General features: G+C 64.3%; 51 protein-coding genes, 5 tRNA genes and 2 rRNA genes (2 of these 58 running past the window's edge). 37 read left to right on the top strand and 21 right to left on the bottom strand.

Annotated features, from left to right (window positions below):
• From DESPIGER_RS01420 to citX, 23 genes are all read left to right on the top strand, one after another.
• A protein-coding gene (locus DESPIGER_RS01420) for a GDSL-type esterase/lipase family protein (protein ID WP_072332093.1) crosses the window boundary here: on the top strand, nt 1–282 show its 3' portion. 345 nt of this gene lie to the left of the window's left edge; the window shows 282 of its 627 coding nt (coding positions 346–627); its start codon lies off the left edge, out of view; the stop codon is at nt 280–282.
• A 1-nt stretch (nt 283) separates the two neighbouring features.
• Nucleotides 284–505, top strand: coding sequence for a hypothetical protein (locus DESPIGER_RS01415; RefSeq protein WP_072332090.1), 222 nt, complete (start codon nt 284–286; stop codon nt 503–505).
• Between the two features lie 437 nt (nt 506–942).
• Nucleotides 943–1,437: a hypothetical protein gene (locus DESPIGER_RS12760; RefSeq protein ID WP_156831598.1), complete on the top strand. Its 495-nt coding sequence runs from the start codon at nt 943–945 to the stop codon at nt 1,435–1,437.
• A 269-nt stretch (nt 1,438–1,706) separates the two neighbouring features.
• A complete protein-coding gene (locus DESPIGER_RS01410) occupies nt 1,707–3,278 on the top strand; it encodes an FAD-binding protein (RefSeq protein ID WP_197678014.1) in 1,572 nt (523 codons plus the stop codon).
• An 11-nt stretch (nt 3,279–3,289) separates the two neighbouring features.
• Nucleotides 3,290–3,988, top strand: coding sequence for a 4Fe-4S dicluster domain-containing protein (locus tag DESPIGER_RS01405; protein WP_072332087.1), 699 nt, complete (start codon nt 3,290–3,292; stop codon nt 3,986–3,988).
• Nucleotides 3,989–3,990: 2 nt separating this feature from the next.
• Nucleotides 3,991–4,500 (top strand): fumarate hydratase C-terminal domain-containing protein, encoded by a 510-nt coding sequence (locus DESPIGER_RS01400; protein WP_072332083.1) that lies wholly within the window; start codon nt 3,991–3,993, stop codon nt 4,498–4,500.
• Between the two features lie 8 nt (nt 4,501–4,508).
• The gene (locus tag DESPIGER_RS01395) at nt 4,509–5,369 is read left to right on the top strand and encodes a fumarate hydratase (protein WP_072332080.1); all 861 of its coding nucleotides are present in this window, start codon (nt 4,509–4,511) and stop codon (nt 5,367–5,369) included.
• A gap of 30 nt (nt 5,370–5,399) precedes the next feature.
• A complete protein-coding gene (locus DESPIGER_RS01390) occupies nt 5,400–6,353 on the top strand; it encodes a cytochrome b/b6 domain-containing protein (RefSeq protein WP_072332077.1) in 954 nt (317 codons plus the stop codon).
• Nucleotides 6,354–6,477: 124 nt separating this feature from the next.
• Nucleotides 6,478–7,914: a DASS family sodium-coupled anion symporter gene (locus tag DESPIGER_RS01385; protein ID WP_072332074.1), complete on the top strand. Its 1,437-nt coding sequence runs from the start codon at nt 6,478–6,480 to the stop codon at nt 7,912–7,914.
• A 34-nt stretch (nt 7,915–7,948) separates the two neighbouring features.
• Complete coding sequence (locus DESPIGER_RS01380) at nt 7,949–9,316, top strand: MmgE/PrpD family protein (RefSeq protein WP_072332071.1); 1,368 nt, start codon at nt 7,949–7,951, stop codon at nt 9,314–9,316.
• 68 nt (nt 9,317–9,384) lie between these two features.
• A complete protein-coding gene (gene citC / locus DESPIGER_RS01375) occupies nt 9,385–10,470 on the top strand; it encodes a [citrate (pro-3S)-lyase] ligase (RefSeq protein WP_072332068.1) in 1,086 nt (361 codons plus the stop codon).
• A 31-nt stretch (nt 10,471–10,501) separates the two neighbouring features.
• The gene (citD, locus tag DESPIGER_RS01370) at nt 10,502–10,813 is read left to right on the top strand and encodes a citrate lyase acyl carrier protein (RefSeq protein ID WP_197678013.1); all 312 of its coding nucleotides are present in this window, start codon (nt 10,502–10,504) and stop codon (nt 10,811–10,813) included.
• Nucleotides 10,800–11,705 carry an aldolase/citrate lyase family protein gene (locus tag DESPIGER_RS01365; RefSeq protein WP_072332065.1) on the top strand — a complete coding sequence of 302 codons (906 nt, stop codon included), beginning with the start codon at nt 10,800–10,802 and terminating at the stop codon, nt 11,703–11,705. Before citD ends, DESPIGER_RS01365 begins: the two co-directional genes overlap by 14 nt.
• Complete coding sequence (gene citF / locus DESPIGER_RS01360) at nt 11,695–13,263, top strand: citrate lyase subunit alpha (RefSeq protein ID WP_072332060.1); 1,569 nt, start codon at nt 11,695–11,697, stop codon at nt 13,261–13,263. The genes DESPIGER_RS01365 and citF overlap by 11 nt, the downstream gene beginning before the upstream one ends.
• A gap of 69 nt (nt 13,264–13,332) precedes the next feature.
• Nucleotides 13,333–13,536: a 4Fe-4S dicluster domain-containing protein gene (locus tag DESPIGER_RS01355; RefSeq protein ID WP_072332057.1), complete on the top strand. Its 204-nt coding sequence runs from the start codon at nt 13,333–13,335 to the stop codon at nt 13,534–13,536.
• On the top strand, nt 13,533–14,681 hold the full coding sequence (locus DESPIGER_RS01350) for a 2-oxoacid:acceptor oxidoreductase subunit alpha (RefSeq protein ID WP_072332054.1): 1,149 nt from the start codon (nt 13,533–13,535) through the stop codon (nt 14,679–14,681). Before DESPIGER_RS01355 ends, DESPIGER_RS01350 begins: the two co-directional genes overlap by 4 nt.
• 1 nt (nt 14,682) lies before the next feature.
• Complete coding sequence (locus tag DESPIGER_RS01345; protein WP_072332051.1) at nt 14,683–15,483, top strand: 2-oxoacid:ferredoxin oxidoreductase subunit beta; 801 nt, start codon at nt 14,683–14,685, stop codon at nt 15,481–15,483.
• A gap of 4 nt (nt 15,484–15,487) precedes the next feature.
• On the top strand, nt 15,488–16,030 hold the full coding sequence (locus tag DESPIGER_RS01340; RefSeq protein WP_072332048.1) for a 2-oxoacid:acceptor oxidoreductase family protein: 543 nt from the start codon (nt 15,488–15,490) through the stop codon (nt 16,028–16,030).
• Nucleotides 16,031–16,061: 31 nt separating this feature from the next.
• Nucleotides 16,062–17,234 carry an ADP-forming succinate--CoA ligase subunit beta gene (sucC, locus tag DESPIGER_RS01335; protein ID WP_072332045.1) on the top strand — a complete coding sequence of 391 codons (1,173 nt, stop codon included), beginning with the start codon at nt 16,062–16,064 and terminating at the stop codon, nt 17,232–17,234.
• Entirely contained in the window at nt 17,231–18,106 is an 876-nt protein-coding gene (gene sucD / locus DESPIGER_RS01330; RefSeq protein WP_072332042.1) for a succinate--CoA ligase subunit alpha, read from the top strand. Before sucC ends, sucD begins: the two co-directional genes overlap by 4 nt.
• A 184-nt stretch (nt 18,107–18,290) precedes the next feature.
• Nucleotides 18,291–19,751: an SLC13 family permease gene (locus DESPIGER_RS01325; protein WP_197678012.1), complete on the top strand. Its 1,461-nt coding sequence runs from the start codon at nt 18,291–18,293 to the stop codon at nt 19,749–19,751.
• A gap of 322 nt (nt 19,752–20,073) precedes the next feature.
• Nucleotides 20,074–21,972, top strand: coding sequence for a sigma 54-interacting transcriptional regulator (locus tag DESPIGER_RS01320; protein WP_072332039.1), 1,899 nt, complete (start codon nt 20,074–20,076; stop codon nt 21,970–21,972).
• Nucleotides 21,973–21,987: 15 nt separating this feature from the next.
• Nucleotides 21,988–23,391 (top strand): citrate lyase holo-[acyl-carrier protein] synthase, encoded by a 1,404-nt coding sequence (citX, locus tag DESPIGER_RS01315; protein WP_072332036.1) that lies wholly within the window; start codon nt 21,988–21,990, stop codon nt 23,389–23,391.
• A 266-nt stretch (nt 23,392–23,657) separates the two neighbouring features.
• Here citX and DESPIGER_RS01310 read toward each other — a convergent pair whose 3' ends face one another.
• The gene (locus DESPIGER_RS01310) at nt 23,658–25,496 is read right to left on the bottom strand and encodes a protein-disulfide reductase DsbD family protein (RefSeq protein WP_231927600.1); all 1,839 of its coding nucleotides are present in this window, start codon (nt 25,494–25,496) and stop codon (nt 23,658–23,660) included.
• 172 nt (nt 25,497–25,668) lie between these two features.
• Between DESPIGER_RS01310 and DESPIGER_RS01305 the strand changes: the two genes are divergently transcribed.
• From DESPIGER_RS01305 to DESPIGER_RS01290, 4 genes are all read left to right on the top strand, one after another.
• A tRNA-Lys gene (locus DESPIGER_RS01305) sits at nt 25,669–25,744 on the top strand.
• 31 nt (nt 25,745–25,775) lie between these two features.
• Nucleotides 25,776–25,851: transfer RNA gene (locus DESPIGER_RS01300), tRNA-Lys, on the top strand.
• 31 nt (nt 25,852–25,882) lie between these two features.
• Nucleotides 25,883–25,958: transfer RNA gene (locus DESPIGER_RS01295), tRNA-Lys, on the top strand.
• Between the two features lie 29 nt (nt 25,959–25,987).
• Nucleotides 25,988–26,063, top strand: a tRNA-Lys gene (locus DESPIGER_RS01290).
• A gap of 372 nt (nt 26,064–26,435) precedes the next feature.
• Here DESPIGER_RS01290 and glpK read toward each other — a convergent pair.
• Complete coding sequence (gene glpK / locus DESPIGER_RS01285) at nt 26,436–27,944, bottom strand: glycerol kinase GlpK (RefSeq protein ID WP_072332030.1); 1,509 nt, start codon at nt 27,942–27,944, stop codon at nt 26,436–26,438.
• Between the two features lie 105 nt (nt 27,945–28,049).
• A complete protein-coding gene (locus tag DESPIGER_RS01280) occupies nt 28,050–28,865 on the bottom strand; it encodes an MIP/aquaporin family protein (protein WP_072332028.1) in 816 nt (271 codons plus the stop codon).
• A 290-nt stretch (nt 28,866–29,155) separates the two neighbouring features.
• Here DESPIGER_RS01280 and DESPIGER_RS01275 point away from each other — a divergent pair, with 290 nt between their 5' ends.
• Nucleotides 29,156–30,100, top strand: coding sequence for a helix-turn-helix transcriptional regulator (locus DESPIGER_RS01275; protein WP_072332026.1), 945 nt, complete (start codon nt 29,156–29,158; stop codon nt 30,098–30,100).
• 298 nt (nt 30,101–30,398) lie between these two features.
• Here the strand turns inward: DESPIGER_RS01275 and DESPIGER_RS01270 are convergent, their stop codons facing one another.
• The 7 genes from DESPIGER_RS01270 to DESPIGER_RS01240 all read right to left on the bottom strand — a co-directional run bounded on the left by DESPIGER_RS01270 (nt 30,399) and on the right by DESPIGER_RS01240 (nt 36,218).
• Complete coding sequence (locus tag DESPIGER_RS01270) at nt 30,399–31,391, bottom strand: Smr/MutS family protein (protein ID WP_072332023.1); 993 nt, start codon at nt 31,389–31,391, stop codon at nt 30,399–30,401.
• Between the two features lie 70 nt (nt 31,392–31,461).
• Nucleotides 31,462–31,911, bottom strand: coding sequence for a preprotein translocase subunit SecG (gene secG, locus DESPIGER_RS01265; protein WP_072332020.1), 450 nt, complete (start codon nt 31,909–31,911; stop codon nt 31,462–31,464).
• A 42-nt stretch (nt 31,912–31,953) separates the two neighbouring features.
• Nucleotides 31,954–32,703 (bottom strand): triose-phosphate isomerase, encoded by a 750-nt coding sequence (tpiA, locus tag DESPIGER_RS01260; protein ID WP_072332017.1) that lies wholly within the window; start codon nt 32,701–32,703, stop codon nt 31,954–31,956.
• Nucleotides 32,704–32,719: 16 nt separating this feature from the next.
• Complete coding sequence (gene rimI / locus DESPIGER_RS01255; RefSeq protein WP_072332014.1) at nt 32,720–33,187, bottom strand: ribosomal protein S18-alanine N-acetyltransferase; 468 nt, start codon at nt 33,185–33,187, stop codon at nt 32,720–32,722.
• On the bottom strand, nt 33,184–33,993 hold the full coding sequence (locus DESPIGER_RS01250; protein WP_072332011.1) for an inositol monophosphatase family protein: 810 nt from the start codon (nt 33,991–33,993) through the stop codon (nt 33,184–33,186). The genes rimI and DESPIGER_RS01250 overlap by 4 nt, the downstream gene beginning before the upstream one ends.
• A gap of 162 nt (nt 33,994–34,155) precedes the next feature.
• Nucleotides 34,156–35,181 (bottom strand): rod shape-determining protein, encoded by a 1,026-nt coding sequence (locus DESPIGER_RS01245; RefSeq protein ID WP_072332008.1) that lies wholly within the window; start codon nt 35,179–35,181, stop codon nt 34,156–34,158.
• A 2-nt stretch (nt 35,182–35,183) separates the two neighbouring features.
• Nucleotides 35,184–36,218 (bottom strand): GAF domain-containing protein, encoded by a 1,035-nt coding sequence (locus DESPIGER_RS01240; protein ID WP_072332006.1) that lies wholly within the window; start codon nt 36,216–36,218, stop codon nt 35,184–35,186.
• Nucleotides 36,219–36,427: 209 nt separating this feature from the next.
• Between DESPIGER_RS01240 and DESPIGER_RS01235 the strand changes: the two genes are divergently transcribed.
• Genes DESPIGER_RS01235 through DESPIGER_RS01220 form a run of 4 tightly spaced genes read left to right on the top strand, consistent with a single transcriptional unit; the run spans nt 36,428 to nt 40,938 of the window.
• The gene (locus DESPIGER_RS01235) at nt 36,428–38,146 is read left to right on the top strand and encodes a hypothetical protein (RefSeq protein ID WP_072332004.1); all 1,719 of its coding nucleotides are present in this window, start codon (nt 36,428–36,430) and stop codon (nt 38,144–38,146) included.
• Nucleotides 38,143–38,880 carry a 16S rRNA (uracil(1498)-N(3))-methyltransferase gene (locus DESPIGER_RS01230; protein WP_072332001.1) on the top strand — a complete coding sequence of 246 codons (738 nt, stop codon included), beginning with the start codon at nt 38,143–38,145 and terminating at the stop codon, nt 38,878–38,880. Before DESPIGER_RS01235 ends, DESPIGER_RS01230 begins: the two co-directional genes overlap by 4 nt.
• 10 nt (nt 38,881–38,890) lie before the next feature.
• Nucleotides 38,891–40,117, top strand: coding sequence for a replication-associated recombination protein A (locus tag DESPIGER_RS01225; RefSeq protein ID WP_072331998.1), 1,227 nt, complete (start codon nt 38,891–38,893; stop codon nt 40,115–40,117).
• Nucleotides 40,117–40,938, top strand: coding sequence for a lysophospholipid acyltransferase family protein (locus DESPIGER_RS01220; protein WP_072331995.1), 822 nt, complete (start codon nt 40,117–40,119; stop codon nt 40,936–40,938). Before DESPIGER_RS01225 ends, DESPIGER_RS01220 begins: the two co-directional genes overlap by 1 nt.
• Nucleotides 40,939–41,027: 89 nt before the next feature.
• On the opposite strand, the gene DESPIGER_RS01215 is transcribed toward DESPIGER_RS01220, so the two are convergent.
• From DESPIGER_RS01215 to DESPIGER_RS01195, 5 genes are all read right to left on the bottom strand, one after another.
• Nucleotides 41,028–41,201, bottom strand: coding sequence for an HTH domain-containing protein (locus tag DESPIGER_RS01215; protein WP_006004519.1), 174 nt, complete (start codon nt 41,199–41,201; stop codon nt 41,028–41,030).
• Between the two features lie 263 nt (nt 41,202–41,464).
• A tRNA-Arg gene (locus tag DESPIGER_RS01210) sits at nt 41,465–41,541 on the bottom strand.
• Between the two features lie 172 nt (nt 41,542–41,713).
• Nucleotides 41,714–42,724: a GGDEF domain-containing protein gene (locus DESPIGER_RS01205; protein ID WP_072331992.1), complete on the bottom strand. Its 1,011-nt coding sequence runs from the start codon at nt 42,722–42,724 to the stop codon at nt 41,714–41,716.
• 248 nt (nt 42,725–42,972) lie between these two features.
• Nucleotides 42,973–43,905 carry a DMT family transporter gene (locus tag DESPIGER_RS01200; protein WP_072331989.1) on the bottom strand — a complete coding sequence of 311 codons (933 nt, stop codon included), beginning with the start codon at nt 43,903–43,905 and terminating at the stop codon, nt 42,973–42,975.
• A 26-nt stretch (nt 43,906–43,931) separates the two neighbouring features.
• On the bottom strand, nt 43,932–44,198 hold the full coding sequence (locus tag DESPIGER_RS01195; RefSeq protein ID WP_072331986.1) for a DksA/TraR family C4-type zinc finger protein: 267 nt from the start codon (nt 44,196–44,198) through the stop codon (nt 43,932–43,934).
• A 547-nt stretch (nt 44,199–44,745) separates the two neighbouring features.
• Here DESPIGER_RS01195 and DESPIGER_RS01190 point away from each other — a divergent pair.
• From DESPIGER_RS01190 to DESPIGER_RS01170, 5 genes are all read left to right on the top strand, one after another.
• Nucleotides 44,746–45,579 carry a phosphate ABC transporter substrate-binding protein gene (locus tag DESPIGER_RS01190; protein WP_072331983.1) on the top strand — a complete coding sequence of 278 codons (834 nt, stop codon included), beginning with the start codon at nt 44,746–44,748 and terminating at the stop codon, nt 45,577–45,579.
• 52 nt (nt 45,580–45,631) lie between these two features.
• Nucleotides 45,632–47,413, top strand: coding sequence for an ABC transporter permease subunit (locus tag DESPIGER_RS01185; RefSeq protein ID WP_072331980.1), 1,782 nt, complete (start codon nt 45,632–45,634; stop codon nt 47,411–47,413).
• Nucleotides 47,410–48,171 carry a phosphate ABC transporter ATP-binding protein gene (locus DESPIGER_RS01180; RefSeq protein ID WP_072331976.1) on the top strand — a complete coding sequence of 254 codons (762 nt, stop codon included), beginning with the start codon at nt 47,410–47,412 and terminating at the stop codon, nt 48,169–48,171. Before DESPIGER_RS01185 ends, DESPIGER_RS01180 begins: the two co-directional genes overlap by 4 nt.
• Nucleotides 48,172–48,310: 139 nt before the next feature.
• Nucleotides 48,311–48,886 carry a hypothetical protein gene (locus DESPIGER_RS01175; protein WP_072331973.1) on the top strand — a complete coding sequence of 192 codons (576 nt, stop codon included), beginning with the start codon at nt 48,311–48,313 and terminating at the stop codon, nt 48,884–48,886.
• A 308-nt stretch (nt 48,887–49,194) separates the two neighbouring features.
• The gene (locus DESPIGER_RS01170; protein ID WP_072331970.1) at nt 49,195–49,854 is read left to right on the top strand and encodes a hypothetical protein; all 660 of its coding nucleotides are present in this window, start codon (nt 49,195–49,197) and stop codon (nt 49,852–49,854) included.
• A 222-nt stretch (nt 49,855–50,076) separates the two neighbouring features.
• On the opposite strand, the gene DESPIGER_RS01165 is transcribed toward DESPIGER_RS01170, so the two are convergent.
• The 6 genes from DESPIGER_RS01165 to DESPIGER_RS01140 form a co-directional block, all read right to left on the bottom strand.
• The gene (locus DESPIGER_RS01165; RefSeq protein ID WP_072331966.1) at nt 50,077–50,589 is read right to left on the bottom strand and encodes a 4Fe-4S dicluster domain-containing protein; all 513 of its coding nucleotides are present in this window, start codon (nt 50,587–50,589) and stop codon (nt 50,077–50,079) included.
• Nucleotides 50,586–52,688: a molybdopterin-dependent oxidoreductase gene (locus tag DESPIGER_RS01160; RefSeq protein ID WP_072331963.1), complete on the bottom strand. Its 2,103-nt coding sequence runs from the start codon at nt 52,686–52,688 to the stop codon at nt 50,586–50,588. The genes DESPIGER_RS01165 and DESPIGER_RS01160 overlap by 4 nt, the downstream gene beginning before the upstream one ends.
• Before the next feature lie 32 nt (nt 52,689–52,720).
• Nucleotides 52,721–53,248, bottom strand: coding sequence for a hypothetical protein (locus DESPIGER_RS01155; RefSeq protein WP_231927599.1), 528 nt, complete (start codon nt 53,246–53,248; stop codon nt 52,721–52,723).
• Between the two features lie 44 nt (nt 53,249–53,292).
• Nucleotides 53,293–54,426 (bottom strand): sulfite exporter TauE/SafE family protein, encoded by a 1,134-nt coding sequence (locus DESPIGER_RS01150; RefSeq protein ID WP_072331957.1) that lies wholly within the window; start codon nt 54,424–54,426, stop codon nt 53,293–53,295.
• 325 nt (nt 54,427–54,751) lie between these two features.
• Nucleotides 54,752–54,866: ribosomal RNA gene (gene rrf, locus DESPIGER_RS01145) — 5S ribosomal RNA — on the bottom strand.
• 42 nt (nt 54,867–54,908) lie between these two features.
• Nucleotides 54,909–55,666: ribosomal RNA gene (locus DESPIGER_RS01140) — 23S ribosomal RNA — on the bottom strand (it continues 2,175 nt past the right edge of the window).

Below are 55,666 nucleotides of genomic sequence, written 5' to 3'. Positions count from 1 at the left end.
TCGGCCCTGGGAGCGGTCTTGCTTATCTGCCCGCCTCCTGTTAAAGAGCCCGCCATGCGCCAGCGCATCGCCTCGCTCTGCGAAGCCTATGTGACGGCATGTGCCCGCAAGGGACATCCCTGTGCCGATGTGCACGCCGCTCTGGCGGCCTCGCCCGAGTACATGGATGATCTTGAGGACGGCCTGCATCCCGGCCCGCAAGGTTCTGCCCTGATGGCCCGTCTGCTGGCCGAAGTCCCGGCCGTGCGCCGCTTTTTTCTGACCGCCAAACAGGATGATTGATATGGGCTCCTGCCAGCCTTTCGTCGATGACGAACCCTTTGACAAGCGCGTGAAGACGCTTGCCGACAATGAATTGCTGGAGATCTGGGAAGAGACCCAGCAGCTGGAAGACCTGCTGCGCACCCAGATGCAGACCGACCTTGACATGGCCCCCGAATACGAGCGCCTCATCGTCAGCGAGCTGCAGCTGCGCAGCAACAGGGCCTTGCTGCACGTCCGCTAGCGGGGCCTTCCTGAAGGCGGAGCCTCTTGCCGCTGCCGGGGCCCTGCGGCCTGACAGGCACGGCCTGCGACCGGCACCCGGTCGCGCTGCCCCCGGAGAGAGCACCATACCACGCTCCCCCCTTTCTTCAGATGCGTCTTGCCAGGCCGGTCCCCGCAAGGGGACCGGCTTTTTCCTTTCCGGGCGCCTCCGGCCCGGCAAAGAAGCTCCTGCGCACGCTTCTTTCCGTGGCGGCATCAGCACAGCGGAGGAACGCTCCTTGCCCGCCCGCCGTCCGTCCCCCACTCGTGGGGACGCACCTGAACAGGCGCCCTGTCGCGGCCGGATCGCCTGCATCCGGGCGCCCCGGAAGGCCCGGGCTCCTGCTCCGCGGGTCACGCCGCCCCATCACGTCATCCGGCTGCACTGCGCCGTGCCGCGAAGGCATACGGGAAGACATGGCCTTCCTGCCCGGCCTTTCCGATTCCCCTGTACAGGCCCCCAAGCGCACGCTACGGGCAATGCCCCGGACAGGTCCATTTCGCCAAAAATCCGAAGCCGGCTGGCAGCGCAGGGGCGTCCCCTTGCCGGAAAGCTGCCCGCATGTCGCAGGCAATTGCAACACTGTCCGGGGGCGGCCCTGCCCTCTCCTGCTCCGGCATCGACAGACACATGATAAAAAATTTTTTTATTCATGGTCGATAGATGCACACCATCCTCCCCACTGCAAGCCGCTCTCTTCCTGCCTCCTGATTCCTGCCGAAAATGCACGCCTTTTTGAAACACAATTGCACCCTGTTGCGACATTTTTTGCAACAAAAATGCAACACCTGCATCTCCTGAAAATTTTTCCGTTGAATATCGGCATGATACGAAAACAGTTCCGTCACATGTCTCAGATGACACATGCCCTGAACAGCCGCACGGATGAAATGAAATATTTCATAACATAGCAAGATGCCATGCTTTCCCGACGCAGCCCCCTGGGACGCCCGTTTTTTTGGCACGATACTTGAGAAAATACGGGAAACGCCGTCTGCAGGAGGGGCGCCCGGGGCCGGCTCGCCACCTGCAGACAAGCCATGCCAGGACCAGACCGATCCCTTCACCACGGCAGCTCGGTTTGAACTGAAACATCGAAATACCGCAGGAGGTAAGTATGGCGTACCCAGCAATGATGATGCCTTCCATTCAGAAGTGTGCCAGCACACGGAAGGATCGCTTGAATGCTTCGCACCCTGAATTGACCTTTGAAGAAAAAGCCAAGCTGCTTCAGGACTTCCATCCTGACTTCAACGTCAAGGTCAAAACGCCCCTGCGGGTCGGCGCCAACATAGGGGATCTGGCCCCGCAGGAAATGGCGCGCCAAATCGAGGCCCCCAGTCGCATCTCCGCTTCCGATGTGGACCTGAGCAAGGTTGATTACGATACCGACATACTGGTCATCGGCTGCGGCGGTGCGGGGCTTTCCGCCGCCCTGACCGCCCATGCCGCCGGCGCCAGGGTCATGCTGACCACCAAACTGCGCATGGGCGACTCCAACACCATCATGGCCGAAGGCGGCATCGCCGCGGCCACAAACCCCGAAGACAGCCCGGCCATCCACTATGTGGACACCATCATCGGCGGCCGCGGTACCAATGTAAAGGAACTGGTGGAAGTGCTGGTCACCGAAGCCCCCTTCATCGTGGACTGGCTGTCCTCCCTGGGCGTCAACTTTGACCGCAAGGCCGACGGTTCCCTGTTCAACCACCGCCCCGGCGGCCATTCGCGCCGGCGTTCGCATTCCATCAAGGACCTGACCGGTCTGGAGATCATGCGCGTCATGGCTGACGAAGTGCGCAACCGGAACATCCCCGTCCTGGAATTCTGCCCGGCCCTGGAGCTCATCAAGGACGAGAAGGGCCAGTGCGCCGGTGCCGTCCTGCAGAACCTTGATACCGGACGCCTGCTGGTCGTGCGTGCCAAATCGGTCATCATGGCCACAGGCGGCATGGGGCGCCTGCACCCGCTGGGCTTCCCCACCTCCAACCACTACGGGGCCACGGCCGACGGTATCGTCATGGGCTACCGTGCCGGCGCCAAGCTGATCTACATCGAATCGGTCCAGTTCCATCCCACGGGCACGGCATGGCCGGAACAGCTGCTGGGCCTGCTCATTTCCGAAGCGCTGCGCGCCCAGGGCGCCCAGGTGCTGAACGTGGACGGCCAGACCTTCGCGGCCAATCTGGAAACCCGTGATGCCCTGGCGGCGGCCATCATCCGCGAATGCAACTCCCGCGGCAAGGGCGTCGAAACACCGGCGGGCATCGTGGGCGCCTGGCTGGATACGCCGCTCATCGACATGATCCACGGCCCCGGCACGTTCCAGCGCCGTTTTGCCGGCATCTATTCCCGCTTCATGGGCTACGGCATCAACCCGCTGGAAGAGCCCATCCTCGTCTACCCCACCCAGCATTACCAGAACGGCGGCATGACCATCACCCCCAACGGGGAGACCACCGTTCCCAACCTCTACGCGGCTGGCGAAGTTTCCGGCGGCGTGCACGGCCAGAACCGCCTCGGGGCCAACTCCCTGCTTGACATCTTCGTCTTCGGCCGCCGCTCGGCGGAACATGCGGCCAGGCATGTCAGGAACGTCACCCTGGGCAAGCTGACCCTGAAGCATCTGGACGAATTCAGCGAGAACCTGAGGGAAGCCGGCATCAAGACCGATGTGCGTTCACCCATGCTCCTGCCAGATTACCGCTTTGAAAATGCGCTGACCAAGATCACCCACATTGAAGCGGAATAAAGGAGGAAGCCATGAGCGAAGCAAGCAACGGCACCTATACCATCCATATCCTGGGGAAGAAGTACGAAGTCCCCGCCGGGCTGACCATCATGAAGTCCATTGAGTACGCGGGCTACCGCCTCACGCACGGCTGCGGCTGCCGCGGCGGCGTCTGCGGCGCCTGCGCCACCATCTACCGGATGGAAAACGATACCAAATGGCACATCTGCCTGGCCTGCCAGACCAATGCCGCCGACGGCATGCATCTGGTGCAGCTGCCCTATGTGCCTTCCTACCGGGCCAGCTATGACGTGACCAAGGAAGAATGCACGCCCGAGACCGTGGCCCGCTTCTACCCCACCCTCAAACGCTGCATGGGCTGCAACACCTGCACCAATACCTGTCCCATCAGCCTGCCTGTGCTGGATTACGTTTCGGCCATCATCCAGGGCGACTTTGAGACCGCCAAGGAACTTTCCATCGAATGCATCTCGTGCGGCATGTGCGCCGCCCGCTGTCCGGGCGAGCTGGCCCCCATGAACATGGCCCTGATGGTCCGCCGTCTGATGGGCCGGGCCGCCCACAAGAACACGCCCGAGTTCCAGCAGCGCCTGACGGATATCCGCAATGACAAGTTCAAGGCCGAGATCACCAAGTACAAGGGCATGACCAAGGAAGACCTCCAGGTCGTCTACAAGGAATTCCAATCCACAAAAGGAGCTTCGGTGTAGCCATGCGTACGCTCACAACTCCCATCAGCAAGGAAGACGTGGCCTCCCTGAAGGTCGGCGATCAGGTGGTCCTGGTCGGACGCATCCTGTGCGGCCGCGACGCGGTCCTGCCCAAGATCGTCAAGATGTTCGAAAACAACGACCCGGAACTGAAGAAGCTGCACCTGGAAGGTGCCGTCATTTTTCATACGGCGGTCAGCCGTGCCGGCATCGGCCCCACCTCCAGCAACAAGGTGGAGATCGAAGACAGCATCCCCAAGCTTTCCGAAGCGGGCGTGGCCATGCATCTGGGCAAGGGCGCGCTGAAAATGAGCACTGTCGAAGCCATGAAGGAGCATTCCTCCTGCTTCGGCGTGACGCCCCCCACGACGGCGCTCTTCTCCTTCAAGTCCACCAGCCAGAAAGTGCTGGCCTTCCCGGAAGAAGGGATGGAGGCCCTCTATGAAGTCGAAGTGACCGGCCTGCCGGTCATCATTGCCGCCGTCAATGGCGAAACCATGTTCGGACAGTGAGGCACACCATGAAGATCACATATGACAGCCTGCGGCAAGCGACCGAGCAATGTCTGGTGACGGCCGGCAGCAGCTACACACCTGACAGACTGGCCGCCTATGGCCGCGCCATCGAGGCGGAACAGGGGGCCAATGCCAAATGGTTCCTGCAGCTGCTCAAGGAAAATGCCGAGATCGCCCAGCGGGAAAAGCTGCCCCTGTGCGACGACACGGGCATCCCCCACGTCATCATCCGCCTGGGCGAACACTGCGAGCTGCCCGCGGGCTGGCTGGCAGCCATCCGGGCCGGCGTGTCCGACGGCCTGCGCAGCCTGCCCGGCCGTCCCATGGCGGTGAAGGGCAACGACGTGCAGCGGGTGGAGCAGTCCCTGGGGCTGTATGCCGAATCCGAGGCCCTGGAGCCCGCGCCCTTCCGCATCGTGCCCGTGCCGGGCGACAAGGTGGAGATCGTGGTGCTGATGCTGGGCGGCGGCCCCGAGATCCGCGCCCGGACGCGGCGCATCTTCCACAAGCGCAGCATGGAAAAGGTCATCGGCGAAGTCTCCCAGTGGCTGTGTGAAGAAGCCGGCGTCCTGGGGTGTACGCCGCTGATCGCGGCCGTGGGCATCGGCCGTTCGCAGGTGGAAGCCTCGGCCATGATGCTGGAGGCCATGGCCGACGGCACGCTGGACGTCCAGAACGAGTGGGAAAAGAAAATCACCGACGCCATCAACAATACCAACGTGGGCCCGCTGGGCCTTGGCGGCAAATGTACGGCCATGGGCTGTTTCCTGAAGGTCGGCCCCATCCGGGCCAGCGGCGTGCGCATTGTCTGCGCCCGCCCCTGCTGCACCATGGAACCGCGCGTCGGCAAGATCGTACTGGGCTGAGAACCGAACGTCTAACCACGGATGAGAGTTATGAATCAGCCTGCAAAGTTCATCAAATCAAAGCTGTTGTCCGACATCCTGGGCGAAAATTTCAGCCCCGTGGCCAGGATGCGTCTTTTTTCACGGGGGGTGCAACCCAACAACCGCCTCTCCCGGTACGGTCTGGCCGCGGCCGACAAGGGCTGTCTGGCCTGCGGCAACTGCATCGACGCCTGTCCGGTGGTGCGGGAGAAGGAGCGTTTCCAGTGGCAGCAGAACAAGCGCACCTCCATGGCGCTGGAAGCCATCGTGGGTGACGACTGCCGCCGCTGCTACCGCTGCGTGCGCAGCTGCCCCCAGGTCAGCAAGGATACCAAGGAATACGTCTTCGGCTTCCGGCGCACGGAAAAGTTCATCCATGTGCTGCTGGCCGGCTCCATCTTCACCCTTATGGCCACGGGCATCTTCCTCTATCACTACCGGGCGGACATCCCGACCTTTGACGCGGGCCTGCTGGGCTGGCTGCATACCCTGGCCGGCGTGCTGCTGATGCTGGTGCCCATCCTGTACTGGAAGATGGCCAACGGGCAGTTCAGGCGGCTCCTGAAAAACTCCTGGCAGTGGAACAGGGAAGCCGACAAGGCCTGGTGGGAAGAGTTCAAGGCCTTCTTGCGCCACCCTGTGGGCAAGGTCCTGCCCCACTGGCGCGAATTCAACCCCTATCACAAGTTCTGGGTATGTTACCTTTGCGTGGCCATACCGCTGCTGGCCGTCACGGGCATCATCAACTTCTTCTCACCGACCATGCCCGGCGAAGGAGGATGGGCGGTATTCTACGCCATCCATTCCCTGGTCGCTCTCTGTACCGACCTGCTCATCATCACCCATCTTTACTTCAAGTTACTGCGCTTCCTGATCAGAACAACGGCCGACATGTACAAGAGCTGGAAGAAAACCGGCACATTCCACTACCCGTTCATATACGATCAGAAGAAGTCGTCGTAGCTCCTTCCGCATGGGGCTGCCCCGCGGAAACGACTCGCGGGGCAGCCTGACAGAACGCTGACTCCTTACAGCTGGCAACACCATGAGGAAATTTGCATGCAGCGATGCGTGCAAGGAGGTACCTATGTCTTCTGAAATCACCATGAAATCACTGGAGTTCCAGTTGAAGCCCAAGCCTGGCCTCGCCGTGCTGGTCGTTTTCCTGGCGCTCTGGTTCTGCCCGCCCCCGCCAGGCCTGACGCTCCAGGCCTGGCATGTGTTCGTCACCTTCGTCTGCACCATTCTGGGCTTTCTCACCAAGCCGCTGCCGCTCGGGGCCATCGTCATGCTGGCCCTCACCGTCCTGGCCGGCACGCGGACCCTCACCGTGCCGCAGACCCTGAGCGGCTTCGGCAACCACAGCGTCTGGCTGATCGTCATGGCCTTCTTCATCTCCCGGGGCTTCGCCAAGACAGGCCTGGGCCGGCGCATCGGCTATACCTTCATCAAGCTGCTGGGCAACACCACGCTGGGCCTGGCCTACGCCATCGGCTTCACCAACTACTGCCTGGCCCCGGCCATGCCGTCCAGTACCGCCCGCTCGGGGGGCACGGTATGCCCGCTGACCATCGCCGTGGCCAAGGCCTACGGCAGTGACCCGGCCACCGGCACGGAACGCAAGATCGGCTCCTATCTGCTGTTCACGGCCTTCCAGACCAACTATCCCGTGGGCGCGGCCTTCATGACCGCCATGGCCGGCAATACCCTTGCCGCCAGCATGGCGGCCGACCTGGGCGTGCAGATCACCTGGCTGTCCTGGTTCATCGCCGCCCTGGTGCCCGCGCTGGTGAGCATCTGCTCCGTCCCGCTGGCCCTGTATGTCTTCTATCCCCCCGAGATCAAGAAGAGCCCCGAGGCCCGCGAGATGGCCCGGCAAAAGCTGGCGGAAATGGGCCCCATGTCCCTGCCCGAAAAGATGATGCTCTGCGCCTTCATCATCCTGCTCAGCCTCTGGGTGTTCGGCACCATGCTGGGCGTGCATGCCACCATCGCCGCCTTTGTGGGCATCATGTTCCTGGTCCTGGTGGGCGTGCTGACCTGGAAGGACGTGCTGTCCGAACGCGGCGCCTATGACTGCCTGATCTGGTTCGCCGGCCTGATCATGATGGCCAGCTACCTGAACAAGCTGGGCGTCATCAAGTGGATCACCGGCGGCATGAGCGGCATGCTGGCCGGGCTTCCCTGGCCCGTGGTCATTTTCGTCCTGGCCATGAGCTCCATGTATCTGGCGTACTGCTTTGCCAGCTCCACGGCCATGGTGAGCGCCGTCTACGCGGCTTACCTGACCATCGCCCTTGCCAACGGCGTACCGCCGGAACTGGGCGCCATGATCATCGCCATCTTCATCAACCTGCAAGCCTGCCTCACCTACTACAGCGGCGGCTCCGCGCCCATCTTCTACTCCACGGGCTACATCCCCTCGGGAGACTGGCTGCGGGTCGGCTTCTTGGTCTCGCTGGTCCACATCGTGGTCTGGTTCGGCGTAGGCGCCATCTGGTGGAAGATCATCGGCCTGTATTAGCCATCCTCAACCTTACCGTGAGCAGGGGGTAACCATGACACTGTCACACGAATTCGTACGCTTGCACAAGTCCCTGACGTATGACGCGCTCAGCGGCGCAGCCATCGAGGCGGCCAAGGCCCGCTGCATGGATTATCTGGGCGCTCTGGCCGGCGGCATCAACGGCCCGCTGGCCCGGCCCATGCTGCGCGCGCAGGCGGCTGCCCCCTGCTCGCCCCCGGAGAGCTCCGTGCTGGCCACGCCCCTGCGGGCCCCCTGCGCCACGGCGGCCCTGCTCAACGGCATCACGGGCCATACCCTGGAGCTGGATGACGGCGACCGCCGCTCCTACGGGCATCCCGGCGTGGTGGTCCTTTCGGCGCTCTTTCCCGTGGCCGAGGCCCTGCGGGCCAGCGGCAAGGATTTTTTGCTGGCCATGACCATCGGTTACGAAGCCTATGTGCGCATCGGCCAGGCGGCCAATCCCGGCATGCTCCGCCGGGGCTACCATTCCACCGGCACGGCGGGCGCTCTGGCCGCAGCCCTGGCCGTGTCCAGCGTGCGCGGCTTCGACACGGACGCCATGCTGGGGGCCCTGGGCATCGCCGGCCTCTGCGCCTCGGGGCTGTGCATCTCGCTGCGCAAGGCCTGCGAACTCAAGCCCTTCAGCGCCGGCCGCGCGGCCTATAACGGCGTTGTCGCCGCGGAGATGGTCGCCCTGGGCCTTGCGGGGGCCGATGACATCCTGGAAGGCAAGGACGGTTTCTTCCAGGCCTATTCCGGCCAGGAAGCCGATCCCGCCGTGCTGCTGGCCCCTCTAGGCTCCCCCTTTGCCGTCGAAGGCTCGTACATCAAATTCTATCCGGCCTGCCGCTACACCCACGCGCCCATCGACGCCGCCCTGGCCCTGCGCGACAAGGTGGTCCTGGACGATGTGGAAAAGATCATCATCACCACCTATCCCACCGCCATCTCGCTCACGGCCAAGGACACGCTGCCCGCCGATGCGGCCTCCACCCGCTTCAACATGGGCTTTGGCGTGGCCCTGGCCCTGGCGCAGGGAAAGGTGAGCATGTCCGACTTCTGTGCCGAAAAGGCGGCGGATCCCCTGATCGCGGCCATGTTCAGCAAGATCCGGTACCGGGAAGACCCCGCGCTGGATTCGATAAAGAACAACGTCCGCGGCGCCGAGATGGAGATCATCTGCAAGGATGGCACCAGGGCCTCCATCCGCGTGCCCCTGCCCGTGGGCGAACCGGAAAACCCCGCTCCGGCGGAACGCTACCGGCAAAAGTTCATGGATCTGTCCCGTGATGTCTGGAGCGGGCCGCGCCAGCGGGCCATCCTGGAACGCATCGCCCATCTGGAAGAACTGGAACACGTCACTGAACTGACGGACCTGCTCCGTCCAGACCGGCAGTAGCCGGCCGGCACCGCAGCACCGTACGGGGCAGCCTGCCAGCACGTCTCACCGACAGGAATGGAACACATATGGACGGCATCTATACCATACGGGACATCTATCTCCCCTCCCCCCTGGAACGGGAGATGCTCCATGCCTTCCTGGACAGGCATCATCTGGGCTTTGAACAGGACACCGAATGCGCCGTGGGCGTTTTTGACCACGACGATACCCTGCTGGCCTGCGGCTGCTGCGCGGGCAACGTGCTGAAACAGTTCGCCGTGGATGGCGACCATCGCGGCAACAACTTTCTGGGAGCCATCCTGTCACGGTTGATGCAGCGGCAGTACGAACGTGGCGTGGAACGTCTTTTCGTCTTCACCAAGCCGGAGAACATGCCGTTTTTCCAGCAGAACGCCTTCTATCCCGTGGCGGCCACCCAGCAGGTGGCCCTGCTGGAGAACCGCCACAGCGGCCCCCTCTACTATGCCCGCAAGTGGACCGTCAAAAAGGCACGGGACAAGAAGGCCGGGGCCATCGTGATGAACGCCAACCCCTTCACCCTGGGGCACCGCTGGCTGGTGGAAAAGGCCGCCGGGCTGTGCGAGCTGCTCTATGTGTTCGTGGTGGAGGAAGACAGCTCCGACTTCCCGTTCCAGGTGCGGAAGCAGCTCGTCATCGAAGGGACCCGCGACCTGGAGAACGTCGCGGTCTGCGATTCCGGGCCCTACATGATCTCGGCGGCCACGTTCCCGACCTATTTCATCAAAGACAAGGGGATGGTGAGCGGTATCTATACGGAGCTCGACCTGAAGATATTCGCCGATGTCATCGCACCGTATTTCCATATCAGGTCGCGTTTCGTGGGCAGCGAACCCCTGTGTGCCGTCACCCAGTTCTATAACGAGGCCATGAAAAGCCAGCTGCCCGCCAAGGGGATCATGGTCTACGAGATCTTCCGCAAAGAAGTCGGCGGCGTGCCCATCAGCGCGTCGCTGGTGCGCAAGATCATCAGGGACCAGGGCCCGGACCATCCCCTGCTGGAATCCCTGCTCCCGCAAACGACGCTGTCCTGGCTGCGCAGCGACGAAGCCGGGCCGGTCATGGAAAAGATCCGTCGCCGTTCCCCGGAAGCCCCGGCGCGCGGATGCGTTACTGGAAACGGAACCACATAACGACACCATCAAGCCATCTTCAGGAGTCCTTATGCTGAAACTCAAAAAGGCGGCCATAGCCGGGACATTGGAGTCCAGCGATGTGCAGGTATCCATTGCGCCGAACGAGGAAGGAGGACGCAAGATCGAGTTGCAGAGCGTCGTCAGGATGCAGTTCGGGGAATCGATCCTGGCGACAGTGCATCGCGTCCTGGATGAATTCGATGTGCAGGACGCCGTTGTGCGCCTCAACGACAAGGGGGCCATCGACATCGTGATCATGTCACGGATGCAGGCGGCCATCTGCCGGGCCGCCGCGATCGCCTACGACTGGGCGAAGGAGGATCCCCATGGCCAGCACTAAGCTCATCAGGACATCGCTCTATGCCAGCGGCGCGTCGCCCGTGAACATGATCCAGGCCGTTTTCTACAACCAGGACTGCATGGTCTATGACCTGGAAGATTCCGTGCCCCTGACGGAAAAGGACAGCGCGCGTTTCCTCGTCTGCAACATGGTCCGCCTGAAGCGCCCCAGGGACAAGTACGTCCTGATCCGCGTCAACGGCATCTATTCCGAATTCTTCGACGAGGACCTGGAAGCCGCCGTGCGCGCCAGGCCCGATGCCCTGCGCATCCCCAAGGTCGAGTACGCCCGGGAGGTGCACGACATCGTGGCCAGGGTGGCCCGCATCGAGCAGGCGGCCGGCATCCCCGAAGGCGAGACAAAGCTCTGGTGCAACATCGAATCCCATATCGGGGTCCTGAACGCCCGGGAAATCGCCGAAGCCGATCCGCGCGTGGTGGTCCTGGCCCTGGGGGCCGAGGACTTTACGGCGAGCATGCACGCCCGCCGCACCAAGGCCGGCTGGGAGATCTTTTATGCCCGCAACGCCGTGCTGATGGCCTGCCGCGCCGCCGGCAAGGGCTGCGTGGACGCCGTCTTCTCCGACATCAATGACGCCGAGGGCCTTCAGGCCGACGCAGAGATCACCAAGACGCTGGGCTTCGACGGCAAGACCGTGGTGCATCCGCGCCAGATCGATACGGTGAACGCCCTGTTCACCCCCACACAGAAAGAAATCAACCACGCCATCCGGGTGCTGGACGCCATCGAGGAAGGCAAAAAGCGCAACAAGGGCGCCGTGACCCTCGATGGCAGCATGCTGGACATGCCCATGGTCATCCGGGCCGAGAACGTCATTGCCCTCGCCAGGGCCGCGGGCATCAAGATCGGAGGGAAGTACGATGAGCGTTAACAGTGTTGGCCGTGAGATCCCTCAAGAAGTGAACGGGCGCGTGCTGAGACCTTTCCGGGGCGCCTTCACCACCCCGCCCGCAGACCAGCCCGTGCGCTCGGCACGCCGGCAGAAGCTGGTCGTCCCCGGCGAGTCCAAGCTGCTCTCCTCCCTGGCCGAGGCCATCAAGGCCAGCGGCCTCAAGGACGGCATGACCATTTCCTTCCACCACAGTTTCCGCGAAGGGGACATGATCATCGGCCAGGTGCTCACGGCCATCAGCGAACTGGGCATCAAGGGCCTGCGCTTCGCGCCCAGTGCCGTGGTGAACATCAAGGCCCCCTCCATCGTGGACTTCGTCCGCAAGGGCACCATCAACCGCATCGAGGCCAGCGGCATCCGCGGCGAACTGGGCGATGCCGTCATCGACGGCCTGATGGACAATCCGGTGGTGCTGCGGCCGCACGGGGCGCGGCCACGGGCCATCGAGGCCGGCGAACTGGAAATCGACGTGGCCTTCATCGGCGCGTCCTCGGCCGACGAATACGGCAACGCCACCGGCCTGACCGGTCCCAACACCTGCGGTTCGCTGGGCTATTCCTTCATCGACGCCAGGTCGGCGCGTACCGTGGTCATCATCACCGATCATCTGGTGCCCTACCCCTGCGTGCCGGCCAGCATCTCGCAGGACAACGTGGACTATGTGGTCAGGGTGGAGCAGATCGGCGACAGCGCCAAGATCGGCAAGGGCGCGGCGCGGGTCACCAAGAACCCGCGCGACCTGCTCATCGCCGAACGGGCGGCCCGGCTCATCGCCGAATCCGGCTGGTTCAGGGACGGCTATTCCTTCCAGACCGGCGCCGGGGCCATCAGCATAGCCTGCACCAACTTTCTGGCCGACCTCACGGCCGAAAAGGGCATCCGGGCGTCCTTCTCGCTGGGCGGCTCCACCGCGGCCATCGTGGAGATGTTCAAACGCGGCCTGGTGCGCACCATCCAGTGCAGCCAGTGCTTCGACTCCGTGGCCGCCCATGCCATGACCAGCGATCCCAACATCGTGGAGATCGACAACAGCCTCTATGCCAACCCCCACAACAAGGGGGCCATGGTCAACAAGCTGGACTTCGGCATCCTGGGCGCGCTGGAAGTGGACGTGGACTTCAACGTCAACATCCTCACCGGCTCCAGCGGTGAAATGATGGGCGGTCTGGGCGGCGGCCCCGACGTGGCCGCCGGCGCGGAAGTCTCCATCGTCACCCTGCCCGTGGTGCGCGGCAGGACTCCCTCCATCGTCAAGAAGGTCTTCACGGTCTGCACCCCCGGCGAAACCGTCGCTGCGGTGGTCACCGAGGCGGGCATCGCCCTCAATCCCCGGCACCGCAACTACGCCCGGCTCAGGGAGAACCTGGAAAAGAGCAACCTCAAGCTGGTCGATATCGAGGAATTGCGCCGTATCGCGGAGGACATCACCGGTGTGCCCAAGCCCATCCAGTGCACGGACAAGATCGTCTGCCTCGTGGAGTTCCGCGACGGCACGGTCATCGACGTCATCCGCCAGGTCAAGCGCGACGAGCGCTGACCCCGGCGCAGCGCGCCCCCGGCGATAACGGTCTGGTCGTGGTCACAATCCAACCAACTAGGAGGCCCAATGATTCTCATAACCCGTCAATGGTGCAAGGGCTGCGGCGTATGTGTGGCGTTTTGCCCCAAGAAGGCTCTGCACCTGGATGCCCAGGAAAAAGCGGTGTGCGATGAGGAAAAGTGCGTGCAGTGCGGTTTGTGCGAACTCTACTGCCCTGATCTGGCCATAGAAATGCCGGAGGAAGGCAAGGAAAACGAGGTGCAGCAATGAGCGGAGAAATTCGTTTTGTGCAAGGTAACGAGGCCTGCGTTCGCGGGGCGCTCTACGCTGGCGTACGTTTTTTTGCCGGCTACCCCATCACGCCGTCCACTGAGATCGCCGAACACCTGTCCGAAGAACTGCCCCGCGTGGGCGGGCGCTTCGTGCAGATGGAAGACGAGATTGCCTCCATGTGCGCCGTCTGCGGCGCCTCCCTGGCCGGCTCCAAAGCCATGACAGCCACGTCCGGCCCCGGCTTTTCCCTGAAGCAGGAGGCCCTGGGCTACGCCATCATGGCCGAGATCCCCTGCGTCATCGTCGATGTGCAGCGCGGCGGCCCCTCCACGGGCCTGCCCACGGAATGCTCCCAGGGCGACGTGATGCAGGCGCGCTGGGGGGCCCATGGCGACCACGCCATCATCGCCCTCACGGCATCCTCCATCCAGGACGTCTTCAGCATGACGGTGGAAGCCTTCAATCTGGCCGAGACCTACCGCACCCCGGTGGTCCTGCTGTTCGACGAAGTCATCGGTCACATGCGCGAAAAGCTGGAGATCCCGGCCCCCGACGTCCTGCCCGTGGTGGAACGCCTCCATACCGACGTGCCGGAAGGGGTGAACTACCATCCCTACCTGCCCCGTGAGGACGGCCGCCTGCCCATGTCCGACTTTGGCGGCGTGCACCGCTACAACGTCACGGGCCTGCATCACGACATCTGGGGCTTCCCCACCCAGAACGCCACCCAGATCGTCAAGCTCAACTACCACCTTTACGACAAGATCGAAAACCGCGCCCACATCCTGGCCCGCTGGAAGGAATACTTCCTTGAGGATGCGGAGCAGATCCTCGTCTCCTACGGCTCGTCGGCCCGCAGTGCCCGCCATCTGGTGGAAGGCCGCCGCGCCAAGGGCGACCGCATCGGCCTGCTCGAACTGCAGACACTCTGGCCCTTCCCGGCCCAGCTGGTACGGGAAAAAACGGCCCATGCCAAGAGCGTCTTCGTCGTGGAAATGAATATGGGCCAGATATGCGCCCAGGTGAAGAACGTCGTGGCCAATCCCGATCGCGTGTTCCTTGTCAACCGTATGGACGGCAAGCTGGTAACGCCCACGGATATCGGCCAGATCATGCGCGTCATTGAAGGAAGGGGGTACTAGGATGTCTGTTCGTCACCTTATCCGCAAGCGTTTCTTCCCCCATCTCTGGTGCCCGGGATGCGGCCACGGCATCATTCTGAACGGTTTGCTGCGCGCAGTGAACGAGCTCGGTCTCGATCAGTGCAGCCTGTGCATGGTCTCGGGCATCGGCTGTTCCTCGCGCATCTCCGGCTATGTGGACTTCCACAGCATGCACACCCTGCACGGGCGCGCCCTGGCCTTCGCCACCGGCCTGAAGCTGACCCGGCCCGGGCTCAACGTCTTTGTCCCCATGGGCGACGGTGATGCCACGGCCATCGGCGGCAACCATTTCATCCATGCCTGCCGCCGCAACATCGACATGGTGGCCATCGTCATGAACAACCGCATCTACGGCATGACCGGCGGCCAGTACTCGCCGCTCTCCGGCCGCGGGATCGTGGCCACCACCGCCCCGTACAGCAACATCGACCGGGCCTTCAACACGGTGGATCTGGCCATCGGCGCGGGCGCCACCTTCGTGGCCCGCACCACGGCCTTCCATGTCAAGGAGATCTCGCAGCTCATCAAGAAGGCCTACCAGCACAAGGGCTTTTCTGTGGTGGAAGTCCTCAGCCAGTGCCCCACCTATTTCGGCCGCAAGAACAAGCTCGGTGGCGCTGTGGAGATGCTCCAGTGGTATCGCGACAATACCGCGCCCCTGGGGTCCAAGAAGCTGGAAGAAAATCCCCAGCTCATCCCCAGAGGCGTCTTTGTGGACAAGGACGCGCCCGAATACTGCGACGAATACGCCAACATCATCAAGAGGGCAAACAAGGAGTAACACGATGGAAAAGTACCGCTTTCTTCTGTCCGGTTCCGGCGGCCAGGGGGTGATCACCATGGCCATCCTGCTGGCCGGGGCCGCCGTCCTCTATGAAAAGCGTATCGCCGTGCAGTCGCAGTCCTACGGGCCCGAAGCCCGCGGCGGAGCCACCCGTTCCGACGTGATCATCTCCGACAGCGAGATCCTCTTCCCCAAGGTGACGCAGCCCAATGTGCTGGTGGCCCTGACCAATGAGGCCGCCGGCAAGTACATGCCCCTGCTGCGTCCCGGCGGTCTCTGCCTCTATGACAGCGACCTGGTCCAGCCCTCGCAACGCCTGGATGCCGACCTGAAGGGCCTGCCCATGTACCGCAAGGTCATGGAGAAAGTGGGCAAGGCCAATACCCTGAATATCTGTGTGCTGGGCGCCCTCATCACCCTGACCGGCGCCATCAGGATGGAATCCATCCAGAAGATGCTGGCCGACCGCTTCAGGCCCGCCTTCCACGCGGCCAATAACGCCGCCCTGGAACTGGGTGCCGAACTGGCCCGCCCGCTGGTCTGAACGAGCCCCGCAACCTCCTACGGAGCACGCTATGAACATTCATGAATACCAAGCCAAAGGTCTGCTGAAAGAATTCGGCGTCCCCGTGCCGCAGGGCGGCCTGGCCGTCACCCCGCAGGAAGCACGCGCCGTGGCCGAAAGCCTTCCGGGCCCCGTGTGGGTGGTGAAAGCGCAGATCCATGCCGGTGGCCGCGGCAAGGGCGGCGGCGTCAAGGTCTGCAAAAGCCCCGATGCCGTGGAAGAGGCTGCCCGGGCCATCCTGGGCATGCAGCTCGTGACCCACCAGACCGGCCCCGAGGGCAAGAAGGTGCACAAGGTCTGGGTGGAACAGGGCACCGACATCGCCCGCGAACTCTACCTGTCCGTGGTCCTGGACCGCGCCGCCGCATGCCTGACCGTCATGGCCTCGCCCGACGGCGGCATGGATATCGAGGCCGTGGCCGAAAAAACGCCGGAGCGCATCTTCACCACCCGGCTGGACGGCTGCCTGCGCGTCTGGCCCTATCAGGCCCAGAGCCTTTTCTTTGGCTGCGGGCTCACCCAGGCCCAGGTGGGCGAAGGGGTGAAGCTGCTGCAGGGGCTGGTGGAACTGGCCGCGGCCAAGGACGCCACGCTGGTGGAGATCAACCCGCTGGCCGTGACCGGTGACGGGCATCTGGTAGCCCTGGATGCCAAGATGAACTTTGACGAGAGCGGCCTGAAGCGCAACCCCGACATCGCCGCCCTGGAAGACCCCGAGGAAGGCGATCCCCTGGAGCGCAAGGGCCAGGAAATGGGCGTCAATTATGTGCGCCTCGACGGCTATGTGGGCACCATGGTCAACGGTGCCGGCCTGGCCATGGCCACCATGGACGCCATCAAGCAGGCCGGAGCGCTGCCGGCCAACTTTCTGGATGCCGGCGGCGGCGCCAGCGAGGAAACGGTGGCGGCCGGCTTTTCCATCATGCTGTCGGACCCCAGGGTCCGCGGCATCCTCATCAACATCTTCGGCGGGATCCTGCGCTGCGACATCGTGGCCCAGGGGGTGGTCAACGCCGCCAGAAAGGTCAACCTCCAGCTGCCGCTGGTAGTGCGCCTTGAGGGGACCAACGTGGAAGAAGGCAGGCGCATCCTCCGGGAAAGCGGCCTGAAGTTCGAGACCGCGGCCAGTATGGCTGAGGCCGCACAGCGTATCGCCGGGCTGACGAAGGAGGTGCGGTCATGAGCATCCTGGTAAACGCCGATTCGCGCATCCTCGTGCAGGGCCTGACCGGACGCGAGGGGCAGTTCCACGCCAGGCAGATGCTGGACTACGGGACCAACATCGTGGCGGGCTGCACCCCCGGCAAGGGCGGCATGGAAGTCCTGGGCGTGCCGGTTTTCAACACCTGCGCCGAGGCCGTCAAAGCCACGGGGGCCGATGTCAGCATCATCTTCGTGCCTTCGGCGGCGGCCGCCGACTCCGCCTGTGCCGCTGCGGCGGCGGGCATCAAGCTGGTGGTGCTGATCACCGAGCACATCCCCGTGCTGGACATGGTGCGGGCCAAGGCATTCCTCAACGCCCACGGCACCAGGCTCATCGGCCCCAACTGCCCCGGCATCATCACGCCCGGGGCCTGCAAGCTGGGCATCATGCCCGGCTACATATTCAAACCCGGCCCCATCGGTCTGGTGAGCCGTTCCGGCACCCTGACCTATGAGGCCACCTACCAGCTCACCTGCCAGGGGCTCGGACAGAGCACCTGTGTGGGCATCGGCGGCGACCCTGTTCCCGGCCTCTACTTCACGGAGATCCTCGAGCTCTTCCGGGACGATCCCCAGACGGAGGCCGTGTGCCTGATCGGCGAGATCGGAGGGGACGGGGAAGAACGCGCCGCCGCCTACATCAGGGAGAGCCGGTATCCCAAGCCCGTCTTTGGCTTCATCGCCGGGCTGACGGCCCCCAAGGGCAAACGCATGGGCCACGCCGGCGCCATTATCAGCGGCTCCAAGGGGCGCGGCGAGGACAAGATCAAGGCGCTGGAATCCGCCGGGGTCACCATCATCCATGAGTTGGGCAGGTTTGGAGAAACCGTTGCCCGAAGCCTGAAGCCATAGGCAGGCCTTCCGGCAGGGCCGGAGCGCGAGACCCCGCTCCTGCTCCGGCCCTGTCCTCTCCCCTGCCGCAACGGGACCGGCACCTCAACATCCGCACTTTCTTTCGCACTATGCCGATATCCGCATTTTAAGGAGTTTCGTCCATCGTTTTCTTTCCAGCAACGTTTACCAGGAGGAAAAAACCATGTTTGCCATGCCAGGAAAGCTGTCCGCACTTTTCACGCTGTATAATGTAGAACGATGGTTTGGCCTTCTTGGCGGCACGCTGCTCCTGCTGTTTACGGTCTTTGCAGATCCCTGGTTCGGCCTGCCGCCCACGGCCTGGCACTGTCTTGGCCTGGTGCTGCTCATGGCTGTCTGGTGGGCCACCGAAGCTGTTCCCCTGCCGGTGACCGCCCTGCTGCCCATCATCTTCCTGCCCATGCTCGGGCTCTGCAACGTCAAGGCTTCCACGGCCCCCTACGCGCACCCCACCATCTATCTTTTCTTCGGCGGCTTCCTGCTGGGCCTGGCCATGGAAAAATGCAACCTGCACAAGCGCATCGCCCTGCTCATCCTGAGCAAGGTCGGCTCCTGTCCCAGGATGCAGATCGCGGGCTTCATGTTCGCCACCGGCTTCATCAGCATGTGGGTCAGCAATACGGCCACGGCCATCATGATGCTGCCCATCGGCATCTCCGTGGCGTCCGTCGTCACCCAGGGGCAGGATGCCGGGGAAGCCAAGCGCTTTTCCTGCGCGCTGATGCTCGCCATCGCCTATTCCTCCAGCATCGGCGGCATGGGCACCCTTATCGGCACGCCGCCCAATGCGCTCTTGCGCGCCTTCCTGGCCGAGCACTACCATATCCATATCGGCTTCGGGCAGTGGATGCTGCTGGGGGTCCCCGTGGCCGTTGCCCTCAGCCTGTTCACCTGGTGGTGGCTGACCCGCAAGCCCTTCAACTTTGCAGGGAACACCGTCCACGAAAAGATCCGGCAGGAACTGGAGGCCCTGGGGCCCGTCAGCCGTGAAGAAGCCATGACGGCGTGCCTCTTCGGCTGCGCCGCCCTCTGCTGGGTCCTGCAGCCGATCATCTCCAGGGCCCTGCCTTTTGTGGATGACACCTTCATCGCCATGTGCTTCGGCCTGCTGCTCTTCGTCATGCCGGTGGATATGGGCAAACGCCAGTTCCTCATGAACTGGCAGGAGGCCCGCAAGCTGCCCTGGGGCATCCTGCTGCTTTTTGGCGGGGGGCTCTCGCTGGCCGGGGCCATCAACTCCACCGGTCTGGCCTCCTGGATGGCCAATGTGCTGGGCTCCCTGCAAGGGATCCCCTTCATCCTGATGACCTTCATCCTCGTCATCACGGTCCAGATCATGACGGAGTTCACGTCCAATACGGCGACCTCGGCGGCTTTTCTCCCGCTGGTGGGCATCATGGCCGTCGCCCAGGGGATCGAGCCCGCCATCTATGCCATCCCCGCCGCCCTGGCCGCCAGCTGCGCCTTCATGCTGCCCGTGAGCACGCCGCCCAATGCCATCGTTTTCCGCAGCGGCGCCCTGACCATTCCCGACATGCTGCGTGCGGGATTCGCCCTGACGCTGGCCAGCGGCGTGATCATCACCCTGCTGGTCTGGCTGCTGGTACCGCTGGTTTTCGTTTAGGGCGCTCTGGCGCACTTTTTGATTACGCAGGACTTTGCTACAGTTTCCCCATGGCGTGGAAGGCGCCAGGATAGTTTGCATTATGGGGAAACGGCCCGCCCCCCCTGTCACCCCTGCGCACCTGCGGGGGCGGGGAACCACGCCGACCGGCGGCAGAACGCTCCCGCTGTCCGCCGGTCGGACCATCCCGCTGCGGCGCCCCCCTGCGAACACGTCCGGTCTCCTGCCGGCAGGCCGTGCCGGACAACGCCGTCACAGCGCCCCCCACGCTCCGCATAACGACGGCAGACATGCCGCCGCCAACGCACAGGACGGGAAAGCCATGGACAACCAGCCGCCACTCGCACGCAGCAGACGCACCCTCTTCCTCCTGCCCAAGGGCGCCATGCTGAAAAGGCACATCCGGGAATACAGCCGCCAATACCCCGAGATCGTTTTCCGCTCGCTGGATCCCATCTCCAAGTACAGCGAGGCGGAAAAGATCGCCCAGGAAGGCTTCGACATCGTCGTGGCGCGCGGCAATACGGCCGACGAGCTGCGCAAGCTCCTGCCCAACATCTACGTCATCAACTTCAACATCACGGCATACGATGTCCTGCGCCTCATCATCGACAGGAAATTCTGGGGCAAGACCATCGGCCTCATCACGGTCCGCATGAACATCAGCGGCCTGGAGCTGGTCTCCAAGGTCCTGGGCGTCAAGATCCTCGACTATACCTACACGCCCCTGGAAGGCATCGAGGCCCGGATCCGGGAATGTCTGGCCCAGGGGGCCAGCGTCATCATCGGCGGGACACTCTCCAACATCGTGGGCAAAAGGATGGGCGTTCCCATCCATGTGGTGCCCATCGGCCCGGAGTGCATGCAGGCCGCCCTCGACAAGGTCCACCAGGTGCAGGATGCCATCCAGTTTGAAGAGTCGCGCCAAAATTACTGGGGCCAGCTGCTGGACAACCTCATCGAAGGCGTCATCTCCGTGGATGCCGACAATAAAGTGACGGCCATCAACAGGGCAGCGGAAAAGATCATCTGCTCCCCGCGCCGCGAGCTCCTCAACAAGAGCGTCAGGAACCTTCCCGAAGCCTTCTGGGAAGAATTCAAGATCACGCGTGAAGAATCCGTCATCAGGCTCAACCAGACGGATTACGTCTGCATCCAGACGCCCATCCTGGAAGACAGCAAGATCTGCGGCGGCATCTTCACCCTGTACGAAAAGAGCAACGTCGAACGGATGGAGCACACCGTGCGCGTGGAAAGCTACGTCAACGAGCATAATGCCCGCTACAAGTTCTCCGACGTCATCGGCGAATCGGATGCCATCCGGCGCATCATCTATACGTCCAAGAAATACGCCTCGACCAATTCCAACATCCTCATCACCGGTGAGTCCGGCACAGGCAAGGAGCTCTTCGCCCAAAGCATCCATAATGCCAGCCAGCGCAAGCGCAATCCTTTCGTGGCCATCAACTGTGCGGCCTTCCCGCGCGACATCCTGCCCAGCGAGCTTTTCGGCTATGTGGAAGGCGCGTTCACCGGCGCATCACGCAAGGGCAAGCCCGGCCTGTTCGAGATCGCCAATTACGGCACGGTCTTTCTCGATGAGATCGCCGAGATGGACTACAACACCCAGGTCAACCTGCTGCGCGTTGTCCAGGAACGTTATGTCATCCGCCTGGGCAGCCACAGGCCCATCAACATCAACTGCCGGATCATCGCGGCCACCAACAAGGATCTGCCCCAGATGGTCAGGGAAGGCAAATTCCGGGAAGACCTTTTCTTTCGCCTTAACGTCCTTTCGCTGGAAATACCGCCGCTGCGCAGCCGGAAGTGCGACATCATCCCCATCCTGCTGCATTATCTGAACAAGAACAATTTTCTGAAAAAGAACAAGGTGACCATATCCAGGGAAGCCTGCGAGCTTTTGCAGTCCTACTCCTGGCCGGGCAACATCCGCGAAGTCTGCAACATCGCGGAACGTCTTCTGGCCATCCTGAAGACCACCCATATCGAAAGCAAGGACCTGCGCCAGGTCATCCAGCCCGACTCGCCCCTGTGGCTTGAGACGCGGCATCTGAATTTCGACCCCAGACAGGCCAGGCACCTGGCGCAGAAAAAGGAAAGCGAGGAGATGCTGGCGGCCTGCGGGGGCAACGCTTCGCTTGCCGCCAGCCGCCTGGGGATCTCGCGCTCCACATTATGGCGACGGCTCCGGCGAGCCTGACAGCAGGAGGTGACCATGCAGACGCACAGCGCAGACATCCCCCAGCCCGCCCTTCTGGAAGAAATCCTCCGGGCCCGGGAAGAACGGCAACACCGGCAGCAGCGCCTGCTGCGACGGTACCGGAGGCCGCTCATCTCGCTGTCCCTCAATATTGCCGGTGCGCTCAAGCAGTTCCCCCTGGCCCAAAAGACATATGCCGAAGCAAGCAGGATGATGCACCGGCACCTGGAGCGCATGGGGGCCTGCGTCATCGGCGCCGAGGAGGTCCATGCCAGGAGCGGCAGCGAGGGCTGCTTTGCCGTCGACGGCAGGGACGCCACCAGCCTGAAGCGGGGCATGGTCGCGCTGGAGGAGAGCCGGCCCGTCGCCCGTCTGTTCGACCTGGACGTGCTGGATGCAGACGGACGCCACCTTTCCCGGAAAGATCTCGGCCTGCCCCCCCGCCGCTGCCTGCTGTGCGACGCCGCCGCAGCCGGCTGTGCCCGCAGCCGGGCCCATGCCCTGGAAGAGGTGCGGCGCCATACCCTGCGTCTCATGGAACGGCATTTTCAGGAACAGAAAGCGGACATCCTGGCCGGTTACGCCCTGCGCAGCCTGCTGTATGAAGTCTGCGTGACCCCCAAGCCCGGCCTGGTGGACCGCGTCAGCAACGGCGCCCATGACGATATGGACATCTTCACCTTCATGGACAGCAGCAGCGTGCTCTTCCCCTACTTCCGGCACTGCGCCCTGCTGGGCCTGCGGGAACACGGCCTGGCGCCGGACGCCCTGTTCGACAGGCTGCGCTGTCCGGGCATGGACGCCGAGGATGCCATGCACCGGGCCACGGGAAACGTCAATACCCACAAGGGGGCCATCTTTTCCCTCGGCATCGTCTGCGCCGCGGCGGGCAGGCTGCTGGGCCGGCAGGAAAGGCTGACCCCCGCCGCCATCAGCGCCACCTCCGCCGCCATGACCTCCGGCGTGCTGGCCGAGTGCCGGAACGTCCCGCCGAACGTGCCGCTGACCAACGGCCTGCGGCTGTACGGCAAGGGCATCCACGGTGCACGCGGCGAAGCGGCCAGCGGCTTTTCTTCCGTGCTCCGCTACGGACTGCCCAGCCTGGAGCGGGAACTGGCGGCCGGCGCGTCCATCGACAGGGCGGGGGCGCTCACCCTCATCAGGCTGATGGCCAAGGTCTTCGATACCAACATCATCTCCCGGAGCAGCCTGAGGGATCAGTATGCCCTCCAGGACAGGCTGCAGGGCATCCTGGCCGCTGACGAGGCCCCCTCCCGGGCCCGGCTGCGGGAACTCGATGCCTGGCTCGTGGCCGGCAACATCAGCCCGGGCGGTTGCGCGGACCTGCTGGGTCTTTCCTGGATGCTGCATTTCCTGCGCCGGGATACCGCGCTGGAGGAGCGGGACCAGGAGGCATGAGCGCGCTCAGGCCGCCCGCAGGCCGAAGACGCATGAAAAGGGCCTGTGACGGCGTCACGGACCCTTTTTTCCGGTATCCTCCGGTCATTCGGCCGGGGGCCCCTTCCCGCCATCCCCCGGGAGGACGCGGGGCCGCGCCCATGCCGGGCTCTTTCCCCCGGCAACCGTCCCGGCATCAGGCCCGGCATCAGGAAAGAAGGCGCCGAAACGGGCATCCTGGGCACCCCATGCGGGCATGGAGAGCCCAGGCCGGGCCGCGCTGGCGGCTAGTCGCCGAAGGCCTTCTCCAGCGCGTCTTCCAGGGTGCCTGCGGTGTAGACATCGCGCAGCACCAGCGGGGACGATGCCTGCTCCCCTGCCGGGAACAGGGCCGTCAGCGGGATGCTCTTGCTGCCCAGGGCCTCCAGCAGGCGGATGCCATAGGCATTGACGCCCGTCAGATCCACCCGGATCAGTTCCATGCCGTAGCGTGCACGCAGCTTGCGCATCCGTTCGTCGGTCAGCACCGTGGCTTCCAGGACCTTGCAGTTGGGGCAGGAATCCGCCGTGAACTCCAGCAGCATGGCCTTGTGGCCGAGCTCGGCCTGGAACTGCCCGGGACTGAATTCCCGCCAGTGCACCAGCGGCGCGGCAGGCCGCAGGACCCAGATGAAGGAGCCCGCCAGGATCAGCACCGTCAGGGCCCCGATGATGCGGCAGCGCAGACGGGGGGACGCGGGGCCGCAGAACTGGCCCCAGAGCCAGGCCACCAGCGAAAGCACCAGCAGCACGCACAGGACCTGCATGTGCTTTTCCACCGGCAGGATGGAGAGCAGGTACAGGGCCGTGCCCAGCAGGCAGAAGCCCAGGATGCGTTCAAAGACTTTCATCCAGTTGCCCGGACGCGGCAGGATGCGGGCCAGCTGGGGCCAGATGCTGAACAGGATGTACGGCAGGGCCATGCCCAGGCCCACAGCCCAGAAGACCACCATCAGGACCAGCAGCGGCTGGGTGAAGGCCCATCCCAGCACGCCGCCCAGCAGCGGGCCGCTGCACGGCGTGGCCAGGAAGGTGGAGACCAGGCCGGTCAGGTAGGGTTGCAGCCGGGGATTCCTGCTGTTGGCGCCGGCTTTGAGGTCGATGACCGGCAGGGTGAAGACCCCCAGCATGGAAAGGCCCATAAGAAAGACCAGCATCACCAGCCCCAGCAGCAGGCTCTGCTGCTGGTAGAGCTGCCCCCAGATCATGTCCGCGGCCCCCAGCACCAGGGCCAGCACGGTGAACAGGGTCATGATGCCCGCGGAGAAAAAGAGGTTGTGCTCGCGGAAACGCCGCAGGCTTTCCCTGTCTCCCCTGCCGCCCATGAGCAGCAGGCCGCTGATCTTGAAAGTCAGCACCGGCAGCACGCAGGGCATGGCGTTGAGCAGCAGGCCCGCCAGTATGCCCACGGCAAGCGCCATGCCGAACCCCGATATCTCCACGGAGCCGTCGGCATACTGGGGCGTCAGCTCCAGGGCGAAACCGTCCGGGGGCGGCAGGGGCTTTTCGCTGCCGGCATCCTGCGGGGCGGCCAGCGGATCCTGAGCGGGGTCCGTGACGGGGCTCAGGCCGCCTGCCCCATCCTCGCCGACGGCAAAGGGCAGCCCGGGAGCGGAGGGGGCCGCCTTCGAGAGCACGGGCGGCACGCGCCGCAGCTCGTCCCAGAGGGCCTTCCAGGGCACCGCCTCCAGCCCGGGCAGGGTATCCGGCACCTGGCCGCTGATGGTCTGCGAGACCGGGAGGCAATTGCGCGAGGAACACAGCAGCATGCTCAGGACAGCGTCAAAGCCGGCATGCCGGGCCTCGTGCGGCAGAAGGACAAAGAGGGTCGTGGGACTCTCGTAGACATGGACGGTCGCATCGGGGTCGAAGAAATCCCGCTGCATGAACCCCTGGGGATACCATACGGGCAGGCCGCTGCCGTCATCCAGGCGGATGGACAGCGTGGTCGGGCGCCCGGCATCCCCCGCTTCATGGGCATAGGCATGGTAGCCCTGAGGGAAGCCCAGCTCCAGGGCCATGACGATGCCGTCAGCGCCCTCGGCGAAATGCGGCTGCACGGACACGATGTCCGCTGCGGCAGGCATCCTGGTATCAAACTGGAATATAAGCAAAAATAAAACAAGCACCCCGGTGAGGGCGGCAAAGTTCCGTGATTTTTTCATCAAATACCTCTGGGAAGGCATTATAAAATCTTTTTTTTTCTTTTAAAAGTGTTGACAGCAGGGGAGCAAAAGGGTAGGTCTCTTTTTCGCGGATGGGTCATTAGCTCAATTGGTAGAGCAGCTGACTCTTAATCAGTTGGTTCGGGGTTCGAGTCCCTGATGGCCCACCATCCTGAAAATCGCATACAGTACCACGCTTGTGGGTCATTAGCTCAATTGGTAGAGCAGCTGACTCTTAATCAGTTGGTTCGGGGTTCGAGTCCCTGATGGCCCACCATCCTGAAAATCGCATACAGTGCCACGCTTGTGGGTCATTAGCTCAATTGGTAGAGCAGCTGACTCTTAATCAGTTGGTTCGGGGTTCGAGTCCCTGATGGCCCACCATCCTGAAAATCACATACAGTGACACGTGCGGGTCATTAGCTCAATTGGTAGAGCAGCTGACTCTTAATCAGTTGGTTCGGGGTTCGAGTCCCTGATGGCCCACCATATTTCGCCCTTGCGGAGAACCGCAAGGGCTTTTTTTGTGCGCATCGTCCCCCATGACCGCCGCCCCCTGCCGGCAGGCCTTTCCCGATGCGGACGGGCCCGTTGTGACCGGCCCATCGCTCCCGCCCCCCGGCTCCGGCCAGGCAAGACCGCCGCCAGCACATGCCTCACCGCGGCCCGTCGGAAAGGCGGGCCCGGACCCGTCACGTCCCCGGGCCGGGGCAAATCGCACGCCCCCGGACCGCCCCTGTTCCGGGCCTTCCCTGTCTGTCCCTGAAAAACGGAGAGGAAGGAAAGCCACGGCTTCCCTTCCTCCTGTTTGGTCCGGCGCGGCGATCGCCGCGCATCACAAACGCTGCCTGCGGGCTGCGCCTAATCCTCCACGTCGATCCACTGCAGGGCGCGGGACACGGCCTTCTTCCAGCCCTTGTAGCGCTGCACCTGCTTTTCCTTGTCCGCGGAGGGCTCGAAAACACGTTCGATGTGCAGACGGTTGCGCACGTCGTCCAGGCCGCTCCAGTAGCCCACGGCCAGACCGGCCAGGAAGGCGGCCCCCAGAGCCGTCACTTCCAGCGTGGCGGGCCGTTCCACATCGACGCCCAGGATGTCGGCCTGGAACTGCATCAGGAAGTTGTTGGCGCTGGCACCGCCGTCCACGCGCAAGGCCTGCAGGGGGATGCCGGAATCGGCCTGCATGGCCTCGATGACATCCTTGCTCTGGTAGGCGATGGACTCCAGCGTGGCACGGATGATGTGGCTGGCGTTGGTGCCGCGGGTCAGGCCCACGATGGCGCCGCGGGCATAGGGATCCCAGTAGGGAGCGCCCAGGCCGGTAAAGGCCGGGATCACATAGACATCGTTGGAGGTCTCCGCCTTGTTGGCGAAGTATTCCGTATCCCGGGCATCGTTGACGATCTTCAGCTCGTCCCGCAGCCACTGGATGGCGGAGCCGCCCACGAAAATGGAGCCTTCCAGGGCGTAGCAGGCCTCGCCGCGGGGACCGCAGGCCAGGGTGGTGATGAGGCCGTTCTTGGAGCTGACGGCGGTCCTGCCGGTGTTCATGAGCATGAAGCAGCCGGTGCCGTAAGTATTCTTGGCCATGCCGTTTTCCACGCACAGGTGCCCGAACAGGGCCGCCTGCTGGTCGCCGGCGATGCCCGCGATGGGGATGCGCGTGCCGCCCTTGCCGCCGATGTTGGTCTGGCCATAGACCGTGGAGGAGGGCTTGACTTCGGGCAGCATGGAACGCGGGATGCCCAGCATGGACAGGATGTGTTCGTCCCATGCCAGCTTGTGGATGTTGAAAAGCATGGTGCGCGAGGCATTGGTGTAGTCGGTCACATGCACGCGGCCCTGGGTCATGTTCCAGATCAGCCAGGTGTCGATGGTCCCGAACAGCAGCTGCCCCTGCTCCGCCTTTTCACGGGCGCCGGGCACATTGTCCAGAATCCACTTGATCTTGGTGCCGGAGAAATAGGGGTCCAGCAGCAGGCCGGTATTTTCCCGCACGTATTCCTCAAAGCCTTCGTTCTTGCGCAGTTCGTCGCAGATCTGCGCGGTGCGGCGGCACTGCCAGACGATGGCGTTGTACACGGGCTTGCCCGTATCCTTCTCCCAGACCACCGTGGTCTCGCGCTGGTTGGTGATGCCGATGGCGGCCACCTCGTCCGACGAGATGCCCACACTGGCCAGGGCTTCGGTCAGCGTGGAACTCTGGGTGGCCCAGATCTGGCGGGGATCATGCTCCACCCAGCCCGGACGGGGATAGATCTGGGGAAATTCGCGCTGCACCACAGCCACGATATTGACGTCCTGATCCAGCACGACGGTGCGGGAGCTGGTGGTACCCTGGTCCAGGGCGACGATATATTTGCCTTGCATAGCTCTTCTCCAGTGATGTTCAAAGGGGACCGGCAGGCACCGGCCTGCCCGGCAGGATAACCGCAGGATGCGGCGCCTGTCCATCGGCCCTTCCGCCAGGGGCCCTCAGGCCTTGTCCCCGGCGGCCGCGTTGCGGTCCAGGGCCGCCACGATGATGCGCTTGTAGATCCAGCCGCCGATACAGGCACCGATGACGGGCGCGATGAGCGGCACCAGGAAGTACGGCAGGCTCAGGTTGCCGTTGAGCGGATAGCCGGTCATGACATCCGTGCCCCAGCCCGCCAGGGCGGCGAACAGGCGCGGGCCGAAGTCACGCGCGGCATTCATGGCAAAGCCGGTCAGCGGGCCGAAGCTGGCCCCGATGAGCGCCACCAGCAGACCGATGAGCAGGCCGCCCAGATTGCCCTTGGGGGCGGCATTGCGCCCGTCCACCAGGGCATAGATCAGGCACATGAGCACGGCCGTGATGACCAGCTCCACGAAAAAAGCCTGGAAAAAGGTGATCTTGGGATGGGGAAACGTACAAAAGATCCCGGCCAGGGCCGTCATCCCGGCGGGATCGCCCGCCGTGGCGGCCACGGCATCGGCGAACAGGTTGTAATACATGGCATAGGCCAGCGCCGCGGCGCAGAAACCGGCCAGCATCTGGACCAGGATGTAGGGCACGACCTTGCGCCTGTCGAAATCCCCGAACAGGGCCAGGGCGATGGTCACGGACGGGTTGAGGTGCGCACCGCACACGCCGCCGCAAACATAGACGCCCATGGCCACGGCAAGGCCCCAGACGATGCTGATCTCCCACTGGCCGAAGCCGGCCCCCGCCAGCCTGAGCGCGCCCACGCAGCCGATGCCGCACAACAGGAAAATGAACGTGCCCAGGAATTCTGAAAGATAGATGTAGGTATCACCCGTTTTTTTCATAAACTCTCCACCATTGTTTCCCGATCCCTGCAAGAAGGAGAGCGCTTTTCCCATCACGCTCATGCTGCACTCGCAGGAACAGCCCTTGCCATGTGGCAGATCTTCTACCACGCTATTGTGACGGTTCTGTAACAAAGAGGAATGATTGTCTTTTATTTGCCACACTATTCCGCATGGCCGGCGCAGCTCGCAAAAAACAGCCCGAACCTACAAAAAAACACCTGCCTGTGCAATATTGGCCTTGCATCACGGCATGGCAGCATCTAGCATGAACGGCCAGGAGGTGCGCCATGCCCAGCAAACTGGATCCCGATGCCCGTACCGGCGACAAACTGCTGCGTCTTTTCCGCAAGCTGCTTTTCGACAACAGGCGCCATTTCCAGCAGGATCTGGCCCGGGAGCTCAACTGCTCCCCCCAGACGGTCATCCGCCTTATGGAGCAGATAGAAAACGCCGTGGGCATCGCCCTGGAAATGGGGATGGAACAGCGCCGCCGCTGGTATCGCCTGAACCCGGGGGAAAAGGGGCATCTGGGCCTCGACTTCGAGGAGCTGCGCTTCCTGACCCTGTGCCGCCGCATGGCAGCGGGCATCCTGCCGGAACAGACCCTGCAGCGTGTGGACAGGACCATCCAGCGCCTGGCCCTGCACATGGCGGACCCGCACTTCCAGGATCAGGACGATTTTGCCTTCTACATCAAGGGACGCATCAATTATACGCCCTTTGCGGATGCCATCGAGCGCCTTGTCCAGGCGGCCCGCTGCCAGACCGTCTGCCGGATCCGTTACAAGGCCGTGGGCAAGACGGAGCCGAGGCTCCACCGTTTCATCCCCGTGCGCATGGCCGCCATGAACAATGCCCTGTACGTGCTGGGCGGCCATCTGGGAGAGGACGGGCCCGAGGTCGAACATCCCTGCACCCTGGCCGTCCACCGCATCCAGAGCGTGGAGCTGACGGAAGACCATGCCCGGTATGAGCTGGAAGACGACGGGCACGGCGGCTTCGGCCTGCCCTGGCACGAACCGCGCACCTTCCGCATCCATGTGGCCCCCAGCGCCGCCGACTATGTGCGGGAACGCGTCTGGGCCGCCAACCAGCGCATCGAAGACAGCGATGATGGCGGCCTCATCCTGACCCTGACCACCCGCAGCGAGCCGGAACTGCGCGCCTGGGTGCGCAGCTTCGGAGATGCGGCCGCCCTGCTGGAAGACGGCGCGCCCCGGAAGCAGGGCTAAAAGTCCCGCCTCTCCGGGCCATGCTCTCCCGCCGGAACGGCAGGCCCCCGCGCTGTCCATGCCCGCACGCACGGGCCGCTCCCTCCGGCCTTGCAGCCATGCCGGGGAATCCGCATGCTCCATGTGCGTACCGGACAGCCCGGCGCCGAGGCGTCCGGCACCGCCCGCCCTGCAAGCCGGGAAAACGGCATAAAAAAAGGACGTCCGAAGACGTCCTTTTGCAGCTGTCATGGCCGGGGAGTCCTTGCCTCCGCCGGCAAGGGAGCACGGTGTCGCCCCCGGCTGTCCGGCGGTCCCCCTACTCGTACAGATCCGCGTCGGCGGGCATCCGCTCCCAGTAGACGCGGCCCTTTTTCTTGTATTTGCGCAGCAGCACATAGACGCTGCCGGGGCCGCCGTCGTGCGGCTGGGCCGTGCAGAAGGCCAGCACCACACGCTTGAAGGGATCCTGGGTGAGCCAGGACTGCAGCTTGCCGCGCAGCACGCCCACGCCGTCCGGGGAATTCTTGCCGCGACCGGGCACCACCAGGATGGTCCGCAGGCCCTTGTACCAGCTGCCGCGCATGAAGCCGCGCAGGGTCTCGAACGCCTGCTGGGCGTTGAGGCCGTGCAGGTCGAGATGGGCCTCGGGGCTCAGGCCGCCGGCGCGCAGCTTGTTCATGATCATCTGGTCCAGGCCTACCACATGGCCTTCCATGTATTCATCGGTCATGGACAGGGCGAATTCCAGCTTGCCGTCCAGGAAGTCCTGCAGGCTGGTATCCGCGGACGGCGGCGGGCTGCTCTGCGCCACCGCGGGCGGCACGTCCCGGCCCCTGCCCTGCAGGGGCGTCACCTGTTTCATGGCCAGCAAAAAGTCGTCTTCCTCCGAAGCCGCCACCACGGCTTCCAGACCGGCTGCCGCATCCTCCGCCGTGCCGGCGGGCGGAGCGACGGCAGCGGGCGCGGCCGGGGCCGCGGCTCCGCTCTCCCTGCGGGGAGCACTGCCCTTCTTCTTTTCCTTGAGCTTCTTCACCTGCGGCATGGCGCACTGTTCTTCCATGGCAAATCCGCCCTGCCCTGTTCCCTGACCGCGGGCCGATCCGCCATGCGCCGGCTGGCGCTCCACATTGCCCATGGCGGCCAGGAACAGGGAGGCGTCCTCGTCGTCCGCAGGCACGGCAGCCTGACGTGCGATGCGCTTGCCGCGCTTTTCCGGCGCCGCCGGGGCACCTGTTTTTTTCTGCTGCGGAAAACGTCCTTTTTCCAGGACCTTGAAAGGATTGTTCTTGAAGCTGCTGTCGTCGGTCATGGGAGCTCCCTGTTGCTGAAAAAAAAGCCGCGGCAAGGCCGCGGCTTTTCCCGTTGGGTCAAAAAAACGTCTACTGCTGGGCAGGCTGGGCCGCAGGAGCGTCCGCAGCAGGCGCCTCGGCGGCGGGAGCCGCAGGAGCGGCAGCACCGGCCGGGGCGGCTTCGGGAGCCGCGGGCGCTTCGCCGGTCGTGGCGGGCTGGGCCGGGGCGGCGGCTTCAGGAGCGGCGGCGGGCTTGGCAGGCACATCTTCGATGGTCAGGGGTTCCACATTGAGCACGGCGGACTCATCGCTGGGGCGCGAGCTGGTCACATAGGTGTAGCTCAGCGAGGTCACCACGAAGACCACGGCCATGAAGGCGGTCATCTTGGCCAGCATGCCGCCGGCACCGCTGCTGCCGAACACAGAGGTATTGCCGCCACCGAAAATGACGCCCATACCTTCCTTGCCGGCCTGCAAGAGAATGAGAATGACGAGCACCACACAAACAATGATATGAAGCGTCAGAATAAGGGTCTGCACAAGAGCCTCCCAGGGGCACGACGTAAATGAAGAACTTCAGGCCTAGGCCCGGCGGATAATCTGCACAAAACTTTGCGCGTCCAAAGAAGCGCCACCTATCAGAAGACCATCCACATTGTCAAGTCCGATAAGGCTGCCGGCATTGGCCGGTTTGACGCTCCCACCATACAGGATCGGGATCCCGTTGCCGGCCTCGCCCAGGCGCTCGCACAGCAGGCGGCGCACCACGGCGTGGGTGGCCAGCACTTCGTCGGGACCGGCCACCTTGCCGGTGCCGATGGCCCACACGGGCTCATAGGCCACGGCAAAACGGCCTTCCAGCGCATTTTCCCCGGCGGGCAGGCCGCTGTCCAGCTGGCGGCGCAGCACGGCTTCCAGCCGGCCGGCTTCGCGCTCTTCCAGTTTTTCCCCGATGCAGAGCATGACCTTGAGGCCCTGCTCCAGGGCGAAGGCCGTCTTGCGGCCCACCAGTTCATCGGATTCGCCCAGCACATGGCGGCGCTCGGAATGTCCGGTCAGCACCCAGACCGCACCGGCGTCCAGCAGCATGCGCGGCGAGATCTCGCCGGTGAAGGCCCCTTCCACGGCGGGCCAGACGTCCTGCGCGCCGGCCTGCGCCGGCGAGGCGGCAAAGGCATCCGCCACTTCGGCTATGGCCGTGAAGGGAGCGAACACCACCACCTCGTGCGGGGCCGGCTGTTCGTTCAGGGCGGCGGCCACGGCAGCGGCCGTTTCGCGGGCCTCCTGCCGCGTCTTGTACATTTTCCAGTTGGCAGCGATGATCTTCTGCATGGAAATATCCTCTCTGTCAGTCCTGCGGCACCAGGTCACACTGATAGATCAGGGCATCCTCGCCGGTATCGGCATAATAGCGGGGCCGTTTGCCCACCCGGACGAAGCCGCATTTCTCATATAAGGCGATGGCCGGGGCATTCCCGGTACGGACTTCAAGCAAAGCCCTGTTGATACCTGTTTTTTCAGCTTCTTGCAAGGCTGTGCGCAAAAGCCGTTCGCCCAGTCCCCGCCGCCGAACAGCGGGCAAGACGGCCAGGTTGAGCACTTCCAGCTCGTCCGCCGCCCGGTAGAGCGAGATATAGCCCTGCAGCACGCCCGCCTCCTCCAGCCCGTAGGCCACAAAGGCCTGCTGGTCGAAGGCGGCACGGCATTGCTCCCTGCTCCACGGCAGGGAAAAACAGGCGGCCTCCAGTGCCTGCATGGCGGCAGCGTCCCCGGCCGCCAGGCGGCGGGGGGGCGTATCCCCGGCAGGCAGGTTCATGCGGGGCGCCTTGCCGCCTGCACGGGCGTCACGGCGGCCAGCAGATGCCGCAGTTCCTTGTGCACCAGGCCGTTGCTGGCCATGATCTCGTCCCCGAAGGCATACGGACGGCCATCCAGCGCCGTGACACGCCCGCCGGCCTCTTCCACCAGCAGCCAGCCGGCGGCCACGTCCCAGGGCTTGAGCAGCATCTCGTAGAAGGCGTCCTGCCGCCCGGCGGCCACATAGGCCAGATCCACCGAGGCCGCCCCGATGCGGCGCACGCCCTGGGCCCTGGGCAGCACCAGGGCCAGACGGGCCAGCACGTCGTCCAGGCGCTCGGCGATGGCATAGGGAAAGCCCGTGGCCACCACGGCATCGGCCAGGGCCCCGGCCGGGCTCACATGGATGGGCTCGCCGTTGCGAAAGGCCCCCATGCCCAGACCGGCCCAGAAACATTCCTCCATCATGGGCACGTTCACCACGCCCAGCACCACATGGCCGTCCGCCCAGAGGGCCACGGACGTCCCCACCTGGGGGATGCGGTGCACGAAATTGGTGGTGCCGTCCACGGGGTCGATGATCCAGCACAGGGGCGACGGCTCCTGCCCGGCCACGCAGCTTTCCTCGGCCAGAAACTCCGCCTGCGGCAGCAGTTCTCCCAGACGCTCCTTGAGAAAGGCCTCCACGGCCACGTCCGTTTCCGTCACCAGGTCGATGCTGCCCTTGTGCCTGATGGCATGCGTTTTTTCCCACTGGCGGCGGATGATGCCGCCGCTCTCGCGCACGACGTCCACCACATCCTGCAAAAATCGGGCTGTCAGCATGAAACAATGTCCCAGGGCCGCCCCCCCTGCCCGGCAGGGGAACGCGGCGGTTGCGCGGACAGGGGGGCACGGCGGCCGTCCCGGCCGGGTGCCGTGCCTGTCCCTTTCGGGCATGGCACCGCACCATGCCCGAAGACCCGGGACAGACCGGCCTCCCCCGCCCTAATTGATGAAAATCCCTTCGTATTCCCGGCGGTACAGCATGGCCTGTGCCGTCCCGCGCAGCACCGTGGTCAGGGGATCCTTGTCCACCGCCACCTTGAGGTGCGTCGCCCGGGCGATGCACTGGTCCAGGCCGCGCAGCAGGGCACCGCCTCCGGCCATGAGCAGACCGTTGTCGTAAACGTCGGCCGCCAGTGCCGGCGGCGCCTGTTCCAGGGTGCGCAGCACGGTCTCCACCACGGCCTGGACAGGATCGTGCAGGGCCTCGCAGATGTCGCCCTCGGTCACGGTCACCACCCGGGGGCCGCCGTAGACCAGGTCCTTGCCGGACACTTCCAGCCGCAGGCCATTGTTCTGGGGCAGGGCCGCACCAAGGATCTTCTTGACGTTTTCCGCCGTGTTCTCGCCCACTTCGAGCCGGAAGACCTCACGCAGATAATGCTGCACGGCCAGATTCATGGCGTCACCGGCCACGCGTACCGACTGCGAGACCGCTACGCCCGCCATGCTGATGAGCGCCACCTCACTGGTGCCGCCGCCGATGTCCAGCACCAGACTGCCCAGGGGCTCCTGCACGGGCATGCCCGCCCCGATGGCCGCGGCCATGGGTTCTTCCACCAGGGACACCGTGCGCGCGCCCGAAAGCAGGGCCGCGTCGATGACGGCCTTTTTCTCCACCTGGGTGATGCCCGTGGGGATACAGATCACCATGGACGGCTTGACCAGACGCAGGCCGGAGATGCACTTGCCCACGAAATGGGCGATCATCTCGCGGGTGATGTCGAAGTCGGCGATGACGCCGTCCTTCATGGGGCGTATGGCGCAGATGCTCCGGGGCGTGCGGCCCAGGTATTCCTTGGCGGCGGCGCCCACGGCCAGCACCTTGCGGCTGGCCGCATCGACGGCCACCACCGAAGGCTCATTGATGAAAATGCCATGCTTCCTGGTGTACAGCAGCGTATTGGCCGTACCAAGATCCATGGCAATGTCCTGGGTCAGGAACCTGCTGAAAAATCGGGACAGCATGGCTAGGAATTCTTGACGGGCGGCACCGGAGCGGTATCAGGATCGTAGCGGCGGGGGCCCCGGCTGTGGATCGTCCCCTGCGGCAGCAGGGAGCGCAGACGTACCCTGAGGTACAGATTCTCCAGGAACAGGGCCAGATGGTCCACGGCCTGACGCACGAAGGAGCGCAGGGACTCGTCGATGCTGCGCGTGGAGGTATGCGCCAGGCACAGCACGCCGCGCGTGCTCTTGTTGATCTGTACCGGCAGGCAGATGATGGCCTGGAAATCGGGCATGCCCGGCAGTTTGCCGAACAGCATGGTGGAAGGGGCGCCTTCCAGCCCTTCGTTGATGACGGGCTGGTCGTTGCTGAAGACCCAGCCGGCGATGCCGCTGCCCACGGGCAGGACCAGGGGCTCGCCGTTCTCCAGCACCAGACGGGCGGATTCGCATTCCACGCAATAGCTCTCGCCCGGGACGTCCACCGAGGCGAAGGCGCAGTAGTCGAAGCCCGTGGCATCGACCATGGTGCGCACATAGTTCTGGATGAACTGCGACCAGCGGCGGTAACGGAAGCGCAGCTCCTGGATCACGGCCAGCTCGGCGAAGTAGCGGGGGATGTCGCCGGCCATCTCCTGCCGGCCCTTGCTGGCCTGCTGGCGGGAGACCAGCTCGGCAAAAAGCTGCAGCAGCTTGTAGTCTCTGTCAGTGAAGGAATACTGCCGCTTGCTGTCCACGCACAGGGCGCCGCCCGTGGGCACGGGACAGCCCATGAATGCCTTGATGCCGGCTTCCTCGCCTTCCCGGTAATAGCCGAGCTTGTGCTTGTGCTGGTCGAAATTGGGGACCAGCATCTGCTGGCGGTTGCGGATGATCCAGTCTACCAGGCTCCCCGAAGAAAGCATGGCCCCCTGCTCCACCCCTTCGCCAAGACTGAAGGAGGCCGCGAGATAGTGCTCCTCGCCGTTTTCAGAGGGCAGGAACAGGACGGCGGAATAGGCATCGAAAACACTGCAGACGATGCTGAGGATATGTTTTTCAAGAGTATTGGCAGTCATGTCGGTACGCGTTTGATGGTGGGCCCGGGCCACAGGCCCGGGACTGACGCACGAAAGTGTAACAAAGCCGCATACCGCCCGCAACAGCTTTTCGCCCGGTACCGGCGGCCCGGCGGGCAAAAACGGCGGATCCCGGAGGGCGCCTCTGGAAATTCCCCGCAAAAGCAGTTATTCTTTACGGAAGAATCGGGCAAGGTTGCAGGTTGCATATGATCAAGTGGCAGGAGATCTTCAGCAAGGACGGCTTTCACTGGCAGGATGCCTATACGACATCCGGGCCGGTGGCCATCGCGCGCCTTGACGAGCTCAAGCGCTTCCTCGACGCCGTGCATATCCGCTTCTGTCTGGTCAAGCCCTATCAGGAGCACAAAAGCTACCCGCTGGTGGAAGGCCGCGAGCTTTTGCCCTCGTTCGACAACGACATGTTCGAATACAAGGACCTGCCGGGCTTTTCCATGGTGGCCTTTGCCCGCCAGCTGGACTATTTTTCCGAGACCTTCCAGTTCGACAAGCTGCACCCCATCGTCATGGAGGCCGACGGCGCCTGCTGCCCGCTGGAGAACCAGGTGCTTGCCCGCAACGTGCAGACCCTGGCCTCCCGCCTGCCGCGCATGCACCAGGACATCTTCCGCCAGCAGTTCGCCAATGCCGATACCGTGATCCTGGACAACTACCCCTCGCTCATGCCCTATCTGCTGGTCATGGACAGGGCCCAGGTGCTCGCCCTCGACGCGGACCGCCAGTTCCATCTGGCCGGGGTCTTCGCCTCCTTCCCGTCGGACATCGACAGCGAGCTCAAGCGCTTCGGCATGCGCATCGGCAAATTCGTCTACGGCGACAGCGAGATCTACGAACGCAACCGCATGTTCGTCTACCAGTACCTGATGGAGCTCTACGGCTTCCCCATCGTCTCGGAGCGCCGCACCTCCAGCGCGCTCTTTGCCCGCAAGCTGCACAAGCTGGGCGAGCATTTCATGCTGCGCGTCCTGGGCCAGACGGACCGCACCATCACCACCTACACGTCCACGGGCCAGAGCACCCGCTACCCCCTGCTGGAAAAGATCGCCCTCATCTCCGTGGACGAGGACCAGGAGGAAGCCCTCGAAACGCTGGAAAAGGGCGGCTACTTCCTGGACCGTGACCGCCGGGTCGTCATCATCCGCGTCACCTACCGGCAGCACCGCTTCGATGCCAGCAACGTGCAGCAGGACCGCGCCCTGTCCGTGGCCTGCCAGGAGATCCTGCATCCGCTCACGGGCGCGCCCCTGTCAGGCCTGAACATCATCAAGGACACCTCCAACATGTTCCTGCGCCTCAACGACATCGTGCGCGGCGAGTATACCGGCCGCATCGTCTTCAAGCGCACGGAAATCGTGGAGAACACCGATACCGACGAGAAGCGCCTCAAATTCCTCTACGCCTGGCTCACCAAGCACCAGCGGCGCATGATAGGCTACAGCGACGACTTCTTCTCCAAGGTCAGCCGCGTGCTCAACGGCTACCTCTACTCGCCGGACAATGACGATGCCTTCAGCAACATGCGCGAACTGCACCGCGATGTCTGCACCCGCTTCAGCTACATCCAGCAGGCACGGCGCGTCCGCATCCTCGAGGACCTGGCCCAGCGCAAGGGCAAGGTGGGCCGCATGGGCTACCGCCAGATGATGCGCGAGGCTGTCGAGCTGCTGACGGACCTGAAATTCGAGATCGTCAACTTTTTCCCGGCACTGGTGGACGGCATCGTGGACAGCGTGGAACGCATCCTTTCCGACACCTACCTGCGCCGCACCTACATGGAACCTCCCGAATCCCGGCTGACCAGGGCCGGTCTGGAGATACGCAAGAATTACGGCCGTCTCGTCTCGCTGCAGGACGGCTTCAAGGCCGTGCGCCGCGCGCGGACGGCAAAAGGATCCAACGCATCATGAGTCTGCACCGTTTTTATCTTCCTCCCGATCAATGGGCCCATGACCTCTGGCTGGAAGGACAGGAAGCCAGGCACCTGGTCCAGGTGCTGCGGCTGGCCCCGGGCGAGGAAGTCCTGCTGCTCGACGGCCGGGGCCGCAGCGGCCGTTTCGCCATCGCCGAGACAGGCAAGAAAAAGGCCCGTCTTGTCCTGCTGGAAGAACAGACGGCGCCCGCGCCCCAATCCCGTGCCATCATGGCGCTGGCCTTCAGCAAGGCCGTGCGCCGCGGCTTTTTCATGGAAAAGGCCGTGGAGCTGGGCGCCCATGCCGTCTGGCTCTGGCAGGGCGACCACAGCCAGGGCAAACTGCCCGCCGACGCCGCCGAGGCCTGCCGGGGGCAGCTCATCGCCGGGGCCAAGCAGTGCGGCAACCCCTGGCTGCCGCAGGTGGAAGCCCTGACCGGCGGTGTGGACGAACTGGTCCGCCGTGCCGCCGCGGCCGACCGCCGCATCCTGCCCTGGGAGATGCAGGACACCGTGAGCATGCTCACGCCCCGGCTGGCCGGGCGTCCCGGCACCACCGTGTACGTCATCGGCCCTGAAGGCGGCTTTTCCCGGCGGGAGCTGGACAGCCTGCGGGCGGCGCAGTTCACCTTCGTCAGCCTGGGCGCCCGCGTGCTGCGCTGCGAGACCGCCGCGACCCTGTGCCTGGGCCTGCACTGGTGGGCCTCCCATCTGACGGATCCGGCGGACTAAGGAGCCGGCCATGACCGCACAGAAACCCCTGCCGGAGCGCATGCGCCCCGACGATCCCGACCATTTTCTCGGGCAGAGCCATCTGGCGGGCCGCCTCAGGTCGCTCATGGCGGCGGAGCGCCTGCCCAGCCTGCTGTTCTTTGGCCCGCCTGGCTGCGGCAAGTCCACGCTGGCCCTGCTGCTGGCGCGTTCCCGCAAGCGCCCCTATCTGCGCCTCAGCGCGCCGGAAGCAGGCTTGCAGCACCTGCGCCGCTCCCTCAACGGCATCGAGATCCTGGTGCTCGACGAGCTGCACCGCTTTTCCAAGGCGCAGCAGGACTTTTTCCTGCCGCTGGTGGAATCGGGCGAGCTGACCCTGCTGGCCACCACCACGGAAAACCCGTCGTTCAGCGTCACCCGGCAGCTGCTCTCGCGCCTGCATGTGCTGCGCCTGCGTCCCCTGGGACGCTCCGAACTGATGGAACTGGCCCGGCGCGGCGCCGAGCAGACGGGCGTGACGCTGGCCGACGAGGTACTGGACATCCTCACCGCCGCGGCCCACGGGGATGCCCGCACCCTGCTCAACCTGGTGGAATACGCCGCCTCCCTGCCCGAAGAGATGCGCGCGCCCGAGCAGCTCAGGTCCGCCCTGCCCGAAGTCATGATGCGTCATGACAAGGACGGGGACAGCCATTACGAGCTGGCCTCGGCCCTCATCAAATCCATCCGCGGCAGCGATCCCGACGCGGCCCTGTATTACCTGGCCTGCCTGCTGGAAGGCGGCGAAGACCCGCGCTTCATCTGCCGCCGCCTCATCCTCTCCGCCTCGGAGGATGTGGGCCTGGCCGATCCCAACGCCCTGCCCCTAGCCGTTTCCTGCCAGCAGGCCGTGGAATTCGTGGGCATGCCCGAAGGCTTCATCCCCCTGGCCGAGACGGTGGTCTATCTGGCCCTGGCCCGCAAGAGCAACAGCAGCTATGCCGCCTATCTGACCGCCGCCCGCGAGGTCAAATACAACGGGGCGCGGCCCGTGCCCCTGCACCTGCGCAATGCCAGCACGCAGCTGCAAAAGGAATGGGGCTACGGCAAGGAATACAAATATCCCCACAACTATCCCGAGGGCTGGGTGGAGCAGGACTACCTGCCCGCCGAGCTCGTGGGACGACGCTTTTACCAGCCCCGCGACATGGGCGACGAAGCCCGCCTGAGCCAGTGGTGGCGCAAGATCCATAAAATCAGAAAAACGGAAGAATCCTGATGCAGCAGTATCAAGAAGGGGTCGTGGAGGCCCCGTTCGGCGATCTTTCCACCTATGTCAGCACGGCCCCGCGCCTGGGGGCCCCTGCCCGCTTCCCGGCCCTGAAATTCTATGGCCGCCTGCTGGCGGGCCCCGTGATCTGGCTGTGCCGCAAGGCCGCCAAAGGCCTGTGCGACGACAGCGCCTGGGTCCACGCCAGCCTGCGCGTGACGGAACTCATCGAACGCGTGGGCTGCCCGGTGAGCATCGAAGGCATGGAGAACATCTCCGCCACGCTCGGCCCCTGCGTCTTCGTGGCCAACCACATGAGCACGCTGGAGACCTTCATGCTGCCCGGCATCATCCGGCCCCATCGTGCCGTGACCTTCGTGGTGAAGAAAAGCCTGGTCGGCCTGCCCTTCTTCGGGGCGGTCATGCGCTCCCGCAACCCCATCGTGGTGGGCCGCACCAATCCCCGCGAAGACCTGGGCGCCGTGCTGGAAGGCGGCGTGGAGCGCCTGAAGAAAGGCATCTCCATCATCGTCTTCCCCCAAAGCACCCGCACCCCCGATTTCGATCCCCACCACTTCAACACCATCGGCGTCAAGCTGGCCCGCAAGGCGGGCGTGCCCGTGGTGCCGCTGGCCCTCAAGACCGATGCCTGGGGCACGGGAAAAAGGCTCAAGGAACTGGGCCCCATCAAGAGCGGCCTGCCGGTGCGCTTCAAGTTCGCCGCGCCCCTGGACATCCACGGCAACGGCCGTGACGAGCAGGCCTTCATCTGTGATTTCATCGCCTCCCAGCTGGCCCGCTGGCGCAGGGAGGACGGCGTCAACGCCTGACCTTGCGGCCCGCTGCGGCCGGAGAAAGCGGTACACAAAGGGCGGACCCTTGCGGGCCCGCCCTTTTCCATGCCCGGCGCTGCGAGCGATTATTCCGCCGGAGCGTAGTAGCAACGCTTGGGCGACATGACCTTGCCTTCCTTCTTCAGTTCGGCAATGGCCTTGCTGACTTCCTTGGAATCCACACCCAGTTCCTTGGCGATGTCACCAGGGCGCAGGGGCTTGCCGGCATTGACCAGGACTTCCAGTACCTTGTTTTCCACGGGCTGTTTTCCTCCTTGAGATGTGCATGGGCACGTTACGGGGGGCTGGGCCGAAGGCCGGACCTGTCCGAAAGGGCAGGCCCGCACCAGAGCCCGCCTTGTAGCACAGAGCCCGCGGCCTGAAAAGATGTCCGGCAGGAGGCCCGAAGGCCCCTTCGCGCATGTCGCGCTGCGACAGGGCGGAGACACTGATGCAGGCCACCGGAAGTAGCCCCGTACACAGCAAAAAAGGCGGCCAGTAAAACTGGTCGCCTGAATTTGCATGGTGCGCCCGAAGAGATTCGAACTCCTGGCCTACAGGTTCGTAGCCTGTTGCTCTATCCAGCTGAGCTACGAGCGCGTCGTGAAAAGCTATGTATAGAAAACAGCTCACGGAGTCAAGCGTTTAGCAAGGGATTTTTTCAAAAACATGGCAGGATGCCGAAAAAGACGCATCCACCACCATGCCCCCAAACATGACGGCGCTCCTTCTGGTCAGCTCTGCCCCGCGCCCGGCGCGAATGAGCCGCAGGTCAGCCCCGCTCCGGCCTGCAATGCCGGCGATCATGTTCCAGGCAGGCATGGAAAGCCTGCTTGTCCAGGTACATTTCCCGGTCGGCCTCGTTGACCTGCTCGTCAATATCGCCGTGCCGGTCACGCCAGGAAATACCGCAGGCGATGGCGATATGCTCTTCCTGCATGGCCCAGAGCGCGTCACGGACACAGGCATGGAAGTCCTCCCGGCCGGATTCGCGGTCGATGACGATGAACTCGTCACCGCCTGTGCGGTAGACCTTTTTGCCAAAGGCCCGGAGGAGACAGTCTGCTGTACGGCGAATGAGGGCATCTCCGGCCTGATGTCCCTGGAGGTCATTGACCTTCTTCAGGCCGTTCAGATCGAAGTAGGCGATGCCCAGGCTGCCGCAATCCTTCCCGGACAGAGACTCACAGACCTGGTTGTACCTGTTTCTGTTATAGAGTCCGGTAGAAAGATCCTCCACGTACATCTGGGCGATGACGTCGTGCTGCTCGGTGATCTTCCGTTTCTGGAGCTCGATCTGCTCCTGGAGATATTTGCGGGACTCGACAGCCATTTTTTCAGGAAAACCTGTGTCACCCGCCTCCATTTCGCTATAGGGATTGGAAAGGTGGAGATGGCAGCAGCGGGGGCCCTGCGCTGTCCAGCGGAAAACAGTGGTGATGCGCTGGCGTGTGCGCAGGCAGATGCCGGAATCCGGCGCGGTGGCGACCCGGAACCTGCCCGTGCAGATGAACATTTCCGGCATGGGCCGGATGACGTCATACTGCTCTTCGCCGATCTCGCACCGGGGCACCCTGCCTGCGAAGGCTCGGAACGTCCTGATGACGGTGGCCGGATCGGCGGCATACTCATGTTCCCCGGCACCGAACCAGCTGAACACATCATCAAGGCAGGAGAGCAGGAGCTCCGTATCGTTCTCGCCATAGTGCCTGTGCAGGAAAAGGCGTGTCAGTTCTACGATCTTCCGTTTCTTCGCATCATCTGTCAAAGAGGCATGCTGCATCTGTGTCCTCCCTGTGCCGCCATTCCGGAAGTGGCCCCTTTTCCCGGGCCCGGCTCCCCCAAAGACGACGCAGGACCGCGGCCGCTCCGCAATCTGCGCCCGTGCGCGCGAAGCAGCCCGGGCCGGATTCTGGCACTGCGCGGGCTGGAGCCGCCAGGCATCCAACGCTCCGTCCGTATGCTACCCGCTTTCGCCCCGCAAGGCGAGAGCCCTCTGCCTCCTTCAGGGCCCGGAGGCGGCATGGCTGCTCAGGGCGTGCGGTCCGTCTGCTCTTTTTGCTGCGCCGCGTCCCTCCTTTGTTTCCGGCTGCCCGGTCTCAGCTCGCTGACCAGCACCCCGGCCAGGATCATGGCCCCGCCCAGCAGCGCCAGCCCCGGCAGGCGCTCCCCGGCCATGCGGCCGAAGATGCCCGCCCAGACCGGCTCACAGGAATAGATGAGCGTGGCACGGGTGGGAGAGACTTTTTTCTGCGCCCAGTTGATGGCGTACTGGATGCCCGCGGTGGAAACACCCAGGGCAAAGGCGCTGCCCAGCACCAGCCAGGAAGGCGGCGGCACGCTTTCGCCCGCCAGGGGCATGGCGGCGAAACTGAGCAGGGAAGCCATGAGCACCTGCACGATGGTGACCCGCCGGGCATTGACGCTGCGGGCCACCAGACCGATGAGGATGATCTCCATGGCGATGGCCAGCGCGCTGACGGCCGTCAGCATCTCGCCCCGGCCGAAGCCCGCGCCGCTGTCATCGGGACCGGACAGCAGCAGGACGCCGGGAAAGGCCAGCGCGATGCCCACCCAGGCCATCACATGCGGCGGGCGCTTCATGACCAGCCATTGCAGCAGGGGCACCAGCGGCACATAGAAGGCCGTGATGAAGGCCGACTTGCTGGCCGTGATGGTCTGCAGGCCGCAGGTCTGCAAGGCATAGCCGCCAAAGATGCACAGGCCGATGCTCATGCCCGCCCAGACTTCCCGCCAGGTGAAGTCCCTGAGCAGCGGCAGGGAGAACAGGACCAGGGCCAGAGCGGCAAAGGCGAAACGCACGCCCACGAAAAAGAAGGGCCCCGTGGCCTCCAGGGCACTGCGGATGATGATGAAGGTGGCGCCCCAGATCATGGTGATCAGGACCAGCGATCCTTCCTCCAGGGGGATGCGCGCCCGCAGGCGCGCCAGCAAGCCCGGCATAAGCTCTTCCTCTTTCATGGGCAGGATCAGCGCAGCTGGCTGTCCTTGCTGCCTTTGCGGTTGTACGGATGCACGGCGTGCTGCTCTTGGTCGGCTTCCTGCTGGCATTCCAGGCACAGCCGCACACCGGGCAGGGCCCGCCGTCGGGCCTCGGGGATGGGTTCGCCGCATTCCTCACAAAAGGCACGGCTCTCGCCCCGGGGCAGGCAGGCCCTGGCCCGCCTCACCTCGTCGGCGATGGAATCCCGGATCTGATCCTGCACGGCATTGTCGCCCGCCCAGCCTACCGCCATGATGCACCTCCCCGCATGTTCCGCAGTTGTCCTGCCGCTCCGCGCCTTGCGGCAACGGGGACAGACTATAGTCATGCTCCCCGCTCCAAGGCAAGCAGGCGTTGACGTATGACGTGCACCGTATTGACCCCGCCTTCCTTTCTTCTTACACTGGGGCATTCTTGTGAACACCGCCGCCTTCGGGCGGCACTGGCTGGAGGTCTCCATGCATATCCGTTTCTGCTGACGCATGCGCCGGACTCCCGTGGGGAGATCTGTGCGTTCAGGCATGTGTGCCGGAAACGGACGGTCCTGGCGGCTCCCAGACAGCGCAAGACCTTTCCGGGCGATGCCTCCGGGCTAAGATGCGGCCCATCCTCGCCCGCCTGCCGCTTTCCTGCACCTTTCCTGGATAATGTGTCCCGATATGCTCCCGGGGCGTGCTGCCGTGGTCCCGGACCACGGACATACGCCCGTCCTCTGCCGGTGTTCCCGGTTCGAGGCGACGCGCCCGGCGCGTTTCCCGCTGTTCCCGCAACAGCCCACATTTTCCATGCGAGAGGTCATCATGAAAACCTGCCGTTTCCTGCTGCCCGCCCTGATGGCGGGCCTGATCTTTGCCATGACGTCCCATGCCGCCCCCCTGGACAGCTTCAAGGGCCTTTCCGGCACGCTTGATATCGCCGGCGGCACGGCCCACATCCCGGTCATGAAAGGCGCTGCCAAAAACATCATGACCGCCAATCCCGACATCCGCATCACCGTGGCCGGCGGCGGTTCCGGTGTGGGCGTGCAGCAGGTGGGCGAAGGCCTGGTGCAGATCGGCAATACCGGCCGCGCCCTCAAGGAAAAGGAGATCGCCAAGTACGGCCTGCAGAGCTTCCCCTTCGCCATCGACGGCGTGGCCCTGGTGGTCAACCCCGCCAACAAGGTGCGGGCCATCACGGCCCGGCAGGCCCAGGACATCTTTGCCGGCAAGATCACCAACTGGAAGGCCCTGGGCGGCGCTGATGCTCCCATCACGGTCTACACCCGCGAAGACGGCAGCGGCACCCGCGAAGTCTTTGTGGAAAAGGCCCTGAAAAAAGGCCCCATCGTGGCTTCCGCCAACGTGGTGAACTCCAACGGCGCCATGAAGACGGCCATCGGCCAGGACAAGCTGGGCATCGGCTATGTGGGCATCGGCCATGTGGACAAGAGCGTGGCCGCCCTGACCTTCGACAAGATGATCCCCTCGCAGGAAAACGCCGCCTCCGGCGCCTACACCCTGACCCGCCTGCTCTACATGAACACCAAGGGGGCGCCCTCCGGCCTGACCAAGGCCTTCATCGACTACATCTACTCGCCTGAAGGCAGCGCCATCATCGAAAAGAGCGGCTACATCCCCACCGGCCGCAAGTAATCCGTCATCACACTATGCGGGGCGGCCATGCCGCCCCGCCGGGATCCTGAACATGGCATTTCCTTTCCTGCGGCGCAGCGGGACCCTGCCCCGTCTGTGCGGCCTGCTCGTCATCCTTGCCACAGGCGCCCTGTTCGCCCTGGTGGGCTGCTTTGCCCTGCCGGTGCTCTGGAGCGCCCAGGGCGGCCTGATCTTCTCCTGGTCGTGGCGTCCCCCCACGGACTTCGGCATCCTGCCCATGCTGGCGGGCTCCCTCATCCTGTCCTTTTCCGCCCTGCTGCTGGCCTGGCCCCTGTCCCTGGGGCTGGCCTGCGCCCTGCAGGATCCCGCCCCGGCATGCTGGCAAAAATGGCTCACGGGCCTCATCCGTTTCATGACCGCCATCCCCACGGTGGTCTACGGCTTTGCCGCCGTGTTCCTGCTCACGCCCCTGGTCAGGGAGGCCGCCGGGGGCTCCGGCCTGTGCTGGCTCTCCGCCGCCTGTGTCCTGGCCCTGCTCATCAGCCCCACCATGGTGCTGGTCATGGATGTGGCCCTGCGCGAACAGATGCGCCGCCTGCTCCTGCCCGCCCTTTCCCTAGGCATGGGCAGGAATACCGTCCTTGCCTGCCTTGCCCTGCCCGCCGTCCGCCGCTGGCTGCTGACCGCCGGGCTGCTGGGCTTCGGCCGGGCCATCGGGGACACCCTCATCCCGCTCATGCTCAGCGGCAACGCACCCAACGTCCCGCACAACCTGTTCGCCGGGCTGCGGACCCTGACCGCCCACATGGGCCTGGTCACGGCCACGGACGTGGGCGGCCCGGCCTACAACTCCCTGTTCGTGGCCGGGGGGCTTTTGCTCTGCATCAGCACCGGCGTCAGCCTGGTGCTGCGGCGTCTGGAAAAAAAGCAGGATGTGCTCCTGCCGCCCGTGCCCGCCTTCTGGCGCCGTCTCGCTCCTGCGGGCCTGCACCTGCTGGCGCGCGGTGCCGGCATCCTGTGCAGCGCCTGTGTCCTCGCGCTGCTGGGCTTTTTGCTCTGGCGGGGGCTGCCGGTGCTGGATGCCGCCCTTCTGGTGGGCGACGCACCGTTCTGGCCCGCACTGCTGGGCCGCTTCCCCATCTGGGACGGCATCTGGCCCGCCTGTCTGGGCACCCTCTGCCTGCTGGGCATCACCATGGCCCTGGCCCTTGTGCCCGGCATCGGCTGCGGCATCTATCTGGCGGAATACGCCCCGCCCCGCATGCAGCGCCTGCTCAACAGCCTGATGGACATCCTGTCCGGCGTCCCGTCCATCGTGATGGGCATCTTCGGCTTCACCCTCATCCTGTTCCTGCACCGCCTGGGCTTTGCCGGCGCCAGCTCCGGCCTGCTGCTGGCCGGGGGCTGCCTGGCCCTGCTGGTCCTGCCGGCGCTGGTGGTGACCACGCGCACGGCCCTGGAGAGCCTGCCCACCTCCCTGCGCCTCTGCGGGGCCGCCCTGGGCCTGCGCCACGGCCAGACCGTGCGGCACCTGCTGCTGCCCCAGGCCAGCCGCGGCATCCTGAGCGGCGTCATGCTGGCCCTGGGCCGTTCCGCCGAGGACACGGCCGTCATCCTGCTCACCGGCGTGGTGGCCAACGCCGGGCTCCCCGCCGGGCTGGGCCTGCGCTTCGAAGCCCTGCCCTTTTTCATCTATTACACGGCTGCCCAATACCAGACACCGGAAGAACTGCAACGGGGCTTCGGAGCCGCCCTGACCCTGCTGGCCCTTTCCGGCGGCCTGCTCCTGCTGGCCTGGTGGCTGCATGAACGTTTCCGCCAGGAACGGCAGCCGGACATGACGCCCCTGACGTTTTCGGGAGGACCGCAATGACCCCTCTTGTCCGCATCCGTGACCTGTGCCTGCACCTCAACGGCCGTGCCATCCTGCATCATGTGGATCTTGAACTGCCGCGCCACGGCATCAGCGTCCTGCTGGGGCGCTCCGGTTCCGGCAAGACCAGTTTCCTGCGCTGCCTGAACCGCCTGCACGACTGCACCAGGGACAGCCGCATGCAGGGGAAAATAGAACTTTTGCTGGACGGGACGATGCAGGACATCAGCCGCCTGCAGGGCGAAGAGGCCCTCTCCCGCCTGCGGCGTCAGGTGGGCATGGTCTTCCAGACCCCCAACGTGCTGCCGGCCAGCATCGGACAGAACCTGCTGCTGCCCCTGCAACTGGCTGCCGGGCTGGATATGGACGAGGCCCGCTCCCGGGCCCGGCGCAGCCTGGAAGACGTGGGCCTGTGGCCGGAGGTCCACGACAGGCTGGGCGAGCCTGCCGCCTCCCTTTCCGGCGGCCAGCAGCAGCGCCTCTGCCTGGCCCGCACCCTGGCCCTGGAGCCGCAGATCCTCCTGCTGGACGAGCCCACGGCGTCCCTCGATCCGGCCAGTACCCGCCGCATCGAGGACCTGCTCCGGCACCTGTCGGAGCGCTACGCCATCATCCTCGTCTCGCACGGGATCAGCCAGGCCCGCCGTCTGGCGGCCCGTCTGCTGCTTTTTGAGGAAGGCCATGCCCGTGGCCCCTTCCCGCCGGAAGAGCTGGCCCGCATCTTCCCGCCGCACGGGGGCACGGCGGCACAGGCCTGAGACCACACGTCCGCGCCAGCACCTCTGGACGGCGGACGGCCGTTTTTCCTCTGGCAGGACGGCAGGCATCATGCTATCCCGAAATGAGGAACCCCTGTCCGTGACGGACAGACCGTCTAACCCCTTGCAAGGATCCGCCATGTCTGCTGCCATCCGCAATCCCCTGCCGCTCTGGGGATTGTATTTCCTGCTGCTCGTGGCCATGTTCGCCACGCCCCTGTCCAACCTGAGTTTCCTGCTCTGGATCATCGTCCCCCTGCTGGCCCTGACGGTCCGCAACAGCGCCCGCAAGGAAGGCTTCGAGGACGAGGCCCGGCATGCCTCCTGGATCATGGGCTCGGCCGGGCTCTTCCTCCTGCTGGTCTTCCTGCTCATCGGCGGCATGGCCACCGCCAGCTCGACCCTGATCGGAGCGGAGTCCCAGCAGCGCATCAACGAGATCAGCACCGCCATGAGCCGGCAGCAGATGCCCTGGAAGGACGCCTTCGTCCAGCTGCTGGAAGTCCAGGGCGTCAAGGGCATGATCCTCATCTGCGCCGGCGGCCTCCTGCTGAGCGTGCTCTGGCCCCTGCAGCGCATCCTCCAGGGCATGGTGGCCCTGAAGATGTGCGTGGCCCCGCGCCGCATCTCCACCGGCGGCAAGCTGCTGACCCTGCTGCTGGCCGTCCTGCTGACCGGCGTTTCCTGCCTGGCCGCCCTTGGCGCCACCCTGTAGGGAAAGTGTCGCCCCAAACGGGGACGGACAGGCCTCTCCTGCCGTCCCGCCGGGGGCCAGCCGCCCTTGCCCGTACCGCCCGCGGATGGCGGCCACGCCAGGCGGACACAGGTCATGCGGCGCACTGCGGACCGTTGCGGGCAATGCCCGCAGTGCAGGGGCAGGAATACCGGCCATCATCCGGGCGCAGCATTGCCGATGTCCGCAAGGCAGGGCCCCGGTCCTTTGTTTCCCTGAGACACGTCACGGCCGGTCCTTTGCATCTGCCGGCCTTCCCTGAGCCTCAACCTGTCCCGGGAGGGTGCTCCATGATCCGTCCCCGCTCCTGCCCCCTGATTTTGTTCTGTCTGCTGCTCCTGCCCTGGCTGGGCGCCTGCGCTCCCCAGTACGGCGTGAGCGTGGATTCCCTGCGCGGTCCCCAGGCCGACAGCGCCGGTACCATCTATGTGCCCCGCCCCGGCGTGGAAGGCATGGCCGAGGACGACCTGCTGTTCCGGAATGTGGCCGCACAGCTGGAGCCCTGCTTCACGGCCCGGGGCTACACCCTGAAACTGGACGAACAGACGCAGGACAAAAGCGACAACCTGGTCTTCATCAGCTTCGGCATCAGCGAGCCCGACGTGCGCATCTACACCACGGTCAGCTATGTGCCCTACACCTGGGGACGGGGACATTTTCGCCATACCCGGTGGGTGCGCGAGGAAGAGACGCGGACCAAGGTCTTTTTCCATGCCGGGCTGCTGCTGGAAGGCTGCACGCGGGCACCGGACGGCGGCCGCGGCAAGAACCTCTGGCGGACAGAGATCCGCTGTACGGGACAGGATGATGATTTCCGCACCCTGTTGCAGGCCATGCTGCCCGTTTTGCAGCAGCATCTGGGCAAGGAGACCAGCGGACGACGCTATTTCGTCGTGACGCTGGACGAGGATACCCCACCTGTGGTGGAAGAAAAGGAAGTGGCCAACTGAGATACGTCCGGTCCATCCATATGAAAGAGCCCCGCCGTTCTCCGGCAGGGCTCTTCTTCCCTCAGCGTTGCGCCATGTCTTCGCCTGTCCAGCCGCCGCCAAGGGCCCTGACGAGAGAAACGGCGTCCTTGGGCATTTCCAGTGCACAAGGTCTGCCACTGCCGCGGCAAAGCCTCCCTGCTGTCTTGATCCTCTGTGGACCGACCTGGATGGCCGTATGGTCTATTCCTGCGGACTTACTGCCAGCTCCTTGATCCAGCGGATGGTCTGACGGCTCATTTTGCGGTGCATGTCCTCGTCATTGCTCACATGCAGGGCCCGGGCCAGGCAACCGGCCACACAGACGGGCTCCAGCCCGGCCTTGCGCCGGTCATGGCACAGATCACATTTGCAGGCCTTGCCGGTAACGGCATCCAGATGGGGCACACGGTAGGGGCAGGCCGTCACGCAGGCGCCGCAGCCCGTGCAGCGGTCGGCATCGATATGGACGATGTTCTCCTCGTCCAGCCACATGGCCTCATGCGCACAGGCACGAAGGCAGGCAGGATGCGTACAGTGCACACAGGTCACGAAGCCCAGGGGCAGGCGGACCTTGCCCTCTGCCAGAGCGGGCATGCCGCCCAGCTGGCGACACAGGGGCACGGAGATCCCATGCCACTGGCGGCAGTGGATCTCGCAGGCCTTGCAGTTGACGCAGCGGTGCTCGTCAAAGGCGATACAGGTGGAAGTGCTCATCGTTTTCCCTCCCGGGCATGATCGTTGCGGACAGGGCGCAAGGTCACAAAATGCTCCTGCAGGGCAAGGCCGTGGACCATGACATCTTCCCTGTCCAGCCCGCCCGGCATGAACTCCTGGTCCGCCAGCCCCATGCCGCGGGCCCGGCTCTCCACCGGCAGGCGATGCCCGAAACCGTGCAGCATGAACACGGCGTCGGGATGCATGCCGGGGATCACCCGTACCCGGATCTCGCCACCCTTGCCGTCCATACGTTCCATGCGGACGGTGTCCCCATCCTCCACGCCCAGTTCCCGGGCCCGTTCAGGGGCGATCCAGGCCCGGTTCTCCGGCAGGCTGTCATGCAGCAGGGGATTGTTCTGGGTGTGCGAATGGGTGTGGCGCGCATTGCGTCCCACGATCAGGCGGAACTGTCCCTTCCCCGGCCGGGGCACGTCCTGCCAGGGGGTGAGCGAAGGCAGGCCGGCCTCCTGCCAGGGGCCGAAAAGGACCTCTATCTTGCCGGAGGGCGTCGCGAAGCGGGGGCCCGGATCGACGGGAGCGTCCGTGAGGGGCGCGGAACCGTGACGGAAATCCTCCACGGTGACGCCCGTGCCTTCCAGCTGGAAGCGCCAGACATCTTCCAGCGTCCCGCAGGCCAGATCCTCCAGCCCCAGACGGCTGGCCAGCTGCCCCAGGATCCACCAGTCCGGCCGGGTATCGAAACGGACCTCCGCGGCCGGGCTGCGCATGATGAAGGCAGGCTTGCTGCCGCTCTTGACCTGGAGCAGGGAGCCCCGCTCCACAAAGGACGGCATGGGCAGCACCACATCACTGAACCAGGCCGTATCCGACCAGGAAAAAGTCAGCGAGACCATGAGTTCCAGCCCGGCCAGCTGGGCCTTTTGCCGTTCAGGATCCGGCATGGCGGACAGGGGGTCGTGCTTGAGGGTGAAGTATGCCTTGACGGGATACGGCTCCCCGCTTTCCACGGCCCGGAAAGCCTTGTGCAGCAGGCTGCTGCCGGGGGCAAAAGCCGGTTCCGCCCAGCCGACGCCGTCCGCCCTCTTTTCTTCGGGAGCAGCATAAAGCGAGGTGAAGGAACGCAGCCCCTTGCGCCCGGCATCCCTGGGGCCCGCCGCCAGCAGCAGGCCCCCCTTGCTGCCGAAAGAACCTAGCAGCGCATTGATGAGGTAGGCCGTGCGGCAGACCATGAAGGACTGGGGATAGCGCGTGCTCATCCAGCCGCCATGCCAGATGACCTGCGGCGCCGCAGCGGCCAGGGAACGCGCCAGCTCCACCATGACATCCGCGGGGATGTCGCACCGGCTCTCGGCCCATTGCGGCGAATAGGGGCGCACGAAGTCCGCCAGCGCTTCGAAATCCTGGACATGACGCTCCACATAGGCGGCATCGTAAAGCTTTTCTTCGATCAGGATATGCAGCACCGCCAGGTTGAGGGCCAGATCCGTGCCGGGACGGATGCAGATGTTCTGCTGCGCCTTGAGGCCCGTCACCGTGGGGCGGACGTCCACACAGGTCAGGCGGCAGCCCTTGTCCAGAGCATCCAGCACCTGATTGAGCTCCCCGACCTTGAGGGATTCCAGCAGGTTGCGGCCCTGCACCACGATATGACGGCAGTTCTTGAAATCATAGATCCATTTGCCGCGCCCGTGGCCTGTCAGGGAATAGGAGGCCTGATTGACGTTATGGGCGCAGGCGTCATCATGGGTGCAGTAATTGGGTGACCCCAGGCCGCGCATCAGGGCCTTGCTCATGTCGGAAAACGGCCCTGGCCGCTCGGACCAGAGCACGCTGCGCGGCCCGTAGGTGGCCATGATGGTTTTCAAGCGTTCCGCCACATAGTCCAGGGCCTCGTCCCAGCTCACGGAACGCCACTGGCCTGCGCCGCGCGCTCCGGCACGGATCAGCGGCCCCTGCGGACGTTCGTCATCAGCGTACAGGGCCAGGGACGCGGCGCCCCGGGGGCACAGGGCCGCCCCGGAAGCGCTGTGGCTGTTGCCGCATATCCAGCGCGGCACGCCGTTTTCACAATGGATCTCCACCGGGCAGCGCGTATTGCACATGCCGCACAGGGAGTAGACGATGGATGACGCCATAGAGGGACTCCTGCCCGCAGGGCGGGCGTCTATCAGTCGATGATCGTCCCCTGTCCGTCCTGCTCGGCGGGACACAGCACACGTCCCAGCAGCAGGCGCAGGGGGATGTAGGCCAGCACGAACCAGAAGACGAAGCCCGGCTCAGGGCCCAGCAGAGGCAAAGAAAAAGGAAGGGGGGGACTGACCAGGCCGAAGCGGGCCTGCATCCAGGCAAGAGCCAGCGGGACCGGCCACAGCGACGCTACCCACAGGGCACCGTTGAGGGAAAAATAATACCCAAAGGCTTCATGCCCCTGGCGATTGACAGCCTTGTAGGCCTCCTTGCCGCTCTCGCGCAGCGCACGCTCACTCAGCCTGTGATAATGCCGCATCTCGCTGCGCAACTCCTTGAGCCGGGCCGCATGCATACGCTGCCCGAGCCGCAGGGTCAGCAGGCCCAGCACCACGGTCTGGGCTGCCAGCAGGCATGTCCCCACCATGTAGCCCCATGCCGGCAGCCCGGGGAACCAGCGGTACGGAGCTATGCACCAGGGATCTATCCACAACAAAAAACTTTCCATGCCCATCACAAAACAGGGCAGGGAAAAACCCTGCCCTTCAGCGGCTAGCCGAAAATACGGTAATTGAAAAAGCCGCGCAAGACGTAATCCGTGCCCACATACAAGGCAAGGACGATGAAGAGGCGCTTCAGCCAGATGTCGGAGAAAAAGCGGGAGGTATAGGGGCCGATGAGCGAGCCCACCGCGATGCCCACCAGCTCAAGCCCCACCAGGGACCAGTCCACGGTCACGCCGTGCAGCAGCAGGGTCGTGATGCCCGTGATCATGCTCACCAGCACGGCCAGCGCCGACGTCCCGGCGGCCAGATACATGGGCAGCTGGGTGATGCTGGTCAGGAAGGGTACCAGCAGGAAACCACCGCCCACGCCCAGGAAGGCGGCAATGGAAGAGATGACGATACCGCCCACGAAGGGCAGCACGGGATTGAAGGCAAACTCCACGCCGCAGAAGGTGAAGACACAGCGCCCCAGGCTGAAGCTGCGCAGGCGGACACCCGTCTCCACGGCTTCACCGGGCTTCCTGTTTTTGACCGATGCCTCAAAAGCTTTGGCAGCTTCCTTGGCCTTGGCCTTGGAACGCTGTCCGGCCGGCGAGGTCTCCCACATCAGGTAGCAGCCCAGCAGCAGGACGAAGAGGCCAAAATACCCCTGGTACGAGGAAAAATTCAGCTTGCCGGCCGTCAGCTTGACAGCCATGAAGGCACCCACGATGGATCCCAGGCCCAGGGCGATGCCCAGCGGCAGCACGATGCGCTTCAGACGATAATAGCTGAAGGTGCTCAGGGCTGCGGAAAGCCCGGCCAGCATCTGGTTGGAGGCCCGCACGGAGTCGGTGATGGACTTGTTGAGGGGGGTCTGCCCAAACGACTTGGCATAAGCCCCCAGACCGTGCACGCTCATGTGCCCCACACCGGCCATGACACCACCAAAGGCCCCCACTGTGGAGAAGATCCAGCCCACCCACAGGGCCCAGCCGAAGGCCAGCAGCATATTGGTCTGCGGCCCGCCGGGGATACCGAGATAACCGGGAACCGCCTGCATGTCGATGGACTGCGGCGCCGTTTCAAGCTGCCTGGCGATGGCAGTGGCAAGCGGGCTCGTGTCCGCCGCTGCGGCAAGCCCTGCGCAAAGCCCGATACACAATATGCTCAGGGTGATCCCCAGAACGACTTTTTTCATGGAGCCTCCTTATCAAATTTAATAATTATTATCTTTAATATACACAAAAAATATTTTCCGCAAGTGCAATTTTTCATAAGTCGCCATCCCAGCCAGGACAGCCGCGGAGGCGCCGCAACGTCTGCCTGCCCGCCGAGCTTTCCTTACATCTTTCCCCCACAGCCAAAGCTCTCCGGCCTGTACCGGGGACAACCAGGGACCCCACCGGCAAAATTGCGGAGGGAAGGTCCGGCCGCTGGGGGATCGGGCAGGCGCGCGCCGCGTGGCTGGCGCCATGCAAAAAAGACCCCCTCGCGCTGAAAGCGGCAAGGGGGTCTCGAACGATCTTTGGCAGCGGCCTACTTTCCCACATGACGTTATGCAGTATCATCGGCGATGGAGAGCTTAACTTCCGAGTTCGGAATGGGGTCGGGTGTACCCTCTCCTCTATGGCTACCAAAGAAATTTGTCAAAATATTGAAACAGGGATGGAAGGTTTTTCGAGAAACAAGACGCACGGGCTATTAGTACTGGTCAGCTCCACCCCTCACAGGGCTTCCACCTCCAGCCTATCGACGAGGTCGTCTACCTCGGCCCTTCAGGACTTGCGTCAGGGAGAACTTATCTTAAGGCAGGCTTCCCGCTTAGATGCTTTCAGCGGTTATCCCTTCCACACATAGCTACCCTGCTGTGCCGTTGGCACGACAACAGGTCCACCAGTGGTGTGTCCATCCCGGTCCTCTCGTACTAGGGACAGGCCCTTTCAATTCTCCTACGCCCACAGAAGATAGGGACCAAACTGTCTCACGACGTTTTAAACCCAGCTCGCGTACCACTTTAAACGGCGAACAGCCGTACCCTTGGGACCTGCTTCAGCCCCAGGATGTGATGAGCCGACATCGAGGTGCCAAACCGCATCGTCGATGTGAACTCTTGGATGCGATCAGCCTGTTATCCCCGGCGTACCTTTTATCCAATGAGCGATGACCCTTCCATTCGGGATCACCGGATCACTAACACCTACTTTCGTACCTGCTCGAGATGTCTCTCTTGCAGTCAAGCTCCCTTCTGCGTTTGCACTCGACGGCTGGTTTCCAATCAGCCTGAGGGAACCTTTGCATGCCTCCGTTACATTTTGGGAGGCGACCGCCCCAGTCAAACTACCCACCAGACACTGTCCTCTTACCGGGTAACGACGAAGAGTTAGGGACCTGAACAAACAAGGGTGGTATTTCAACGTTGCCTCCCCCCATACTGGCGT

The organism is Desulfovibrio piger (assembly GCF_900116045.1).
In the GTDB taxonomy this organism is placed as follows: domain Bacteria; phylum Desulfobacterota; class Desulfovibrionia; order Desulfovibrionales; family Desulfovibrionaceae; genus Desulfovibrio; species Desulfovibrio piger_A.
The sequence above is the reverse complement of the archived record's forward strand: the minus strand, read 5'-3'. Positions and strand labels throughout refer to the sequence as shown.

Excerpts from the sequence above, each read along its gene's own strand:
- DESPIGER_RS01240 (WP_072332006.1), bottom strand. The coding sequence starts at position 36,218 with ATGACTGCCAATACTCTTGAAAAACATATCCTCAGCATCGTCTGCAGT.
- DESPIGER_RS01270 (WP_072332023.1), bottom strand. The coding sequence starts at position 31,391 with ATGACCGACGACAGCAGCTTCAAGAACAATCCTTTCAAGGTCCTGGAA.
- DESPIGER_RS01385 (WP_072332074.1), top strand. The coding sequence starts at position 6,478 with ATGTCTTCTGAAATCACCATGAAATCACTGGAGTTCCAGTTGAAGCCC.
- DESPIGER_RS01205 (WP_072331992.1), bottom strand. The coding sequence starts at position 42,724 with ATGCAGCATGCCTCTTTGACAGATGATGCGAAGAAACGGAAGATCGTA.
- DESPIGER_RS01415 (WP_072332090.1), top strand. The coding sequence starts at position 284 with ATGGGCTCCTGCCAGCCTTTCGTCGATGACGAACCCTTTGACAAGCGC.
- DESPIGER_RS01230 (WP_072332001.1), top strand. The coding sequence starts at position 38,143 with ATGAGTCTGCACCGTTTTTATCTTCCTCCCGATCAATGGGCCCATGAC.
- DESPIGER_RS01175 (WP_072331973.1), top strand. The coding sequence starts at position 48,311 with ATGTCTGCTGCCATCCGCAATCCCCTGCCGCTCTGGGGATTGTATTTC.
- DESPIGER_RS01165 (WP_072331966.1), bottom strand. The coding sequence starts at position 50,589 with ATGAGCACTTCCACCTGTATCGCCTTTGACGAGCACCGCTGCGTCAAC.
- rimI (WP_072332014.1), bottom strand. The coding sequence starts at position 33,187 with ATGAACCTGCCTGCCGGGGATACGCCCCCCCGCCGCCTGGCGGCCGGG.
- DESPIGER_RS01250 (WP_072332011.1), bottom strand. The coding sequence starts at position 33,993 with ATGCTGACAGCCCGATTTTTGCAGGATGTGGTGGACGTCGTGCGCGAG.
- DESPIGER_RS01200 (WP_072331989.1), bottom strand. The coding sequence starts at position 43,905 with ATGCCGGGCTTGCTGGCGCGCCTGCGGGCGCGCATCCCCCTGGAGGAA.
- DESPIGER_RS01225 (WP_072331998.1), top strand. The coding sequence starts at position 38,891 with ATGACCGCACAGAAACCCCTGCCGGAGCGCATGCGCCCCGACGATCCC.
- DESPIGER_RS01170 (WP_072331970.1), top strand. The coding sequence starts at position 49,195 with ATGATCCGTCCCCGCTCCTGCCCCCTGATTTTGTTCTGTCTGCTGCTC.
- DESPIGER_RS01365 (WP_072332065.1), top strand. The coding sequence starts at position 10,800 with ATGGCCAGCACTAAGCTCATCAGGACATCGCTCTATGCCAGCGGCGCG.
- DESPIGER_RS01355 (WP_072332057.1), top strand. The coding sequence starts at position 13,333 with ATGATTCTCATAACCCGTCAATGGTGCAAGGGCTGCGGCGTATGTGTG.
- DESPIGER_RS12760 (WP_156831598.1), top strand. The coding sequence starts at position 943 with ATGGCCTTCCTGCCCGGCCTTTCCGATTCCCCTGTACAGGCCCCCAAG.
- sucC (WP_072332045.1), top strand. The coding sequence starts at position 16,062 with ATGAACATTCATGAATACCAAGCCAAAGGTCTGCTGAAAGAATTCGGC.
- DESPIGER_RS01150 (WP_072331957.1), bottom strand. The coding sequence starts at position 54,426 with ATGAAAAAAGTCGTTCTGGGGATCACCCTGAGCATATTGTGTATCGGG.
- citF (WP_072332060.1), top strand. The coding sequence starts at position 11,695 with ATGAGCGTTAACAGTGTTGGCCGTGAGATCCCTCAAGAAGTGAACGGG.
- DESPIGER_RS01275 (WP_072332026.1), top strand. The coding sequence starts at position 29,156 with ATGCCCAGCAAACTGGATCCCGATGCCCGTACCGGCGACAAACTGCTG.
- citC (WP_072332068.1), top strand. The coding sequence starts at position 9,385 with ATGGACGGCATCTATACCATACGGGACATCTATCTCCCCTCCCCCCTG.
- DESPIGER_RS01155 (WP_231927599.1), bottom strand. The coding sequence starts at position 53,248 with ATGGAAAGTTTTTTGTTGTGGATAGATCCCTGGTGCATAGCTCCGTAC.
- DESPIGER_RS01380 (WP_072332071.1), top strand. The coding sequence starts at position 7,949 with ATGACACTGTCACACGAATTCGTACGCTTGCACAAGTCCCTGACGTAT.
- DESPIGER_RS01345 (WP_072332051.1), top strand. The coding sequence starts at position 14,683 with ATGTCTGTTCGTCACCTTATCCGCAAGCGTTTCTTCCCCCATCTCTGG.
- DESPIGER_RS01390 (WP_072332077.1), top strand. The coding sequence starts at position 5,400 with ATGAATCAGCCTGCAAAGTTCATCAAATCAAAGCTGTTGTCCGACATC.
- tpiA (WP_072332017.1), bottom strand. The coding sequence starts at position 32,703 with ATGCAGAAGATCATCGCTGCCAACTGGAAAATGTACAAGACGCGGCAG.
- DESPIGER_RS01245 (WP_072332008.1), bottom strand. The coding sequence starts at position 35,181 with ATGCTGTCCCGATTTTTCAGCAGGTTCCTGACCCAGGACATTGCCATG.
- DESPIGER_RS01350 (WP_072332054.1), top strand. The coding sequence starts at position 13,533 with ATGAGCGGAGAAATTCGTTTTGTGCAAGGTAACGAGGCCTGCGTTCGC.
- DESPIGER_RS01160 (WP_072331963.1), bottom strand. The coding sequence starts at position 52,688 with ATGGCGTCATCCATCGTCTACTCCCTGTGCGGCATGTGCAATACGCGC.
- DESPIGER_RS01280 (WP_072332028.1), bottom strand. The coding sequence starts at position 28,865 with ATGAAAAAAACGGGTGATACCTACATCTATCTTTCAGAATTCCTGGGC.
- DESPIGER_RS01400 (WP_072332083.1), top strand. The coding sequence starts at position 3,991 with ATGCGTACGCTCACAACTCCCATCAGCAAGGAAGACGTGGCCTCCCTG.
- DESPIGER_RS01405 (WP_072332087.1), top strand. The coding sequence starts at position 3,290 with ATGAGCGAAGCAAGCAACGGCACCTATACCATCCATATCCTGGGGAAG.
- DESPIGER_RS01190 (WP_072331983.1), top strand. The coding sequence starts at position 44,746 with ATGAAAACCTGCCGTTTCCTGCTGCCCGCCCTGATGGCGGGCCTGATC.
- DESPIGER_RS01340 (WP_072332048.1), top strand. The coding sequence starts at position 15,488 with ATGGAAAAGTACCGCTTTCTTCTGTCCGGTTCCGGCGGCCAGGGGGTG.
- DESPIGER_RS01185 (WP_072331980.1), top strand. The coding sequence starts at position 45,632 with ATGGCATTTCCTTTCCTGCGGCGCAGCGGGACCCTGCCCCGTCTGTGC.
- DESPIGER_RS01325 (WP_197678012.1), top strand. The coding sequence starts at position 18,291 with ATGTTTGCCATGCCAGGAAAGCTGTCCGCACTTTTCACGCTGTATAAT.
- DESPIGER_RS01320 (WP_072332039.1), top strand. The coding sequence starts at position 20,074 with ATGGACAACCAGCCGCCACTCGCACGCAGCAGACGCACCCTCTTCCTC.
- DESPIGER_RS01180 (WP_072331976.1), top strand. The coding sequence starts at position 47,410 with ATGACCCCTCTTGTCCGCATCCGTGACCTGTGCCTGCACCTCAACGGC.
- glpK (WP_072332030.1), bottom strand. The coding sequence starts at position 27,944 with ATGCAAGGCAAATATATCGTCGCCCTGGACCAGGGTACCACCAGCTCC.
- DESPIGER_RS01235 (WP_072332004.1), top strand. The coding sequence starts at position 36,428 with ATGATCAAGTGGCAGGAGATCTTCAGCAAGGACGGCTTTCACTGGCAG.
- sucD (WP_072332042.1), top strand. The coding sequence starts at position 17,231 with ATGAGCATCCTGGTAAACGCCGATTCGCGCATCCTCGTGCAGGGCCTG.
- citD (WP_197678013.1), top strand. The coding sequence starts at position 10,502 with ATGCTGAAACTCAAAAAGGCGGCCATAGCCGGGACATTGGAGTCCAGC.
- citX (WP_072332036.1), top strand. The coding sequence starts at position 21,988 with ATGCAGACGCACAGCGCAGACATCCCCCAGCCCGCCCTTCTGGAAGAA.
- DESPIGER_RS01395 (WP_072332080.1), top strand. The coding sequence starts at position 4,509 with ATGAAGATCACATATGACAGCCTGCGGCAAGCGACCGAGCAATGTCTG.
- DESPIGER_RS01195 (WP_072331986.1), bottom strand. The coding sequence starts at position 44,198 with ATGGCGGTAGGCTGGGCGGGCGACAATGCCGTGCAGGATCAGATCCGG.
- DESPIGER_RS01220 (WP_072331995.1), top strand. The coding sequence starts at position 40,117 with ATGCAGCAGTATCAAGAAGGGGTCGTGGAGGCCCCGTTCGGCGATCTT.
- DESPIGER_RS01310 (WP_231927600.1), bottom strand. The coding sequence starts at position 25,496 with ATGCCTGCCGCAGCGGACATCGTGTCCGTGCAGCCGCATTTCGCCGAG.